Raw genomic sequence first — 46,911 nt, 5'->3', positions numbered from 1 at the left:
GATAGTCCGCGAGCCTCGCACCACCGGGCAGCGTTGCTTCCGTTCTTGCCATCTTCAAGCTCTTCTTGTCGTTGCAGGCGCTTGAAAGTTAACACAAATTCGACTTTGTTAACAGTATTGGGACTAAGCCAAACCGCCGCCGGCTAAACCGACCCGCTTACTGCCCCGCGATCGTCATCCGTTCGATCAGCACCGAGCCCGTTTCCTTGGTGCCGCGCGTGATCGTATCCGCGCCGATCGCGACGATATGGCGGAACATCTCCTGCAACGTGCTCGCCACGGTGATCTCCTCGACCGGGTACTGGATCTTGCCGTTCTCGACCCAGAAGCCCGACGCGCCGCGCGAATAGTCGCCCGTCACGTAGTTCACGCCCTGCCCCATCAGTTCGGTCAGCAACAGGCCCGTGCCGAGCTTCTTCAGCATTTCCTCGAAATCGTCTTCCGGGCGCGTCTTCGAGCTGCGCAGCGACAGATTGTGCGAGCCGCCGGCGTTGCCAGTGGTTTGCATGCCGAGCTTGCGCGCCGAGTAGGTGGACAGGAAGTAGCCTTCCACCACGCCGTCCTTCACCACCGAACGCTGTTTGGTGCGCACGCCTTCTTCGTCGAACGGTGCGCTGCCCATTGCACGCGCAACGTGCGGATCTTCGACCACCTGGACGTGCGGCGCGAACACCGGCTTGCCGAGGCTATCGACGAGGAACGAGGTCTTGCGGTACAGCGCGCCGCCGCTGGTTGCCTGCACGAACGCGCCGAGAATGCCGGCGGCGAGCGGCGCTTCAAACAGCACCGGCACCTTGCGCGTGTCGAGCCCGCGCGCGCCGATGCGCGACAGCGCCCGTTGCGCCGCGTAACGGCCGACCGCTTCCGGATCGGCGAGGTCTGCCGCGCTGCGGGTCGACGTGTACCAGTCGTCGCGCTGCATGTTGCGGCCGCTGCCGGCGATCGGAGCGCAGGCGATGTAGTGGCGCGAATACGGATAACCGGCGAGGAAGCCGCGCGAGGTGGCAAGCACGAATTGCGAGTGCTGCGCCGAGACGCTCGCGCCTTCCGAGTTCTTGATCTGCGGATCGGTTGCGAAAGCGGCGTCTTCCGAGCGGCGGGCGATTTCCACCGCTTCGTCTGCGGAAAGATTCCACGGGTGATACAGATCGAGATCGCGCGGCGCGGTTTCGAGCAGATCGGCTTCAGCCAAACCCGCGCAGTCGTCTTCAGCCGTGAAGCGGGCGATGTTGTACGCCGCCGCAACCGTGTCTTTCAAAGCCTGCGACGAAAAGTCCGAGGTGCTCGCGTTGCCGCGCTTGTTGCCGATGAACACCGTCACGCCGACCATTTTGTCGCGGTTGTGTTCGATCGTCTCGACTTCGCCGCGCCGCACGGAGACGGACAGGCCGTCGCCTTCGGAGATCTCGGTCGCCGCGTCGGTACCGCCGAGCGACTTCGCGTGACGAAGGATGTCCGAGGCGATTTCCTTCAGTTCATCCTGGGTATGCGGAAAAAAGCGCTGCTTGACGTCCATGTCTGCTGCCATTGTCGTTGCCGTCCTGTTCGGGGCCGAGCGGCCCTGTGTGTTCGCCCATGCCACGCACATGCGCTCGCATTTTACGCGCGGCATTTGCGTGCTCATTTGCATGCTCATTTGCGTAGTCACGCATCCCGCGATCATAGCAAGGTACGCGAAGCTGTACCTGGCATTCGCTGAGCCTGGCTTCGCCTCGGCGTTGGCCCGGCTTTGCCTCGGCGTTGGCCCGGCTTTGCCTCGGCGTTGTCCGGCTTTGCCCTGGCTTGCCGGGTTTGCCGCGATCCCCAAAACCGCGCGCGCGAAGTCTTGTGCACAGCAGCACGGCGGGTTCAGCGGGCGCGGCACGCTACAATATCGGTATGACACGCAAAACCCGCATTCAACCCATCGAATCCGCCGAGCCGGAAGTCGACGAGAACGGCTACGACCGTCCCAGCAAGTCCCAGCTCAAGCGCGAAATGCACGAGCTGCAGGAACTGGGCTCGGCGCTGATCGCCCTGCCGAAAGACGCGCTCAAGCGCATGCCGATGCCCGAAAAGCTCGACGACGCCGTGCGCGAAGCGCGCCGCATCACCGATCACGAAGGCAAGCGCCGCCAGGTGCAGTACGTCGGGCGCGTGATGCGCTCGCTACTGGACGAGGAAACCGCCGCGCTGCGCACCGCGCTCGACACCTATAACGGCGTCAACAAGGCGGAAACGGCCAAGCTGCACTGGATCGAGCGCACCCGCGAGAAACTGCTCGCCGACGACGCCGCGCTGACCGAATTCATCCGCCAGCACCCGAACGCCGATCCGCAGCAGGGCCGCACGCTTATCCGCAACGCCCGCAAGGAAGCGCAGCAAAGCAAGCCGCCGCGCTACTTCCGCGAGCTGTTCCAGTGGATCAAAAACGCCGACGGCCCGTCTGCCGAGACCGATTCCGATGCTGAAGAAGGCCTGGAAGACGACGATGACGACCGCGACGCATAAGCCAACGCGCAATCATCCGGATGAAATCGTGATCGGCCTCGTGTCGATCAGCGACCGCGCGTCCACCGGTGTGTATGAGGACAAGGGCATTCCGGCACTGCAGGAATGGCTCGGCGCTGCCCTGACCTCGCCTTTTCAAGTGGTCACGCGCCTGATTCAGGACGACGCACCCACGATCTCCGCGACGCTGATCGAACTGGTCGACGAAGTGGGCTGTGATCTGGTGCTGACCACCGGCGGCACCGGGCCGTCGCGTCGCGACGTGACGCCGGAAGCGACCCTGGCGGTCGCGACGAAGGAAATGCCGGGTTTCGGCGAACAGATGCGTCAGATCAGCCTGAATTTCGTGCCGACCGCGATTCTGTCGCGCCAGGTGGCGGTGATCCGCGAAACCGCGGAACACGCGGCGCTGATCGTCAATCTGCCCGGCCAGCCGAAGTCGATCAAGGAAACGCTGGAAGGCTTACGTGACGCCGAAGCGGGCGGCGCCGTGAAGGTGCCGGGCATTTTCGCCGCGGTGCCCTATTGCATCGACCTGATCGGCGGCCCGTATGTGGAGACGAACGCCGACGTGGTGAAGGCGTTCCGGCCGAAGAACGCGCAGCGCGCGCCTCGGCAGGGTTGAAACTGAAACGGCAACTGACGGGTTATTCCGCGGAGGGCGTTTCCGGCACCTGCGAGGCCGCCGGAATCAGGAAGTGCTCGCGGTAATACTTCAGCTCGTCGATCGATTCGTGGATGTCGGCCAACGCCGTGTGCATCGCGCGTTTTTGGAAACCCTTGTAGATCGCCGGCTGCCAGCGGCGGCACAGTTCCTTCAGCGTGCTGACGTCGAGATTGCGGTAATGGAAGAAGCGTTCCAGATCCGGCATCCAGCGCGCCATGAAGCGGCGGTCCTGGCAGATCGAATTGCCGCACATCGGCGATTTGCCCGGCGGCACATAAGCGCCAAGAAAGTCGCGAATCTGTTCGGTAGCGTCGGTTTCGCTCACCGTCGACGCCTTCACGCGGTCGATCAGGCCTGAGCGGCCATGTGTGTTCTGGTTCCACTGATCCATTTTGGCGAGCGTCTCGTCGCTCTGATGAATCGCCAGCACCGGGCCTTCGACCAACCGGTCGAGCGTCGAATTCGTCACCACCACCGCGATTTCGATGATGCGGTCGGTGTCCGGTTCGAGCCCGGTCATTTCCATGTCCAGCCAGACGAGATTCATGTCGCTGCGCACGAGCGGCGGCTGTTCGGTGGATGCGAGGATGTCAGTCATGAAGGCAACCCTGATGGCCGGGCAGACGGCTTCTCCGGAAGCAGGCTTGCCGCGGCAATTGTTCGTATGAGATTGGTTTGAGCCGGCTTGGGCCGGCTTGGGCCGGGTTTGAGCTTATCCCCCCGCCCCCAGGCGGGAAGAAACATATAATTCTCGCATAGATACCACGGAATCCCTGGATGCCTACCCTGTACTTCACCGTTCTGTTCGTCGTCGCCGTCGTGGCGATGGTCGGCACCAAACTGTGGCTCGCGTCGCGGCAGATCCGCTTCGTCGCTGGCCATCGCGAGAAGGTGCCGAGCCAGTTTGCCGGCACCATTGCGCTCACCGCGCACCAGCGCGCCGCGGACTACACCGTCGAACGCACACGGCTGACGATGATTGAGGTCGTCGTCGGCGCGGCCGTTCTGATCGGCCTGACGCTGCTCGGCGGCGTGCAGGCGCTCGATCTGGCGATCTCCGATTGGCTCGGCCGCGGCTACGCCGGCCAGATCGCACTGGTCGCGGCGGTGATCGCGATCACCGGCGTGATCGATCTGCCGTTCGAGTACTATCGGCAGTTCGTGGTCGAGCAACGCTTCGGCTTCAACCGGATGAGCAAGGGTATTTTCTTCCTCGACCGTCTCAAGGGCGTGCTGCTCGGCGCCGCGTTCGGCCTGCCGCTGCTGTTCGTTGTGCTGTGGCTGATGAACCAGGCCGGCAGCTTGTGGTGGCTGTGGACGTGGATCGTCTGGGTCGCGTTCCAGATGCTCGTGCTGGTGCTGTATCCGACCTTTATCGCGCCGCTCTTCAACAAGTTCGAGCCGCTCAAGGACGAAGCCCTGAAAAGCCGTATCGAGGCGCTGATGCAGCGCTGCGGTTTCGCCGCGAAGGGCCTGTTCGTGATGGACGGCAGCCGCCGTTCGGCACATGGCAACGCCTATTTCACCGGCTTCGGCGCGGCCAAGCGGATCGTGTTCTTCGACACGCTGCTCGCACGCCTGTCGGGCAACGAGATCGAAGCGGTGCTCGCGCACGAACTCGGCCACTTCAAGCGCCGTCACGTGATCAAGCGGATGCTCGTTACCTTCGCGCTCAGCCTCGTGATGCTCGCCCTGCTCGGCTGGCTTACGCAATGCGTGTGGTTCTATGAGGGACTGGGCGTGCGGCCGTCGCTAATTGGCGGCAATAGTGGTCTCGCGCTGGTGCTGTTCTTCCTCGCGTTGCCGGTGTTCCTGTTCTTTGTCACGCCGCTCGGCAGCCTCAGCTCGCGCAAGCACGAGTTCGAAGCCGACGCGTTCGCCGCCACGCAAACCGATGCGCAAGACCTCGTCAACGCGCTCGTCAAGCTGTATGAGGACAACGCGTCGACCCTGACGCCCGATCCGCTCTACACCGCGTTCTATTACTCGCATCCGCCGGCGTCGCAGCGGATCGACCGCCTGCTGCGGCACGCATGAGCGCCCGCTCCCCGAAAGCGCCGCGCGCGCCGTCCAGCACGCGCGTAGGCGGGCTCGTGATTGCCGCTCATGGGCGCCACTACCTGGTCGCGCCGGAAGACGGCAGCCCGATGCTCCAGTGCTTCCCGCGCGGCAAGCGCAGCGAAGTGGCCGTTGGCGATCGCGTGATTTACGAGCCGACCTCGGCGGATCAGGGCGTGATCGTCGAGATCGGCGAACGGCGCAATCTGCTGTATCGCTCGGATCAGTACAAGTCGAAGCTGTTTGCCGCGAATCTCGATCAGTTGCTGATCGTGCTCGCGACCGAGCCGCACTTCAGCGAAGACCTGCTCGGCCGCGCGCTAGTCGCCGCCGAGGCGAACGAGCTGAAGCCGTTGATCGTGCTGAACAAGATCGACGTCACCGGCGCGCTAGAGGGTGCGCGCAAACGGCTCGAATCGTATCGCGCGCTCGGCTACACCGTGGTCGAAGTGTCGATCAAAATGCAGCCCGACGCCGCGCGTGCCGCTTTGATCGAGCATCTGCACGGTCACTCGACGCTGCTGCTCGGCCAGTCGGGCATGGGCAAATCGACACTGGTGAATCTACTGATTCCGGATGCCGAAGTCGCCACACGTGAGATCTCGACCGCGCTGAACAGCGGGCGGCATACCACGACGTTCACGCGGCTCTACCCTTTGCCCGGCGGCGACGGCGGTGCGTTGATCGATTCGCCGGGCTTCCAGGAATTCGGTCTGCATCACCTGACCGAGGGCCGGCTCGAACGCGCGTTTCCCGAGTTCCGGCCGCTCCTGCCGAACTGCCGGTTCTACAACTGCCATCACTTGCAGGAGCCGGGCTGCGCGATTCTCGAAGCGGTCGCCGATGGCGGGATCCGGCGCGAACGGCACACCCTGTATGCGCAACTGGTGCACGAAGCCAGCCAGATCGTGCGCTAACGCGCGTCGCTATCAACCGATGGACTCACGATGAAATTGATGCGCGCGCCGAATCTGATCATCGGACAGCATTGGATCAATGTGCTGGAGACGGCGGGCATCGCTTGCGAGTTGCATAACCGTTATCTGAACGGCGCGCTCGGCGATATTCCGGCGGATCAGTGCGCGCCGGAGCTATGGCTCGTCGATGAACGCGACGAGGTGATGGCGCGGCACCTGATCGATGTGGCTTCGCATGGACCGGCGGCAGGCTCGCCTTCGTGGCGATGCCGCCAGTGCGGGGAGACGCTCGAGGCGCAGTTCACGGTGTGTTGGCAGTGCGGGACGGCACGGGATCCGCGTGATGGGTAAACGCCGCTGCGGCGTGGGTAATAAAAAAACCGGACGATGTCCGGTTTTTTTTTCGCGATGCGTCAACGTCGTGTCGTCAAGCGAGCCACACCGCAATCGTCAGCATCAGCAGCAAGATCATCCACAGCACCACCGCGCGCCACACGAGACCTACCGCCGATTGCAGCGTGCGCGGCGTGCAGTCGTCGCCGACCTGCATCGGGCCGCCGTCGCCGGTAGCCAGCGCGTCGAGGCTCGACGGTTCGGCTAGCGGCCCACTCAGACGCGCACCGAGCGCCCCACTGCCCGCAGCCAGCAACACGCCGTCGTTCGCATCCGGCCACTGACGCGCATGATTGCGCCATGCATAAATCGCGTCTTCGAAATTACCGACGATCGCAAAGCCCAGCGCTGTGAGCCGCGCCGGCACCCAGTCGATCACGAAGAAAGCGCGCTGCGCGAAACTCGAAAACGCCGCGGTGCGATCGTCGACCGGCCGTGCCCACGTACGCGCCAGATACTCGGCGATCCGATACAACACCGCGCCCGCCGGCCCGACCGGAATCAGGAACCAGAAAAACACGCCGAACACATGCCGATGCGAGGCGACCACCGCATGAATCAGCGTGTGACGCACGATCTCGCTGACGGGCATATCCACGGTATCGAGCCCGGTCCATTCATTCAGAATTTCACGCGCGCGCGGCACATCGTCGTTATTCAACGCGAGATGGATGTCGGTGAAGTAATGGCTGAACTGACGGAAGCCGAGCGTGAAGTACAGCACCGCGACGTTCCACAGGAAGGCCAGCGCAAAGTGAATGTGATAAAGCACGTAGTAGACGAGCGCGACGACCAGCGTCCACGGCACCACCACCACGAGCCACGCGAGCAGGCCATGCTTGGGCTTGCCGGCATCGAATCCGTGCGCCGCCGACTCCGCATGGTATTGAAGCAACGCGGACACCGGATTGTTCGGCGACAGCGCGCGTACCTGTTCAATGATCAGAGCCAGCAATACGGAGAAAAAAGTCATGCGGTGCGCCGTGCTTTTTGAGTTTTTACGATTGTTTTATAACGATAGCACAGGGTCGGATGCCACTGAGCGCAGACGTTGACAAACATCCAACAACTGCACGGACCGACGTAGCTTACGCCGCGAGAAAGCGATAGAAGTTGCGCAGCATCGCAGCCGTCGCGCCCCAGATGAAATAATGGCCGCCCACCTGGCTCTCGCGATCTTCAGCTTTCGCCGACGCGGCCCGCGGATAGGGCATGGCGAAGAAACGGCGCTCGCCGCCTTCGTAACGAAACACGCGCTCCTCGTGATGCGCGGGGTCCATCAGATAAGCGAGCGGCACTTCGAAGACTTCGGCTACTTCGAATGCGTCCGCTTTCAACGTGAATGGAGGATGCACGAGACCGATCACGGGCGTCACGCGAAACCCGGTGCCCGTCAGATAGTCGGGCAACGCGCCGAGAATTTCAACGCGCGACGGATCGAGACCGACTTCTTCCTGCGCCTCGCGCAGGGCCGTGGCGGTCGCATCGGCGTCGAACGGTTCGTGACGGCCGCCGGGAAAGCTCACCTGGCCGGCGTGGTCGTTCAGATGGTCGGCACGTTGGGTTAGCAGCACGGTGAGGCCGTTGTCGCGCACGACCAGTGGCACCAGCACGGCGGCAACGCGCGGATCGACGTGCTTATCGCGCCAAGGCGCTTCGATAATCGGCTCAGGCGTCCAGCTAAGACGCTGCTCGAAACGCGCACGCAGACCATCAGGCGTCAGGCGCCCGGCAACCACCGGTGGCAGATCGGCACCCGTCGCTTCGACAGGCAGAGTTTCAGGCTCAAAGGCGGGGCGGATCAACGGGTCTCTCGGAATGAGCGGATAGGGAACATACCGCTATTTTGACCTGGCAAACAAAAAAGCACCCGCGAGGGGTGCTTTTTCTTACAGCTTTTACGCTTCCGGAGCAGCGCGGTCTTTCTTCGCGACCAGCTTTTCCTTGATTCGAGCCGACTTGCCCGAACGGTCGCGCAAGTAGTACAGCTTCGCACGACGCACATCGCCACGACGCTTCACGACGATGCTTGCCAGCAGCGGCGAGTACGTCTGGAACGTACGCTCGACGCCTTCGCCCGACGAAATCTTGCGGACGATGAACGACGAATTCAGACCACGGTTACGCTTGGCGATCACGACGCCTTCGTAAGCCTGAACACGCTTACGCGTACCTTCAACCACGTTCACGCTGACGATCACCGTATCGCCGGGGGCGAATTCGGGGATGGTCTTCTCGCCGAGGGCGCGCGCGATTTCTTCCTGCTCGAGTTTTGCAATCAGATTCATCACTGACTCCTAAGTCCATCTTGTCGACGTTCGTACCTGCCTCGCGCTGGCTTTACCTGTTGCGCTTGGCTACGGCCCCGATAGAGGATGGGTTCACATCTGGCGCCGTACACGCATGTGCGGCGCCGCCTATGTCCGCTCGAAAGACCGAGGCTTTACGCCTTCGACGCTTCCTTCGCGAGACTCGTAAGCCATGCCTCGTCGGCACGGCTCAACATCTTGTTCTTTCTGGCCTTCACGATCAGATCGGGCCGCTTGTTCAACGTATTGCGCAAGGCCTCACGCCGACGCCACGCTTCGATTTCCGCATGATGGCCGCCGAGCAGCACATCCGGCACACGCACGCCGTTGTATTCCTCCGGACGCGTGTAATGCGGACAATCCAGCAGCACGTCGACGAAACTGTCCTGCACCGCCGATTGCGAATCGTTCAGCACGCCGGGCAACTGGCGCACCACCGCATCCATCAACGCCATGGCCGGCAATTCGCCGCCGGACAGCACGAAGTCGCCGAGACTGACTTCTTCGTCGACGACACGGTCGAGCAGACGCTGATCGATCGCTTCATAGCGCCCGCACAACAGGATCAGACCCGGTTCGGCCGCGAACTGCATGACACGATCGTGATTCAGCGTGGCGCCTTGCGGCGACATCATCACGACGCGCGATGCGCCGATGCCCTGCTCCGCCTGCGCCGCTTTCGCCGCGCCGATCGCGTCTTCGAGGGGCTTGGCCAGCATGACCATGCCGGGGCCGCCGCCGTAGGGGCGATCGTCGATTGTGCGATAGTTGTCTGTGGTGAAATCGCGTGGATTCCACGTACGCAACCCGTAGCGCTCCTGCTTTGCCGCACGGCTGGTGATACCCCAGTCGGTCAGCGCACGAAACATGTCAGGAAAGAGCGTTACGACATCGAACTGCATCGCTCTCTCCAGTCAGCGAATTATTTAGTAATCGGCTTCCCAGTCGACGATGATCTGCTTCGCCGCCTGATCCACCGTTTTGACAAAGACGCCGACGAACGGGATCAAGCGCTCGCCGGTGACCGGCTTACCGCTTTTGTCGGTATCCGGGTATTCGATGCGCAACACCGAGTGCGCACCGTTGTCGATCATGTCTGCAACCTTGCCGAGATGGACCCCGGCAATGTTCACCACATCCAGGCCGAGCAGGTCGACCCAGTAGAATTCATCGGCCTCTAGGGCCGGAAATTCGCTGCGGCTGATATAAACGCGCGTGCCGCGCAGTGCCAGTGCCACATCGCGGTCAGTTACGCCGCCCAGATGGGCAACGATGCTGTCGCTATGCGTTTTTGCCTGTAGTGACGGCGCCGACTTGCGCTCGTGGCCTTTCAGCAACCACCAGCGCTTCGCGCTTAGCAACGCGTCTCCACCGTGCCCGGCATCCGCGTGCGCGGCTACCTTGACCCAGCCTTTGAGGCCGTAAGCGTCGACGATTGCACCGACCTCGACCGCATCGGCCGGCCAGCTTTCCACCGTTTCCACTCGCATTTCTGCCGCGCTGGAACCGGCGTTTGCAACTTTGGCTTTCGCCTTGCCTTCGGCTGCTTCGACCGGTTTGCGGACGAATGCACCGAACGGCGTCTGACCAGACGTCTTCGCGCGCGGGGCTGTCACTTTTGCCTTCGCGCGACCTGAACCGCCGGAATCACGCTCAGACATAAGAACACCTCGAAGAGAACCTCGCTGCCAACTTCGACGTCTGCTTCAGCAAAACTCGCGCATCGGATTGCTCACGCAAGCTGCGCGAGCCGCCGGCCGAACCGACGACGATACGCGTGCCAGCTACCATTAAGCAGCCGGCTGCGCCTTTTGCGCTTCTTTCACGAGACGCTCGACGGTCGGCGACAGTTGTGCGCCAACGCCTTGCCAGTACGTCAGGCGGTCTTGAGCAATACGCAGCGACTCACCCTTCGTAGCGACCGGGTTGTAGAAGCCAACGCGCTCGATGAAGCGGCCGTCACGACGGTTACGCGAATCGGTTGCGACGATGTTGTAGAACGGGCGCTTCTTGGAGCCGCCACGAGCCAAGCGGATGATGACCATATTAGAATCCTTGAAAACCGGGGTGCGGAACGACTGAAACACGCGATTATAGCGGGAAACCAACGCCATAACAAACACTTACCGAGATAAACTGAGCGACCGGGTTGCGCCAGCCATACAGGCGGGGGGCCCGGACCACGCCGAAACGCCCGAATTACCTGACGGAGTGCCCGTGAAACTCCTGCTGCCACCTGCGTTTTTTGTCGTTTCGTTCGCCGTCTTTCGGCGGGTTGTCGGCTTTTCGCTGCTTGCAGGCTTTTCGAGCGCCGTCCGCGTTCAGGCCCTGCGAGCTGGCGCAACGTTGTTGCTCGCCGCCACTACCCTGCCGGCGCTGGCCGCGCTGCCGGTCGAGCGCATCAAACTGCCGCCGGGCTTCCATATCGAGGTCCTGTCGGACGCGGTGCCCAGCGCGCGGGGCATGGCGCTCTCGCCGAAAGGCATTCTTTATATAGGCAGCCTTGACGGCCACGTCTACGCGCTCGAATTGCAGAACGGGCGCGTCACGGCTCGCCACGTGATCGCCTCCGGATTGGAAACGCCGGCGGGCGCGGCATGGCGGGATGGCGCGCTGTATGTGTCCGCAGTGTCGAAAATTCTACGCTTCGACGCGATCGACGCCCATCTGAACGACCCGCCCAAGCCGGCCGTCGTCACCGATACATTGCCTACAGAAACTCATCACGGCTGGAAATTCATCGCTTTCGGCCCGGATGGCAAGCTGTACGTACCACAAGGCGCGCCTTGCAACGTCTGCCTGAAAGACCGCGACCGCTTTGGGCTGATCGGTCGGATGGACCCGGACGGCAGCCATTATGAAGTCGTGGCGCGCGGCGTTCGCAACACGGTCGGCTTCGCTTGGCACCCGGTGACGCATGAGCTGTGGTTCACCGACAACGGCCGCGACATGATGGGCGACGACGTACCGGACGACAAGCTCAACCACGCGCCGCGCGTCGGCATGGACTTCGGTTTTCCGTACTGTCATGGCGGCGACACGCCCGACCCCGAATTCGGCAAAGACCATCCGTGCAGCGCCTTCACGCCGCCGGTTGTCAAACTCGGCGCGCACGTCGCCTCGCTCGGCATGCGCTTTTACAGCGGCTCGATGTTTCCGGCCGCCTATCGAGACAATATTTTTATCGCCGAACACGGATCGTGGAATCGCAGCAAGAAGGTCGGCTACCGCGTCGTGCGGGTGATCACCAACCCTGACGGCAGCAACGCGCATCAGGAAGTCTTCGCCGTTGGCTGGCTCCAACCGGGCGAAGCCGTATGGGGCCGCCCAGTCGACGTGCAACCGATGCCTGACGGTTCGCTCCTGATCAGCGACGACTACGCCGGCGCCGTCTACCGCGTGACCTACTCAACGCCTTAGCCGAGGCCTCCGCGCAACTGCGCGCAAAGGTCGCCCGTGCTGTCAGACCCGCGACGGCCACAAGCAGCCACGGCATCCATGCGTTCGTATGCCACGTGACCGGCGCCATCTGGCGGGCGTAGAATGCGCGTCGGTCCGTGCCCACCGGCGCCCCGCTCCTTTCGACCGCCTGTCACTCTGCTCTCGCCTACATGTCCACCCTTGCTTCGACTTCCTCGCATTTCAGATCCAAGACGATTACCGCCGCGCTGGCCTTCTTCTTCGGCAGCCTCGGCGCCCACCGTTTCTATCTGTACGGCATGCGCGACATTTACGGCTGGGCTCATCTGCTCGGGACGCTGATCGGGATTCCGGGCGCCATGCTGGTGGTGGCAAGCGAGCGGGCCTCGATGCTCGGTTGGGTGCTCGCATTTTTCGGCGCCGTTTCGCTGCTCTCCGCCTTTCTGGCCGCGATCGTCTACGGCCTGCGTCCGGATGAAAAATGGGACGCGCAGTTCAACCCGCAAACCCAGCGCAAAAGCCGCTCCGGCTGGACCGTCATTTTCATCGTGATCTTTTCGCTGCTGATCGGCGCGTTCCTGCTGATGACGGGCCTCGCGATCTCGTTCCAGACTTACTTCGAAGGTCAGGTCCAGGCCGCCAAAGCGCTGTCGCAATGAGCTTCCGCGCGCCAAGCTAAAAAAGGTCCAACTGCGGATCGTTGCGTGGCGGCGGTTCAGCACGCACCGGCTCGGCCCGGCGAAAGTGCGACATATCCAGAATGCCGCGATCGCGCCGGTTTAACCCGAGCCGGCGCACGGCCTTGTGGAAGCGTTGCTTTAGCAGATCCGCCCACAATCCTTCTCCCTTCATTCGAGTGGAGAAGTTTGAGTCGTAGTCTTTCCCGCCCCGCATGTCGCGCACGCGACTCATCACCCGGTCGGCACGATCGGGAAAATGCGCCGCGAGCCAATCCTTGAAGAGCGGTGCGACTTCCCACGGCAAGCGCAGCACGATGTAGCTCGCATTGCATGCGCCGGCCTCTGCGCAGGCTTCCAGCACGCGCTCCATGTCCGGCTCGGTGATGAATGGAATCACCGGCGCGATGCTCACGCCAACGGGAATGCCCGCCTCGCTCAACGTACGGATCGTGCGCAATCGACGCGACGGCGTGGCCGCACGCGGCTCAAGCGTGCGCGCGATATCAGCATCCAGCGTGGTGATCGTGATGGCCGCCATGAACTGCCCGCGCGCCGCCATGGGCGCGAGCAGATCGAGATCGCGCTCGATTAGCGACGATTTGGTGATCGCCGCGAATGGATGGCCCCGCTCGCTGAGCACTTCGATCACCCGCCGCGTAAGCCGCAAATCGCGCTCGGCGGGCTGCCAGGCGTCGGTATTGACGCCCAGCGCGATCGGCTCGGGCACATAGGACTTCTTCGACAACTCGCGCTCGAGCAATTCCGGCGCGTTGATCTTCGCGTAGATGCGGCTTTCGAAGTCGAGACCGGGCGACAGCCCCAGATAACTATGTGTAGGCCGCGCGAAGCAGTAGATACAGCCATGCTCGCAGCCCCGATACGGGTTCAGCGACACGCCGAATGGAATATCCGGCGACGCGTTGCGCGTGAGAATGGTCTTTGCCCGCTCTTCGAAAACCTGGGTGCGTAAGACCTTGGGCTCGCCGTCCTCCTCCGGCGACGAAAGCCAGCCGTCGTCCACCACTTCGCGTTGATCGACTTCGTAACGGCCTTGCAGGTTCGTCACCGCGCCGCGCCCCTTGCGAGGCGCGGGCGGAGCGATCGGAAATTCGTTAGCGGAGTGGATGTCGGAATCGGTCACGGCTGGAGCACGCAAAAAACAAAAAAAGGCGCAAAACACCTGTATGAATATACAGTGTTTACACCGTTTGTCGAGCCCAGCTACGCGCTTGCCGCGCGAGCTAATCGCCAACAGCGATCGTCAGCGTTTCCTTGATCTCTTCCATCACCACGTAGCTCTTCGACTGCACCGCGCCGGGCAGTTGCAGCAGGATGTCCCCCAGCAGTTTGCGGTAGTCGGCCATTTCGCCGATGCGAGCCTTGATCAGATAGTCGAAGTCGCCCGACACAAGGTGACACTCCAGCACCTCGGGGATCTTCTGCACCTCGCGGCGGAACTGGTCGAACATGTTGCCGCTTTTGTGATCGAGCGTGATCTCGACGAACACCAGCAGCGCCGCGCCCAGCTCAGCCGGGTTCACACGTGCGTGATAGCCGGTGATCACGCCGTCGCGCTCCATCCGCTTGACGCGCTCGATGCAAGGCGTGACCGACAGCCCGACCTGTTCGGCGAGGTCTTTCATCGCCATCCGGCCGTCCTGTTGCAGGAGCCGCAAGATCTTGTGATCGAGTTTGTCGAGGGACCGGACCGGTTGGCGCTGTGTACGCATAGTGTTTTTGCTGAAAATCTTGAAAATACAATAACAAAACCTACCTGACTGTTAATAGTATAGCGGTTAACACTGGGCGATCCGCGTTACACCTCGTTAATCGAATGAATTCCAACGAATCGACGAGCGCACCGCCCTCAGACCTTTCTCTGGAGCAGCTATGCGAGTCGTCGTTTTGGGCAGTGGCGTCGTCGGGGTGACGAGCGCTTATTATCTGGCGCGTGCCGGTCACGAAGTCACGGTGATCGATCGCGAGGCGGGTCCGGCGCTCGAAACGAGCTTTGCCAATGCCGGCCAGATCTCGCCGGGCTACGCGTCGCCATGGGCGGCGCCGGGCGTGCCGCTGAAGGCCGTCAAGTGGATGTTCCAGAAGCATGCGCCGCTGGCGATCCGCCTCGACGGCACGCAATTCCAGTTGCAATGGATGTGGCAGATGCTGCAGAACTGCACGTCGTCGCGTTATGCGGTGAACAAGGGCCGCATGGTCCGCCTCGCCGAATACAGCCGCGATTGTTTGCAAGCGCTGCGCGCCGAAACCGGCATCCAGTACGAAGGCCGCACCGGCGGCACGCTGCAGGTATTCCGCACGCAACAGCAGTTCGACGGCGCCGCGAAAGACATCGCCGTGCTGCGGGACGCCAACGTGCCGTATGAACTGCTGTCGCCGGCCGAGCTCGCAAAAGCCGAACCGGCGCTCGCTGCGGTCTCGCACAAGCTGACGGGCGGTCTGCGCCTGCCGGGCGACGAAACCGGCGATTGCCAGATGTTCACCACGCGCCTCGCCGCGCTGGCCGAGCAACTGGGCGTCAAGTTCCGCTACAACACGCCGATCGACGCCCTCGCCATGGCGGGCGACCGCATCGCCGGCGTGCAATGCGGCGATGAACTGGTGCGCGCGGACTCGTTCGTCGTGGCGCTCGGTTCGTATTCGACCAAATTCCTGTCCGGCCTCGTGAAGATTCCGGTCTACCCGCTCAAGGGATATTCGATCACCGCGCCGATCGTCAACGAAGCATCCGCGCCGATTTCGACCGTGCTCGACGAGACATACAAAATCGCGATCACACGCTTCGACGACCGGATTCGCGTCGGCGGCATGGCAGAGATCGTCGGCTTCGACAAATCGTTGCGCCAGGCGCGCCGCGAAACGCTGGAACTGTGCGTGAACGATCTATTCCCGGGCGGCGGCGACACGTCGAAGGCCACCTTCTGGACCGGCCTGCGTCCGATGACGCCGGATGGCACGCCGATCGTCGGCCGCACGCCGGTGCCGAACCTGTTCCTGAACACGGGTCACGGCACGCTGGGCTGGACGATGTCGTGCGGCTCGGGCCAACTGCTGGCCGACGTGATGTCGGGCAAGCAACCGGCGATCAAGGCGGACGATCTGTCGGTGCATCGCTATCTCGGCGAGACCGGCGGTGCGCATCGCCCGGCTTATGCCTAAGGTGCTTATGCGTAAGATCTAACGTTTTAACGCTTCGCGAGCGGTTAAGCCGGTTCGTCATCACTGACAGACCGGCCTGACAAAGACAAACGGCGCCTCACAAGGCGCCGTTTGTCTTTTTACGCACGAGCCTTCGCTACCTGGCTCGAGGGACGTGCAACATCAGAACTGATCTTCCGACAACGTCAGCACACTCTCCCCACCCTTCGCGCTGACAATCGACGCTTCCAACGCCGAAGCCAGCGGCAGCACATGCTCAGCATAGAACTGCGCGGTCGCGATCTTCGCGCCGTAGAACGACGGATCCTCGGCGCGTTTCTCAGCCGCCACGAGCAACGCACGCGCCATCTGCCAGCCGCCCAGCACGATACCCGCGAGCTTCAGATACGGCACGCTGCCGGCGAACACCGCGTTCGGGTCGCTTTTCGTGTTGGCGACAACAAAATCGACCGCCACGCTCAGCGAGCGATGACCCTGCGCCAGATACTTCTTCATCGATTCGAACGCGGCGCCTTGTTGCGTGCCGAGCGCCTCGATCGTTTCTGCTACATCGGCCAGCAGCGACTTCGCCACCTTGCCGCCGTCGCGCACGGTCTTGCGGCCAATCAGGTCGTTGGCCTGAATCGCGGTCGTCCCTTCGTAGATCGGCAGAATGCGCGCGTCACGGTAATACTGCGCGGCGCCGGTTTCTTCGATGAAGCCCATGCCACCGTGCACCTGCACACCGAGGCTCGTCACGTCGATCGACAGTTCCGTGCTCCAGCCCTTCACGATCGGCACGAGGTATTCGTAGATCGCCTGATGTTCAGCGCGCTTTGCTTCGTCGGGGTGACGATGCGCGATATCGCAATGCGCCGCGGCGACATACGCCAACGCGCGCGATGCTTCCGTGAGACCACGCATCGTGGCGAGCATGCGGCGCACGTCCGGGTGCTGGATGATCGCCACGGACTGCTTCGCGGAACCATCCACGGGCCGGCTTTGCACGCGATCCTTCGCGTACGCCACAGCCTTCTGATACGCGCGATCCGACACGCCGACGCCCTGCATGCCCACGGCGAAACGCGCCGCGTTCATCATGATGAACATGTACTCGAGGCCGCGATTTTCTTCGCCGATCAGATGACCGATCGCGCCGCCGTGATCGCCGAATTGCAGCACCGCGGTCGGGCTCGCCTTGATGCCGAGCTTGTGCTCGATCGACACGCAATGCACGTCGTTGCGCTCACCGAGCGAACCGTCTTCGTTGACGAGAAACTTCGGCACGATGAAGAGCGAGATGCCCTTCACACCTTCCGGTGCACTCGGCGTGCGCGCCAGCACGAGATGGGCGATGTTCTTCGCCATGTCGTGCTCGCCCCACGTGATGAAAATCTTGGTGCCGAACAGCTTGAACGAACCGTCACCTTGCGGCTCGGCGCGCGTGCGCACCAGCGCAAGGTCGGAGCCGGCCTGCGGCTCGGTCAGATTCATCGTGCCGGTCCATTCGCCGGAAATCAGCTTGGGCACGTAGGTTTGTTTTTGTGCTTCGGTGCCGGCGGTCAGCAGCGCTTCGATTGCGCCGTCAGTCAGAAGCGGGCACAGAGCGAACGACAGGTTCGACGCGTTGAGCATTTCGATGCACGGCGTGGCGATCAGCTTCGGCAGGCCCTGGCCTTCGTAGTCGGTCGGATGTTGCACTCCTTGCCAGCCGCCTTCGACGAACTGGCGGAACGCCTCCTTGAAACCCGGCGTTGCGGTGACCACACCATCTTTCCAGCTACTCGGATTGCGATCGCCTTCAACATTCAGCGGCGCCAACACTTCGCCGCACAGTTTTGCCGACTCTTCGAGCACGGCCTGAGCCGTTTCGAGGTTCGCGTCTTCGAAGCCCGGCAGCGTCGCGATGTCTTCGAGACCGGCCAGTTCTTTCATCACGAACAGCATGTCCTTGATGGGCGCCGTATAGCTCATTTCAGTTCTCCTCCTGCCTTTCGATAAAAAAAGGGCGCCGGACTTGATAGATCCCGCGCCCTTTTGTGTGCTGCCAGACGCCTTTTTAACCGGCGCTGTGGCGCTTAGCCCAGCTCGCTAACGAGTTCCGGCACGAGCGTGAACAGATCACCCACCAGACCGTAATCGGCGACGCTGAAAATCGGCGCTTCCGGGTCCTTGTTGATGGCGACGATCACCTTCGAGTCCTTCATGCCGGCCAGATGCTGGATCGCACCCGAGATGCCGACTGCCACGTACAGTTGCGGCGCGACGATCTTGCCGGTCTGGCCGACCTGGTAGTCATTCGGCACGAAGCCCGCATCGACTGCGGCGCGCGATGCGCCGAGCGCTGCGTTCAGCTTGTCAGCCAGCGGTTCCAGAATCTTGGTGTAGTTCTCGCCGTTGCCGAGACCCCGGCCACCCGAGACGATGATCTTCGCCGAGGTGAGTTCCGGACGGTCCAGCTTCGTCACTTCGCGGCTCACGAATTGCGACAGGCCGCTGTCGGCTGCGGCTTCGATCTTCTCGACCGTTGCACTGCCACCTTCGGCCGCGACTGCGTCGAAACCGGTCGTGCGCACCGTGATGACCTTGATCGGGTCAGCCGATTGCACCGTTGCGATGGCGTTGCCCGCGTAGATCGGGCGCTCGAACGTGTCGGCCGAATCCACGGCCGTGATGTCGCTGATCTGTGCGACGTCGAGCTTCGCCGCGATACGCGGCGTGATGTTCTTACCCGAAGCGGTCGCCGACGCGAGGATGTGCGTGTAATTCTTCGCCGGGTCTTGCACAAGCGTCAGCACCGTCGCTTCGACGTTTTCCGCGAGACCCGCTTCGAGTTGCGGCGCGTCGGCGAGTAGCACCTTCGACACGCCTGCGATCTTCGCTGCCGCATCCGCCGCAGCCTGTGCGTTGTGGCCGGCGACCAGCACGTGGATATCGCCACCAATCTTTTGCGCGGCTGCAATCGTATTCAGCGTCGCGGCCTTGATCGACGCGTTATCGTGTTCCGCAATTACCAGATTCGTCATTTCGTCCGTCTCCTCACAGCACCTTGGCTTCGGTCTTCAGCTTCTCGACCAGCGTCTTCACATCCGGCACCATCACACCGGCGGAGCGCTTCGGCGGCTCAACGACTTTCAGCGTCTTCAGGCGCGGCGTCACATCAACACCGAGGTCTTCCGGCTTGATGACTTCCAGCGGCTTCTTCTTCGCCTTCATGATGTTGGGCAGCGTCACGTAGCGCGGCTCGTTCAGGCGCAGATCGGTCGTGATCACAGCGGGCAGCGTCAGCGACAGCGTTTCAGCACCGCCGTCCACTTCACGCGAAACCGTAGCCCTGCCGTCCGCCACGACAACCTTCGACGCGAAGGTAGCTTGCGGCAGGTTCGCCAGTGCAGCCAGCATCTGGCCGGTCTGGTTAGAATCGTCGTCGATGGCCTGCTTGCCGAGGATGACCAGTTGCGGCTGTTCCTTGTCGACCAGCGCCTTGAGCAGCTTGGCGACCGCCAGCGGCTGCAGTTCTTCGCCCGACTCGATCTGGATCGCGCGGTCCGCGCCGATTGCCAGCGCCGTGCGCAGCGTTTCCTGCGCTTGCGTCACACCGGCCGACACGGCGATCACTTCAGTCGCCACGCCCGCTTCGCGCAGACGAACGGCTTCTTCAACCGCGATTTCGTCGAACGGATTCATCGACATCTTCACGTTCGCGATGTCGACGCCCGTGCCGTCCGATTTCACTCGAACTTTCACGTTGTAATCGACCACTCTCTTGAGCGAAACCAGAACCTTCAAACTTTCCTCCCATAAGTTGTCACAGATTCTCTGGCCCTGTCTCGCAAGGCCACTGCAACAGGACCCATGATGACGACGCGGATGACTCTCCCACCACCAAGTCACCGGACCGTAGCCTGGCACACAGTTGCCGCCAGCCTCCAAAAGGCCTCGATCTTGCCTGTCACGACTTGGTACGAAGCCGCGACATCGCAAAAAAATTCGGCCGGCTTGTCCGGAACCGCTTTAACGCAACTTCGATTTTGAAGCGAAGCTGCGTCTCCCGTCGAGTCATCGAGGGACCTGACATACCTTGATTCAAAGCGGTGTACTACAGCGTCCGAGCGATCAACTCTTTCATGATTTCATTCGAGCCACCGTAGATTTTTCCGACTCGCGAGTTGACATAGAGTTTCGCGATTGGATACTCGGCCATGTAACCGTATCCACCATGCAGCTGCAGGCACTCGTCAATGATCTCGCAGCTTCTCTGGGTGCACCACCATTTCGCCATGGCGGCCGTCTCCGGATCGAGTTCACCACGCAGCACCTTTTCCATACAGCTATCGACAAACGCACGCGCAACGGTCGCATTCGTCTTGCATTCCGCCAACTTGAAGCGCGTATTCTGCAAACTGATAAGCTCCGCGCCAAACACCTTACGCTGACGCACATAGGCGATGGTTTCCTCAAGCGCCCGCTCCATTGCCGCCAATGCGGCTATGGCAATGATCATCCGCTCTTTCGGCAATTGCTCCATGAGTTGGGAGAAACCTTTGCCCTCTTCAGTGCCCAGCAAGTTCTCGGTCGAAACTCGTACATCGTCGAAAAACAGTTCCGTCGTGTCCTGTCCCTTCAGGCCGATTTTCTCCAATACGCGCCCTCGGCGGAAGCCCGGTAGATCTTGGGTCTCGACGACAACAATTGAGACACCCTTTGCCCCCATCCCCGGATCCGTTTTGGCGACGACGCAAACAAGATCCGCGTGCAGACCGTTTGAGATGAACGTTTTCGAGCCATTGATCACGTAGTGATCTCCGTCACGGACAGCCCTTGTCTTGATCGACTTCAAATCGGACCCCGCGCCGGGTTCCGACATCGCGATGGCGCCGATCATCTCCCCCGTGGCCATCTTGGGAAGCCAACGTTGCTTTTGTGCTTCCGTCCCGTACCTCAGGATATAGTGCGCGACGATGCCGCTATGCACACTGTTACCGAGGCTGCTCGCCAGCGCTTTCGCTTGCTCGAACATGATAATCGCTTCATGAGCAAACGTTCCTCCGCCTCCCCCATATTCCTCGGGAATGCTTGCGCATAACATGCCAACCTCGCCGGCCTTGCGCCATGCTTCTCGATCGACGTGGTGCTGCTTCCACCAGCGCTCTTCATTTGGTACGAGTTCGCGTTCAATGAATTTTCGGATCGCGTCCTGGAAGATCGCGAGATCATCCGTGATCCACGGGCTTCGACTTTCCGACATAGAATCCATCCCAGGTTAAGTACAGTTGTGGCTAGATACTCGGCCGTCGCTCAACGCGGATGCTGGCCGTCGTCAACCTTCAAAAATGTGCCGGTAACGAAATCAGACGATGGCGACACGAAGTACAGCAGCGTACTGTCAAGCTGCTAAGGGTCGCCCATCCGACGGCGCGGAAATCGATCTGTCACATCGCCGACCCGTTGCAGCATTTCACCCATCATCTCCGACTCAAACATACCAGGCGCAATGGCATTCACGTTAATACCGAACTTTGCCCATTCGACAGCCAATGCCTCGGTCATCCTTACAACCGCTGCCTTGCTGATTGAATATAGCGCGACCCCGTTCCCATCAAGAATCGCCGCGTCATGCCGTCGCTGTTGGATCCCGGCGTCCCCTTTACCAACCTTCCCAATCTCGTGGCGTACGACAGGCATCTATGATCAATGTGTCCCGCATCTCCTGTCTCCGTTGAAAACTACGGGTGACCAACGTTTCGCTTCACGAATCGTCAGTCTCGCTCCCAATCAATCGGAGTAGCAGACAAGTCGGTACATCTGGATGGCACTTGAACCATTCGTCACAACTTGCAAGATTCTACTTGCAGCTTCCCAGCGTGCCCGGATCGATACATTCCAACTATGGCGCCCGGCAGATTCTCGAAACCTCTACCACATCGCTAATGAGTTTTAGTCTTCCCTCATTTATCAGACGGGAACGATCGTCTTCCGCCCGCTGGCGATCGTGATAGAACGCATCGACAATCCACGCCTCCGATTTGATGTTGCGTCCGCGAAGAATGACTTCGATATCTTTTGTAATTCCGACCGCCTGACGCGGTGTCGCGGGTGCCCCGCCACTGTTCAGTTTGTCAGCAAATAGCGTGGCGGCCGCCCTGTAGAACACGATAATCCCGGTGCAATTCATCAGCCCAAGCACGGTTTCGGTCAGGGCGCCCACCTACACCGTCATAATTGACATCAATCCCATCTGGAAATGCGTCTGCGATTTCGGCCTTGAGGTTACCCGAGCGATAGTCGATGAAACCGTCCACGCACAGAAACCTCTGACGAGCGGGTACGTACAGCCATCACCGACTGTCGCCACGTGTGGTTAGAGGTTCGGCGTCGCCTCTCACAGACATGCATACAATGCGTCGATCAAGCCACGTCGACGCGGGTAAAAGTCAATTTGGTCGCTCATACGATTCATGGCGTAACCAACAGCTAGATCAGCGACCGGGTCGGCGAACGTTTGTCGAACATGATCAGATCTCGAAGAAAAAAAACCTTGTATATCAACGACAACAAAATTTATTCGCGTCTACCGTAAGATGAAATCTGATTTTCTGGCGAAAAATGGCTTGGAGAACGTTTCCTGGCCCTTTCGCCTAATGCACGACCGTCAATTCGCTTCTTATAACTACGTTTAATGATTTGACACCCTCGTGCGCTACCCTCGTGGAGTTCATACCCATGAACGCAAAGCATGAACTCGAAGCGCGTATGCAAACCCTGTCGATCCGCACCTACGATCTTCCCTTTACGTACCGGCCGATCTCGGGCGGGAATACACACCAGTTGCCGTCCTCGTGGTGAAAGAAAGCAATGGTCAGAGGGCCAGCGAGCCGCGCTACCTCGACGCACACATAGCGCACACCCTTGGTTGTGCGCCCAATTCTTGTGACGCGCAATGGACTTGCCTGCGTAGGCGCAAGCGCAAGCCATTTATCAACCTGCGAGCGTAAAGTTCTTTTACCTGTATCCATGGCCGAATTCTCATGCTACGCATTAACGAATATCTCAGTAGTTACTTTGTTATACGAATTATGTAGAACCAGCTTCGATCAGCTATCAAAGTCACTCGACGAACGTCACATTGGTAACTCCACCTTCCTCGCACATCGCCTGAAAACTGAACCTGCCTCGCCTTCGACGGAGGCCGTGCACCACAGTAATCATCCGATTTGGTCCCGATGCGCCGAGAGGATGACCAAGCGCGTTAACGCAACCACGGACATTCATACGGGCCGAGTCCGCCCCAACGGGTTTCAGCCATGCCAGTGGAATCGGGCCAACTCACCAACCATGACCAGCGAGTCCGAGAGAAAGGAGCATAGTCAACTAGATGCGGAGCTTTCCGCGCCCAATTCCCGTAGACACTCATTGTGTGCGCCGCCGATGCGTTCCCCTCGGATCACCAACTAGGACTAACGTGGCGCCATTCGAAGGGCGCCGTCCAAGCGAATAGTTTCACCATTCAGCATTGAATTCACGATGATATGTTCAGCGAGCATTGCATACTCTTCGGGACGGCCTAATCGCGCAGGGTGCGGGACGGATTGCCCAAGGGCTTCCCGTACCTGAGGAGCCACGCGCGCCAGCATCGGTGTATCGAAGATGCCGGGGGCAATACTGCATACGCGAATCGCCCGGTTCGCCAGGTCGCGTGCCGCAACGAGCGTCATGCCGACGATGCCAGCCTTTGCGGACGCATACGGGATCTGGCCAATTTGCCCTTCGTACGCCGCCACCGATGCCGTTAGAACAATTACGCCTCGTTCTCCTTCGATTGGATCCGCCTTTGCCATGCTGGCCGCAGCAAGACGCAATACATTGAAGCTGCCGACAAGATTTGTTGCTACGATCGCCGCATACGTCTCGAGCGATCCCGGTCGCCCATCCTTATCAAGCGTCCGCAACGCTCCACCACGACCCGCACAGTGAACCGTCGCCCGGAGCGGTCCAAACACTTCTGCGGCTGCGAACGCAGCCTCCATCTGACTCTCAGACGTGACGTCGGCTGCCACGAATGCCACCGCTCCGATTTCCGTCGCGACCTCTGCCCCATTCGTCCCTGGTAAATCGACGATTACCACCTTTGCACCGGCCTGAACAAGACGCTCGGCCGTAGCCCGACCGAGTCCCGAGGCTCCGCCGGTGACGACGGCAGTCTCCGTAATCTTCATGTTATTTCCTTTGCTCAAACGGTCTAAAAGAGATCCACACAGTCCAAACAGTCACCTCAACTTCAGGATAGACTCAACATACGTATATGTCAATGCATATGACCACGCGGGATTTTCATGCGACCGATCGGTAGACCGTTGAACGCGTACGAATCCGCTCATGCAGACTGCTTTCGCAGGCAAACGGCCGCCCCCGCTGAGCACTCCAGCGTGACGAAGCTCGCCGTGTGACGAGCCGAAGCTAGTTCGAATCATTCATCGACGACGCATTCGTAGACTTCATCAAACCTGGATTATCAGTAGGTATCGTCGAAAGTTGGGGATTGGCGCTGCACGAATCGTTCGCGTGTCGCATTGATCGTGTCCAGTTGCCAAGGCGCGGCTATTTTTCCTCGTTGGAGTGAAGACGACGCTTCGCGAATGCGTGCCTTCCGAATCGTTGTCAAGGTCGTAGGGAGTGGCCTCGGCAAAGCTGACGAATGAGCACGCAGGCGTTATCAGGCAGCATAGTCGGCCGCGATGCAGTTGTAGTTTCTCCTTTATTACCCACAGCCCCGGAAGACCTCAGTCTCCAGACTAGGGATGAAAGGCGGATGCCGCCTGTGCAGCAGGAGTCTTGTGATTCTCAGAGATGATCGATCAAGCACTCGTTGCGACTGTACCGGTGCCTACGTATTCAGGGAAAGGCGCAAAGCCCGCCCTCGCTCAGCCTTGACGAGACAGCAAGAGACGCCGCTTGCAACACGGGTCACCGACCAATGCCAGAGTTGCGGGCCCGCCCAGATGCAAACGGATTTGTCGCATGTCAGCTTCGTCGCGTAGCCCGGCGGTGCCGGCATGAACATCGAGAGATATCTGAATAGTAGGCCGTGCGATGGTGGCTGCGGATACCGATCGGCATATCGGCCGATCCGTGAATTAGTCGGCCCTTCCTAATCATCAAACATCCGAAATTACTGACCTTCAGACTACGTCAAACCTAGTCCAAGTTTTTCAGCGGTGGCCTTGGCCTGACGAATGGCGAGATCAAACGTGCCTTCTTTTGCCACACTCACGCGGTCGACACTCACCTGCCAACAATCGAACTGGAAGCGCCACCGAATGCGCCGCTCCTCTAACAACTCCGAAAACCATCGCCAGATGGACGCATCTTCTGCGTTTGCGGCCGCAGCAGCTTCGAAACGTACCTGTTGCATTACATCCATAAACAGCGCATTCGACATTCACATTTTAATAGTTACTACAGCTCTCGGCGAAGGTCCCTGAATCTGTCAATCGTCGCCCGCATCGGACCACACCGTGGCTCCGCGGCTTGCAGAGTGGTCACTCTAATATCGCAAGAACCGACTGCAACACCGCTGTGCCCAAGCTTGAACTTCTGAGCTTACGACGGCTCACACGCAGTCCGCGCCCCGTGGACCTGGCCCCGCAAGCCCTGAGTCGCCTAACGCGTAGCGTCGCGTACCATATTGCGCGCAATCACCAGTTGCTGGATCTGCGTCGTGCCTTCGTAGATGCGGAACAGGCGGACGTCCCGATAGAAACGTTCGACAGCATACTCGGACACGTAGCCCGCGCCGCCGTGAATCTGCACCGCGCGATCTGCGACGCGGCCACACATCTCCGACGCGAACAGCTTGCAGCACGACGCTTCCGTCGACACATCCTGCTTGTTGTCGCGGCGTCGCGCGGCATCGAGCACCATCGAACGCGCCGCGTAGATTTCCGCGCGGCTGTCGGCGAGCATCGCCTGGACCAGCTGGAATTCGGCGATCGGCTGACCGAACTGCTTGCGCTCCATTGCGTAGCGAAGTGCATCGTCAAGCATGCGCTCCGCCGCACCGACGCAAATCGCCGCAATATGCAGACGGCCTTTGTCGAGCACCTTCATTGCCGTCTTGAAGCCGACGCCCTCGTTGCCGCCGATGATGTTCGCCGCAGGCACGCGGCAGTTCTCGAAGATTACATCGCAGGTATGCGCACCTTTCTGGCCCATCTTCTTGTCGATCTTGCCAAGCGACAGACCGGGCGTGCCCTTTTCGACGATGAACGCCGAAATCCCGCCAGAGCCCTTGATGTCCGGATTCGTGCGCGCCATTATCGTGTAGATGCCGGCTTCCGGCGCATTGGTAATGAAGCGCTTGGTGCCATTGATCACGTAGTGGTCGCCGTCGCGCACGGCCGTCGTGCGCAGCGACGCGGCATCCGAACCCGAGCCCGGCTCCGTCAACGCAAACGATGCGATCAGTTCGCCCGAAGCGAGCTTCGGCAGATAGTGGCGCTTCTGCTCGTCGGTGCCGTCGATGATGAGGCCCTGCGAGCCGATGCCGTTGTTCGTGCCGATCAGCGAGCGAAACGCTGGGGAAGTCTTCGCTATCTCGAACGCGGCGAGCACTTCTTCTTCCATCGTGAGGCCAAGGCCGCCGTATTCCTCGGGAATCGTCAAACCAAACAGGCCGAGCGCGCGCATCTCGCTGACGATGTCGGCGGGAATCTCATCCGTTTCGGCGACCTCATTTTCGGCGGGAACGAGCCGCTCGCGTACAAAGCGCGACAGCGAATCGACAAGTAGTGTGAGTGTTTCGTTATCGCGAATCATCAGGTTTCCTGCATTGCCGTGGCGCGCGACCAGTGTATCGTCGTACGTTGCGCCGATTGCTCATGGCCGTCCTATGCCGACGTCAATCCGTGTCGCGAAAGGACTCTCGTGTATCAATACTTTTCCAACCTATCGTGGACTAGCACGCTTCAAGGGTACATTTCATCAATATGAACCTCAGCACCATGAACCGAAAAGAGGGCGTGACATTGAAAGAGGCACACCTGGTCATTGAGTGATCGGATGTACCTTAATTTCAAGAGGTGTACTACAGCGTCCGAGCGATCAACTCTTTCATGATTTCATTCGAGCCACCGTAGATTTTTCCGACTCGCGAGTTGACATAGAGTTTCGCGATTGGATACTCGGCCATGTAACCGTATCCACCATGCAGCTGCAGGCACTCGTCAATGATCTCGCAGCTTCTCTGGGTGCACCACCATTTCGCCATGGCGGCCGTCTCCGGATCGAGTTCACCACGCAGCACCTTTTCCATACAGCTATCGACAAACGCACGCGCAACGGTCGCATTCGTCTTGCATTCCGCCAACTTGAAGCGCGTATTCTGCAAACTGATAAGCTCCGCGCCAAACACCTTACGCTGACGCACATAGGCGATGGTTTCCTCAAGCGCCCGCTCCATTGCCGCCAATGCGGCTATGGCAATGATCATCCGCTCTTTCGGCAATTGCTCCATGAGTTGGGAGAAACCTTTGCCCTCTTCAGTGCCCAGCAAGTTCTCGGTCGAAACTCGTACATCGTCGAAAAACAGTTCCGTCGTGTCCTGTCCCTTCAGGCCGATTTTCTCCAATACGCGCCCTCGGCGGAAGCCCGGTAGATCTTGGGTCTCGACGACAACAATTGAGACACCCTTTGCCCCCATCCCCGGATCCGTTTTGGCGACGACGCAAACAAGATCCGCGTGCAGACCGTTTGAGATGAACGTTTTCGAGCCATTGATCACGTAGTGATCTCCGTCACGGACAGCCCTTGTCTTGATCGACTTCAAATCGGACCCCGCGCCGGGTTCCGACATCGCGATGGCGCCGATCATCTCCCCCGTGGCCATCTTGGGAAGCCAACGTTGCTTTTGTGCTTCCGTCCCGTACCTCAGGATATAGTGCGCGACGATGCCGCTATGCACACTGTTACCGAGGCTGCTCGCCAGCGCTTTCGCTTGCTCGAACATGATAATCGCTTCATGAGCAAACGTTCCTCCGCCTCCCCCATATTCCTCGGGAATGCTTGCGCATAACATGCCAACCTCGCCGGCCTTGCGCCATGCTTCTCGATCGACGTGGTGCTGCTTCCACCAGCGCTCTTCATTTGGTACGAGTTCGCGTTCAATGAATTTTCGGATCGCGTCCTGGAAGATCGCGAGATCATCCGTGATCCACGGGCTTCGACTTTCCGACATAGAATCCATCCCAGGTAAACTGCAGATTTGGTTCAAAATGAGGGACGACCACCGCATGCGGCCGCCTACACACTGTGTGGTAACAGATATAGCTAACGCTGCTGAAAGAGACAGCTGCAGTTAGACACCCTGTCGTCGCTCAACGCGGATGCTGGCCGTCGTCAACCTTCAAAAATGTGCCGGTAACGAAATCGGACGATGGCGACACGAAGTACAGCAACGTACTGTCAAGCTGTCGAGGGTCACCCATCCGACGACGCGGAAATCCTTCTGTCACATCGCCGACCCGCTGCAGCATCTCACCCATCATTTCCGACTCAAACATACCAGGCGCAATGGCATTCACGTTGATACCGAACTTTGCCCATTCGACTGCCAACGCCTCCGTCATTCTTACCACTGCTGCCTTGCTGATTGAATACAGCGCGGCGCCGTTCCCACCATAGTCAAAGGCAGTCATTGAAGAGATGTTGACAATCCGGCCGGGAAGCTTTGCGGCCATCAACCGGCGCGCAACTTCGCAGGAAAGGATGTAGGGAGCGCGCACATTCGTAGCGAGCACTCGATCGATTAATTCCACCGACATCTTGGTCGCACGAGTTGCGTCGGGAATCCCCGCATTGTTGACGAGTATCGATACGGGACCGAGTGCCTTCTCGGCTTCGCCCACTGCATCAACCAGCTGGGTGGCATCTGTGACATCAAGCTGGACAGCTATTGCCTCCCCCCCGGCGCTTCGGATGTCATTCGCCAGCTCCTCCAGTCGTTCAAGCCTTCTGGCTGCCAGTGCGACCCGCGCACCGCAACTCGCGAGAACCTGCGCGAAACGACGCCCCAGGCCCGAGGATGCGCCCGTAACAAACGCAGTCTGCCCGGAAAGATCAATTGAAAAGTTGATTGGCGGCAAGCTCATGTTGTTCTCCTCCTTGGTTTTTAGCGGAATTGGTCTGCTCAGCTGCGGCGTCCACTTGTCGGGATCTCGCAAAAAGGAATCGACTTATCCACGCGGATCTCGCTTGGTAGCCCAAGAACGCGTTCCGCGATGATGTTGCGCAGGATTTCGTCCGTTCCACCCTCGATTCTGGTTCCCGGTGAGCGCATTAGCATTGCCTGGAAGCGTCCGTCCGACACCGTTTCGTCCGCATCGGTCACCAGGCCCGTTGGCCCCTGCAAATCGAGGGCAAACATTGCGAGTTCCTGCATCGTCGTCCCCGCAACCAACTTGCCAATGGAGTTCTCGGGGCCTGGCAATTGCCCTTTGGACAAGGCGGTGATGGATCGCATCGCCGTATATTTCAGACCGTTCGCTCGCGTCGCAAAGTTCGCAAGCCGCGCCCTAACCATCGGGTTGTCGATCGCTGGACGCCCGTCAAGTTGAGCACTCATGCAGTACGAGAACAGTTCGGGAAAGCCGGTGGGCATTCCCGAACCAATCGACAATCTTTCATTCATGAGCGTCGTAAGCGAGACTTCCCAACCTTGGCCCACCGCACCTAGGCGCTGGGTATCGGGAATCCGGACGTCGGTAAAGTAAACCTCGTTAAAATCCGACTTGCCACTCACCTGCTTGATGGGGCGCACTTCGATACCGGCCGACCGCATGTCCACGAAGAACATGGTCAGCCCCTTATGCTTGGCCACGGTTGAATCCGTGCGAGTCAGCAACAGGCCGTAGTCCGCATAGTGCGCGCCACTAGTCCATACTTTCTGCCCATTGACGATCCAATCGCCGGTCCCATCCGGCGCCCGCTCCGCCTTCGTCCTCAATCCCGCAAGGTCCGACCCTGCCGTCGGCTCAGAGAAGAGCTGACACCAGATTTGCTCACCCGAGGCGAGCGGCGGTAGCAGCCGACGTTTATGGTCCTCGTTGGCCCAGGCAATCATCGTCGGTCCGCACATGCCGTGGCCAATGTTGAATAGCCGGCTAAGCGCAATGTAGATCCCTTCTTCCTGATTCCAGATTACGCGTTCGATGGGGCCGAGCCCTGCGCCGCCGTACTCCTTCGGCCATTGAAGACAGGCAAAGCCACCTTCGGACTTCTTCTTCTGCCAGGCTTTCGAAGCCAGAATCGGGTCCTCGCTCGTGACGCCGCTGTGTCCAAAGCTCGCCTTGAGCAGTTCTGCGTCGAGATGGCTCGGTGCGTTCGCATCGATCCATTCCCGGGCGCGTCGTCGAAAGTCCGCTTCTGTTGGGGTGTCGCTGAAATCCATGTCAATTCTCCTCAATTAGGCGCCAAATCGCGCTCACGGGACACCATTCGCTCAATCAAACGGTCTTCCCACGTCCAAAGCGAACCCACGGCGAGACCGAGTGCGTTGGAACGGCGGTAATAGAGGTGGCAGTCAAATTCCCAAGTGAAACCCGCGCCGCCGTGTACCTGAATACTGTTCTTGGCGCAGTGCTGAAACGCCTGCGTCGCGGACACCCGTGCGTTTGCCGCGGCGACCGGCAATTCCGACGCGTTTGCAGACAGCGCCCAAGCTCCGTAGTACGCGTTTGAACGCGCCAGCGTTGCCGACACGTACATGTCGGCCAGCATGTGCTTGATTGCCTGAAATGAACCGATCTGACGGCCAAAAGCCATTCGATCGAGGGCATAGTCACGCGCCAGTTCGATCGAACGATCGGCCCCCCCAACCTGCTCAAAGGCAATCAGAACGGCCGCTTGATCAAGGACACGTTCGATGATGGCCCGACCCTCGCCCGCATTGCCGAGAGGCTCCGCAGCCGCACCGTCGAATACCAATCTGGCCTGGCTTCGGGTTGGGTCTATGTTCTCCACGACCTCACGCCTAACGCAAGGCCCGTTCAAGTCCACAAGAAACAGCGAAATTTCATCTGATGCACCGCGTCCGTGCTCCCGTGCCGCCACTACCGCAACGTCGGCGATGTCACCATCAGGCACAGGAACCTTGACACCGCTTATGGTCCCGCGCTCCGCAATTGTGCGCATCGCTGCCGAACCAGCATGTCCCGGGTTTTCAGTCATCGCAAAAGTTCCAACGATGTCGGCGCTTGCGATTCCGGGGAGCCACCGCGACTTCTGCTCGTCCGAGCCTGCCAGCATCAGAAACTGAGCCGCAAGATAGATAGACGATGAGACCGGCACCGGAGCAAGACTCCTGCCGAGCTCCTCGGCCAGCACACACAACTCGAGATAACCGAGCCCCACCCCACCAAACTCCTCCGGAATTGCGGCCCCCAACACGCCGAGCCCCGCCAACTCCTTGTACAACACGCGATCGAAAGAACTGTTGCCCTCCAGGACCGATCGCACGGCCGATATCGGACACCGTTCTTTCAGAAACCGGCGCAATTGGTCGCGCAACATAATCTGTTCGTCGGAAAAATCCAGATTCATCTCTCTTGCCTCATTTCATTCCGGATACGCTTGGCCCATACGCCAAATTCACCCAGCGACACGCCAGATGTACGCTATGAATAGTTTGGTGGACGATTCTCCAGAAAGGACGCGATACCTTCCTTGTAGTTATCGTCGCGCGCGCAGAGCACCTGGTTGCGGTCCTCCATAGCTATCACCGCTTCCAGACCTTGCGCGTCGACCGCGCAATTAAGAGCTTCTTTCGTCAGGCGCAGCCCCAATGGCGTGGCATTCAGCATGTCTTTAACAAACGCACGCCCCTCATCCTCGAGGACGTCCGGTTCCACGATCCGGCTGAACAAACCGAGTTCCCGCGCTCGCTCGGAGTCCATGAAGCGCCCCGTCAACATGAACTCCGCGGCAATGGATGAGCCAACCATACGAGGAAGAAAGTATGAGACACCCATATCGCAGGCGCTAAGACCGATGCGGATGAATGCTGCGTTCATCCGGGTCGACGGTGTTCCAATGCGCACGTCGGACGCGAGCGCCAATCCAAAGCCACCTCCGCACGCAGCGCCATTGACAAGCGCCACGATTGGCTGGGGACAGCGCCGCATCGCGATGACAATTTCAGAAATGCCGCGTTGATAATCCAGATGTGCGCCGGTGCTGCTGAATCCGCCGGACCTGCGCTCCTTGAGGTCGAGACCTGCGCAGAATGCCCGACCAGCGCCGGCCAACACCACTACCCGGACATCGCGGCGCAAGTACAGTTCTGAAAAGAGCGAACGAAGCTCCTCAAGAAGCACCGGATTGAGCGCGTTCAATTGATCAGGACGATTCATTGTGACCCATAGCGCGGCCCCCTCCTCGTGAACGAGCAGGTGTACATACTCCCTCATGTTCCTATCTCCCAGTGGAAATTAACTCATTCATGCGACCAGGTTCTTGTCGCTTGAATCGCCCAGTCCAGCGCCTCCGTCGCAGTTGAGAATTGTCCCGGTGATATAGGAAGCGGCATCGGTGCACAGAAAGACGGCACTGTCCGCCACCTCTCGTGCTTCACCGAAGCGGCGCAACGGAACGCGCGCCGCTCTTTCGGCCACCGCTTCATCCGTCGGCGCCAATCGCGCCATACCTTCAGTTCCACGGATCGGCCCGGGCGATATGCCATTCACCCTAACGCCATGAGGACCCCACTCCATAGCCAGCACGCGCAACAGTTGGTTTATCCCCGCTTTCGCGGCACAGGCGTGTGCCTGCATCATGGTGGCGTTGACCGCCTGATTGGCTGTGATCGCAATCAGCGAAGCTCCAGGTCGATTCAACAGGTCATAAGACGCGCGGAAAACGTTGAACGTACCGTTGAGATCAATATCTACAACCGTCCGAAACCCGTTGGCCGAGATACCAACCGCCGGCGCCATGAAGTTTCCCGCCGCCCCGGAAATCACGATGTCGAGCCCACCAAACGCACTTGCAACATCTTCCAGGACGGCTCTGGTTGCATCGAAATCACGAACGTCACACGAACGACCGAGCGCGCCTTCGCCGATCTCCGCGGCTGCAGCTGCAGCCTTATCCGGATTACGGCCAGCCACCGCTACGCGTGCGCCGAGCTGCGCCATACGCTTTGCGATGCCCAGGTTGATTCCGCTGGTTCCGCCGGCGATAAACGCACTGCGTCCAGATAAAATGTTCTCAGAATAAACGTCCACGATGCCCACCTTTATTACAGAATTTAGGATTACAGATTTTTTATGAACTTTGACGATCACTGTGAACTTTCATCCGATACAGCCTCATTGATGACTTCATCCATGAAGCCCCTACCTTCCGACACAAGATACTCAAGGAGCGCCGCCGGCTTGAAGCGCTCACCATAACGGCGTTCAAATTCACGCATCTTTGCGAGAATCACCTCCAACCCCACCAGATCGGCCCAAAACATGGGCCCCCCTCGATACAAAGGCCAGCCATAGCGCTTGATCCATACCGTATCAATATCGGAAGCACGTGCGGCAATTCCCTCTTCCAGAATTTTTGCACCCTCATTGATCATCGGGTAAAGGCAGCGCTCAAGGATTTCCTGATTCGAAATCGAACGCCGGGTGATTTGTCGGTCCAACGCAAGATCGCGCACCACTCTCTCGGCAACTGCGGAAGGTCTTCTCTTACCGTTGTGGTCGTAGTCGTAATACCCAGAACCAATCTTCAAGCCCACGCGCCCCATTGCACAAAGGGCTTCGCAAACCGGCGAGGCTACGGCGGCGCCCTGATCCACGTCATCAAGGCCAGCCAAATCACGCCGGGCAAAGGGCCCCATGGGCATCCCGAAATCGTAGATGACGCGATCAATATCCCAGGGCAACGCGCCTTCGAACAGCAGGTTCTGTAGTTCGAGCGTCTGCTGCGCAAGCATTCGATCTCCGACAAGCCCAGAGCAATTCTTGACGACTACAGGTACCTTACGGATCTTCTTGCCCAGCTCAATAACCGTCGCGACGACCGTCGCGCCCGTTTCGGAACCGCGAATGACTTCAAGCAACCCCCTGTCGTTGGCCGGGGAGAAAAAATGCAGACCGATAACATCTTGCGCTCGACTCGTCGCTGCAGCAATTTCGTCAACGTCGAGGGAGGAAATGCTAGTTGCGAGAATTGTGCCCGGCGTGGCAAGGTTGTCCAGCTTTCTGAACACGTCGACCTTCAGATCCAGGCGTTCAGACACTGCTTCGATGACCAGTTCGCAGCCGCTCACGCTGTCTAGCTTCGTCGAGGTGTTCAACAGATTTATTCGGCGGTTAATTTCCTGTTGCGTCAACTGCCCCTTCTTTGCGGCAATCTCATAGCTCCTTTGTATCGCTGCGCAACCTTTTCGCAGAGCCATCTGATCCGTGTCAATCATGGTTACCGGAATCCCGACATTGAGAAAATTCATCGCAATGCCTGGACCCGTCGTTTCCGCACCGATTACACCGACATGTTCGATCTTTCGCCTCTCCGTTCTGTCGGGTATATCGGGAACCGTCGCGACCTTACGCTCTGCAAAAAATGCATACCGCTGCGCCTTTGATTGAGTCCCGTTCAGCAACATTCGAAATAGTCGCCGTTCCTCATCCAGACCTTCTTCGAACGATAGATTCACAGCAGCTTCGATGGCTTTGATGTTCGCTTCCGGCGCATCGAATCCTCGGAATCTCCGGGCGTTCTCCTCTCGATATTCGAGAAAGATTTCCGGCCTTTGGCGCGCTTCCTCGAGCTTGTCGTTGAGATCGGTTAATCTTGCTGCTTTGACGCCTTCGTCGATCATGCGCTTCGCGAAAGCAATGGCACCGCCACGCAGGCTTCCTTCGTCGACCAGTTCATCAAATAACCCCATTGCAACGGCGGTCTTGGCGGAAATATGCCGTCCGGTAGTTAGCAGATCCAGAGCTCTTTCAACGCCCACGATACGTGGCAGACGCTGCGTTCCCCCAGCCCCGGGCAAAAGTCCGATATTGACTTCAGGCCAGCCTGCCTTGGCTGACGGGACTGCCACGCGAAAATCTGCAACCAGAGCGATTTCCAATCCAGTACCGAGCGCCGTTCCGTGAATTGCTGCAATAACAGGTTTCGATATACGCTCCAACGTCTCCTGTACTTCCCGTACACTTGGCCCGACTAGAGGTTTGCCAATCTCCGTGATATCCACGCCGACCAAAAAGGTCTTACCTTTGCAGATGAGCACAATTGCCTGTGCCTCCGGATCGGCACTCGCGCGTCTGAATGCATTAACCAATCCTGTACGGACATCAGCCGACAAAGCATTCACTGGTGGTGAGTCTACCGTGACGATTGCAACATTGCGTTCAATCGAGACATCAACGACAGCATTGATAATATCCATGGCCTACCGTACTCTTCCGATGTTACGCAAGCAGCGGCGATTAGTTCGGTCAGTCCGCAGAGGCTTCTTCACGCTATTACCGAATCCGAGAGAGCGCTGCACGCCCCAATGCCTTCGCTTTATCGCCGCGCATTGCCTTTAAAGTTCGCAGGACGTTTTTCGCGAAATGCGGCAACACCCTCGTCAAAGTCCGGATTCTTGCCTGCAGTGCGTTGAGCTTCCCGCTCGAGCGCCAGCTGTTCGGAAAACGGTTCATCCAAAGCCGACCAGGCCAGTTTCCGAATCAAGCGATACGTATCAGTCGGCCCATTCGCGAGTCGAACCGCAATCTCGAGTGCCACAGAGACGGCTTCGCCATCAGGCACGACGCGATTGATCAGGCCCCAGCTCAGTGCCTGCTCGGCACTGATCTTTTCCGCTAGAAGCATCATCTCCATTGCCCGAACGCGCCCAGCAGCCGACGCGAGCAGATACGCAGACCCACCGTCAGGCACAAGCCCAACGCGCGAAAATGCCTGCAGGAAATAGGCGCTCTCTGAGGCAATGACAATATCGCCCGCCAATGCGAAAGCACATCCGACCCCAGCGGCAGCGCCATTGACTGCAGTCACAATAGGAATAGCGAGATTGCGAAGATGCAGCATGAGTGGATTAAACTGCCGCTCAAGTCGCTCCCCCGCATCGCGCTCATCGACAGGTTTGCTTGCCGCTCCGGTGACGAGGTTCACACCGGACGAGAACCCCCGTCCTTCTCCGGTCAGGACAATGGCGCGAGCCTCTGCTTCGGCGCGAGTAAAGGCTTCCTTGAGTTGATCGGCCATGCCCTCCGAGAATGCATTGAGGGTTTTCGGGTCGTTCAATCGAATGATCGCGACATCATGCTCGAGGGTATAAATCACCAATGCTTCAGACATCGAATGTCTCCTACTATCTGCTTTTCGAGAATCATTTAAATGCTCTGCCAGCGACCCGAACTTTCGCACAATGCGGTCGCTCTGGCGTCGGCGCCCATCTTGGGCTCGACCGGGAATGTGGGCGTGCAAGTACATAGTCCCGATATCGAAAGTCGATTCCGGATCAATACCACTGACGTGCTTGCCTCTATCCAAATTCAGCTACTGGCACGAAGAGATGGATAACCAGCGTTTCGCCCCACCCTTTGGCAATCTCATGCCTAACCAGCCGGAGTAGTACACAGGTCGACAGTTCTGTATGGCATTTCACCATTCGTCACAATGTCCCGAATTCCACCTGCTGTTTCCCGGCATGTCCCGATCGATACATTTCAACAATGGCGCTCGGCAGATTCTCAAAACCAGCCACCACATTGCTGATGGGCTTTAGTCTTCCTGCGAGCATCAGACGGGACAGATCGTCTTCGGCGCGAAGGCGTTCGTGATAGAACGCATCGACAATCCAGGCCTCAGACTTGATGTTTCGTTCGCGAAGAATCTTTTCGATCTCATCTGTAATACCGACCATCTGACGCAGTGTCGCGGGTCCGGCGCTACTGTCCAATTTCTCGGCATAGAGCGAAGCGGCTGCCCCGTAGGACACCATCCGCGCATTGCGATTCATCAACCCGACTACGGCTTCGGTAAGCGCCCCACCTACACCGTCAGAATAGACGTCAATCCCCTCGGGAAAGGCTTCGGCGATCTCGGCTTTGAGGTTATCCGAGCGATAGTCGATGCAACGGTCGATACCCAAGGTATCGACAACCCATTGGCATCGGTCGGAACCACCGGCGAATCCGACCACGTAACTTCCGGCAATTTTCGCGAGCTGCGCCGCAATCGAGCCAACGGAGCCGGACGTACCTGCTACGGCAACCTTATAGGAAGGCATAAGCGGACCACACTCTCGCGCCCCGAAGTACGCAGTCATGCCAGAGGTACCGAACATTTCCAACAGCACCGCAGGCGACCACATCTTCACCAACTCGGGCCTGAACTTGTATGTCCATTGTGAGTTGGTGCCGTTTAACGCCTTGACCAGTTCACTCGGGGATGGGTAACCGATGGCTCCGTCGAAGCTCGAAATCACTTGATAGTCTTGCCAACCCGTCTGGCATGTAATCACATCACCTTCATTGAATGCAGGATCACGTGACTTGATCACCACCGCACATGCATAGTTTGACAGGTCAGTTTCGCCGAGTTTTGTAACTCCTTTGGCCATGCGCATGCGAGCAGCCGAATGTACATTGACGAGAATCACACGAACCAGAGCTTGTCCCGGCTCAAGTTCCGGAATCGCACATTCCCGCATCTCGAACTGTTCCAGTTCGAGCGTATCGTTCACCAAGGGTTTGGCGTATATCCACTGCCTAAAGGTCTGAGGCATTTTTGACTTCCTTGAGGTCAATCCGTGTCGGGCGGCTACTCACAGCCGCCTCCGACGCCCCCCCCACGTATGGGGAAAGGTTCGGCGTTGCGTCTGCATGGTATGTGCCTTTCACAGACAGGCATAGATCGCGTCGATCAGGCTACGTCGACGCGGATCAAGGTCAAATTGGTCGCTCATTCGATTCATGGTGTAACCAACAGCCAGATCAGCAACTGGGTCGGCGAATGCAAACGAACCGCCCCAACCACTGTGCCCAAATGCTTCCAGATTCGGTCCGTATAGACGCCCCGGATTCAACCAGAATCCGGCGCCCCAACGCGTATGACTACCCTTGACCAGGTCTTTGCCATCGAATCGACAACGCGCCGCCTGTTCTACGGCCGCACGTCGTACCAGGACCTTTCCGTCTTTTCGCGGACGCAGAAGCAGATCGTACAAACGAGCCAACGCGCCCCCATTGGTGTATCCGTTCGCAGACGGCAGGTCCGCAGCCCGCCAAGCTGCATCGTTTGAAAGAGAGGCGGGCGTGTACGGATTCGTGAACGCTGCGTATTGAGCCCGATTTTCAGGATCCAGCTTTAACGCATCCAGACTTGCCACGGGCAACACTTCAGCCACACGATCCTCGTCTTTGGGGCCCACACCAATCGAAATGTCCAGGCCAAACCCAGCAGCGAGTTCCTCGGCGACGAACTGCTTTATCGATCGCCCCTCAATGCGGGAGAAAAGCGCTGTAGCAAGGATTCCGAGAGTCATGCCGTGATAGCCCGCCGTGGTCCCCGGCTCCCAAAAGGGTGCCTGAGCAGCCAGCCGCTGTGCAGCCACTTCTCCAGACAAGAGATCATCTATCGTGGCCGGCGTCGTGAAACCACTCAGCCCGGCCTGATGCGCAAGCAGCATTCCGATCGTCACGTTCGACTTTCCTGCTTCCCCGAACTCCGGCCAATACTTTCGCACCTCGTCGTCGTACGAAATGAGACCGCGATCAACCAGAATTGCAAAACACGCCGCCATCACACCCTTGGTTGCAGACCAGACATTCGTGATCGTGTTGCGCTCCCACGGGTGCTGGCGCGCCGCATCCCGATACCCCGCCCACATATCGACAACTACTTCTCCTCCGACTATCAGAGTGAAGTCAGCACCCAGCTCCTCATGTTCGCGGAAGTTCTCGACGAACGCCTCCTGGATGCGGTCAAATTTTGCAGAACAAAATCCGTTTATATCAACGACAGGCGAATTCATTCGTGTCCACCTTAAGATGTAATCTGGTTTTCTGGAGGATGGCGCTTGACAATCGCCATTCTGTCCATTCGTTCAATGCACGACCATCAATTCGCCTTTTTTTACTGCGAATTGACTTTATTCTTGGCGCCCCTTCTTACCCACGGTCTGCTCGCAGCGGCTCAGCAATCACGATTTCCATGCGTGAACCATGAGCTTATGCAAGCTTTGTCGATTAGCGTCTAAGCGCTTCTTTTTTCATACCTACCGGTCTCGGGCGGGAACACACACCAGTTCCCGTCCTCGTGGTGAAAGAAAGCAATGGTCAAAGGGCCAGCGATCCTCGCTACCTCGACGCACACATACCGCACACCCTTTGCTGGGCGCCCAATCCCGGTGACACGCAACGGACTTAACTGCGTAGGTGCGAGCGCGAACCATTTATCAACCTGCGAACGCAAGGACCTTTTGCCTGTATCCATGGCCGTAATCTCATGTCATGCATTTACGAATTGTTCGATATTTAGTCTTGTTTGTTTAGAACCGGGGTTGTCAAATTTCAAAGGCGTTCGACTATCGTGACATTGGCAAGCCCACCGCCTTCACACATCGTCTGTAAGCCGAACCTTCCTCGTGTTCGATGAAGGCCGTGCATCAAGGTAGTCATCAATTTTGTGCCCGATGCGCCGAGAGGATGGCCAAGCGAAATAGCGCCGCCACTGACATTCATACGGGCCGAGTCCGCTCCTACATGCTTCACCCATGCCAGCGGAATCGAGGCAAATGCCTCGTTCACTTCATAGAGATCGATGTCATCGATGCTCAAACCCGCTCGCCCGAGCGCTCGTTCGGTCGCAAACAACGGCTCCTCGAGCATGACAACAGGATCCCCTGCGGATACCGTCATATGGTGGATACGGCCAAGCGGGCGCACACCAAGCGTTTTAAGCCCCCGTTCGTTGACAACCATAACGCCCGAAGCACCGTCGCAGATCTGGCTGGAACTCGCCGCAGTCAGTCGTCCATCCTCTCTCAGCAGCTTTACGCTCCGTATGCCCTCCAGCGTTACGTCGAACCGAATTCCTTCGTCGATGCGATGTACCGACCGGGTGCCATCCTCAAGAGTGATATCCAGCGGCAATATCTCAGCATCGAACGCGCCGCTCTCGACGGCAGAGATTGCTCGACGGTGACTCTCGAGTGAATAGGCATCCAACGCTTCACGGTTGAGATCGTGCTTCTGTGCAATCAGCTCTGCGCCGACGAACTGGTTGAACCGAACATCCGGAAAGCGACTCTCCATCTTCGGGCTTTTTGGCTGGCCAAGCCCGGCCTTCGCCGCAAGCCCTGCAGCCGTTCCGATAGGGACACGAGTCATGCTTTCCACGCCCGCCGCGATTACTACGTCCATGATTCCCGACATAACAGTCGCGGCAGCAAAATGGAGTGCCTGTTGGGACGATCCACATTGACGGTCGACCGAAGTCCCCGGCACGCTTAACGGCAGTCTGGATGCCAAAACCGCGTTACGCGCAACGTTGATTGCCTGCTCTCCCGCTTGCCCGACACAACCCATGATGACATCCTCGACCAGGACCGGATCTGCACCACTTCGGTCAATCAAAGCATCGAGTACTGCAGCGGCCATGTCCACGGGATGCCATCCCGCCAGTCGCCCCCCGCGACGTCCGCCTGCGGTTCTGGTTGCTGCGACGATATAGGCTTCGCCCATCATGTCTCCCTTACTTCGTGTTCGACATCGTCGAATTCGGATTGAAGAGCGGCCCTGCCTCCGAGAGGAAACCCGTGAACCATGAGCGGCGAGTCCGAGAGATAAGACCGGAGTCACCTCGGTTGCAGAACTTTCTGCACGCGCTGCCAAGGACTCACGATGTCTGTCACGGCAAGACGTTCCTCTCGGATCCTCAACTCGGACTACCGTGGCGCCATTCGAAGTGCGCCGTCCAGCCGAATAGTTTCGCCATTCAGCATCGAATTCACGATGATATGTTCGGCAAGCAGCGCAAACTCTTCGGGCTGACCCAGTCTCGCAGGGTGCGGAACGGATTGTCCAAGCGCTTCCCGTACTTGCGGAGCCACGCGCGCCAGCATCGGCGTATCGAAGATGCCGGGTGCAATGCTGCATACGCGGATTGCCCGGTTCGCCAAGTCGCGTGCCGCAACGAGCGTCATGCCAACAATGCCAGCCTTTGCAGACGCATAAGGAATCTGACCAATCTGGCCTTCGTAGGCCGCCACCGAAGCCGTCAGAACAATGACTCCCCGTTCCCCGTCGATCGGTTCCGCCTTTGCCATGCTGGCCGCTGCAAGGCGCAACACGTTGAAGGTTCCAACGAGATTGGTCGTCACAATCGACGCATACGTCTCGAGTGACCCCGGTCGCCCCTCCTTATCAAGCGTCCGCAACGCGCCACCACGACCTGCGCAGTGGACCGTCGCCCGAACCGGTCCGAGCAATTCGGCCGCCGCGAATGCAGCCTCCATCTGACTCTCGGACGTGACATCGGCCGCCACGAATGCCTCCGCCCCGATTTCGGCTGCGGCCGCCGCCCCATCCGACCCTGGCAAATCAACGATCACCACCTTTGCTCCGGCCTGAACAAGGCGCGCAGCCGTAGCACGACCAAGTCCCGACGCTCCGCCTGTGACGACGGCAGTCTCCACAATCTTCATGATTTTCCTCTTTTCCAAGCTCTAAAAAGGATCCGGGCAGTCTAATCAGCCTTTCAACTTCAGGATAGTCTTAACATACCTATATGTCAATGCTGGTGACTACACAGAATCAATGGTTGCCTGGTTGGCAGTCGCGAACCGAGGCGCCGGGATGGCGAAGGGATCGATGCGGGGGCTTGAGTCGACGTACAACGAGAGCGCTTCAGACTCGGTTGATGATCAGTTACACCGAAGATCAAAGCTGGGTGACGGAGCGGCAATGACTCCCGGCACATCGCTGATGACATTCAGACGCTTTCGGTGCGAATCGATGTGATGTCCGTATGGACGCATGTTCAGAAATCGCCACCAGCCGAGTCTCGATGGCGATAGGACGCTGTACGCTGACTAGCGCTCATACACGCCGCCAACGCCACAGCGCGTCTTCGCGACACACCATGTAAGCCAAAGCGCTATCGACGGCAACGGATCGACGGTCGCTGCGCATATCACCGCATATTCCGGTGATTAAAAGTTCCTTGCCAACAGTGTACGAACCACGCAAAATGACTTGGCGAGAGATGGCAGAACAATCCGTTCTGGTCTACGACCAACCTAGACCTCGCGACCCTTGGCGCATTTGCGTAACACCACACATTGGGCCGTAACGCAGCTTCTACGGCTCGGAACATAGAGCATGCTCTACAAGTTCGGAGTCCAAAGCACAGATATCACAATGTGATTCGGCCAAAGTGCATTGACATTTGCATCGAACCAGTCTGTGTCTCTTACGGCATTGAAGAAACACTTCGACCGGGAGGTAGCAACTTAATCACTTGCATCGGTTCTTCAATGGTTTTTTGACGGGACCTACGAAATTCAACTTTCCGGTTGCGATTCTTAGTTTGGGAATGTGATGCGGTCATTGGCAGACGAAGCGCGTGCAGCGCGACACATGGCTGTCCTCGATGAAGCGACAGTGGAATTTAATCACTCTGGCGTTGCTGGAGCCAGCCTAACCGCCATCGCCCGTCGCGTTGGGCTCGGCCGAGCTGCCCTCTATAACTATTGCATCGATCGGCAGGATCTTGTGTATCAGTGTTATTCGCGAACCAACGCATTGCTTCGAAAGGATCTCGATCGTGCGGCGCAAGCGAATGCAAACGGGTTAGGCAAGGTTGTAACATTCCTTCGCCTAGCGCTTGACTCGAGCAACAACCAGCCCCGGGCCGTCCTGACAGAACTTGCCTTTCTTACGAAAACGCAGCAGGCCACTGTCCAGAAGTTGAGGTCAGGAAACGTCGCGGCACTGGCAATGCTGATCAGAGAGGGGATCAAGGACGAGTCCATCAGAAACTGCGATGTTGAGGTTGTCTGCCAGGCTATTTTTGGCATTTTGTCGTGGGCAACGTTATCTCTCTTATGGATAATTTTTCCTGATGAGGACTTCGCGAGTCGTATGGCAAACGCCATTCCAGATCTTGTAACAGACGGAATGGCGTCTGAAGGAATGGAAGTCCTACCGTCGCGAAAGCGTATCAAGGACGTGATTAGAAATCCGCGCGGCTCCGATTGGGACGATCGTCGCGAGTCGCTCGCTCTGGTGGCGTCGCGGCTCTTCAATAGCCGCGGAATAGACGGCGTTTCCTTGGACGACGTTGCGCTAGAACTGGGCGCCACGAAGGGCGTTGTTTACCATTACTTTCAAAGTAAACCAGCCCTTGTTGCCTATTGCTATGAGCGCGCCTTCAACATCTATGAACAGATCATGTCGGCGGCGGAGAAGGGTCTGACAGGTCTCGAATGCACGGTGATGGCTATTGAATTGAACGTGGAAGCTCAGCTTGAAAGCATTTCCCCCCTATGGATGAGTACTGGCGCAGAAATGTTGCCCAAGCAGCTTCAAAGGGCGATCGTTAGGCGCGCGGGTGCCTTATGGGCGAGGTCAGTGAAACTGGCCGAGCGTGGCGTCAAGGACGGAAGCTTGAAGCGCTTGGATTTCGAACCTGTCAAGCAAGCATCGGCTGGTTCCTTCAACTACTTGATATCCTCGAAGGATAACGGCAAACGCTCGGTGTCTGAGGTTGCAGCTGAGATCAGCCGGCTCCTGCTTCTCGGGCTTCGCCCCCGCAAGGCCCGCTTGAATGGCAAGCAGGCGTCTTACGAGACGCTCTGATTCCAGTAACGTCGTCGCGTCCTTGACCTTCTGCAATCTCGTAGCGGTTGAAGACGCGGCGACGCCCCTGATATAACGCCCCTTGATTCTGTGCTCCACAAATGCCCTAGCGGAAAACTCCGCTGGCGTCGTCCTCTTTAATGGGGGGTGAGGACGCGCGCCGTTACACTACCCGCCTGTGCTAGTCCCCTGCTCAATCGCACATTCGAGCCACATCCGGCGAGGGGCAATGCACTGGTAATTGTAACGTCGACCGAAAGAGACATCTATCATTGATAGCGGAATCGCTACGACAGCATGACGCCTCCATCAACCACGATCTCTGCACCCGTGATAAAGGACGCGTCTGGCGAAAGCAGGAACGACACCGCCTTGGCGATTTCGACCGGCTCGCCCATTCTCTTCATTGCTGTCATCGCCGTGATGGTATCGATTTGTTCCTTCGCCCCTCTCGTCAGCGGCGTCAGGATTGGACCCGGCGACACGGCGTTGACCCGGATATTGCGTGTTGCATACTCGATCGCCACGGAGCGCGTCAAGCCACGCACTGCATGCTTGCTTGCGGTATACGCATCAAATCTGCGAAGACCGAGGTGAGCGTAGATAGATGCAATATTTACGACTGCGCCGCCACCGCTCTTTTCGATCGCAGACAGTTGGTACTTCATACCGAGAAACACCGCGTCGATATTTACACTCATCACGTTGCGCCACTCATCCACTTCGATGTCCGTGATCGCGTCGAACCGCCCGCCAATACCCGCGTTGTTGACAGAATAATGTAAAGAGCCGAACTCCCGTTCCGCTTTTTCTACTGCAGCTCTGCATTGCGCGGACACCGATACGTCTGCACAAAAACTCACGGCTTTGCCTCCGCGTTCACGAATTGCCCCCGCAACTACTTCCGCATTGGGGCCGTGGATATCTACGACCAGTACGCTCGCTCCGTTCATTGCGAGATCGTGCGCGACCGCCTCCCCGATGCCGCCGCCCGCTCCGGTAACAAGTGCCACTTTTTTCTCAAAGCCTGCCGTCATGTTGTCCTCCTCCATGTTCTTTGGTTACCACTTACTCTTCCCAGATACAGCGTGGAATCGCTAGGTACTGCCCGAGTCCGGCCAATCTTGCAGCGACGTGCCTTCCACGCAGCAACCCGTTGACCAGACATCCGCGCTTGCATCTGAACACGATCGATCGTAAGCGGAGCCTATGTGGTCGAATTCATCCAACCGAGAAGAGCAGCTGTTGTCGTTGAGCCGTCCTCGCTCAATTCCGCATTCACTGGTACTGCGCGCCCAGATTGGCTTCATGGCAGCTGAAATGGTCATTCAAAGGCAGAATCTCAACGGCTGATCCCAGCCTCGAAGAGATCGCGCGTCTATGCGAAGTTTTCTCTGGGAGGATAACTAGTAGGTCGTTGAGAGCGTCGCGAACAGAACCGCGGCGCCGCATACGGCACCAACGAACGTCAATGTGTCTTCGTCGGCGCCACACCGTCTCGCCATCACTGCGGCTAGGATCGACGCGACGCCCGTCAGGCTGAGGAATTGCGCATACGACGAACCGGCCGCGCAAATCATGCCTGGGAACTCTTCGCTCCATTCGCAGGCGCGAGTACCCGCCACGCCGAATCCGATTAGCCCAAGCAGCACGAGTACAGCAACTTTCAGCCAGTTTCTCGGCGGTTTTTTCATCATCATTGCGTTCCTCCTGTGGCCGTCGTACGCTGTCCGTCTGGTTCCCTACGGTTGATGCCAGCCTCGAAAAGATCGCGCGCATATGCAACGTTATTTCGGGACGGCATATTGGGGCGTTGCCCTCACCATGTCTTCGATCACCTTCTTCGCGTCGCCGAACACCATCATCGTCTTGTCCATGTAGAACAGGTCGTTGTCGAGACCCGCGTAGCCGGCTGCCATCGAACGCTTGTTCACGATGACCGTGCGCGCCTTGTACGCCTCGATGATCGGCATGCCCGCGATCGGCGATTTCGGATCGTTCTTCGCGGCCGGATTCACCACGTCGTTCGCACCGAGCACCAGCACCACGTCGACCTGACCGAACTCGCCGTTGATGTCGTCCATTTCGTAGACCATGTCGTACGGCACTTCGGCTTCCGCGAGCAGCACGTTCATGTGTCCCGGCATCCGGCCGGCCACCGGGTGAATCGCGTACTTCACCTCGATGCCCTTCTCGACCAGCTTGTCCGTGAGTTCCTTCAACGCATGCTGCGCGCGTGCGACCGCAAGACCATAACCCGGCACGATCACCACGGTTTCAGCATTGCCGAGCATGAACGACGCATCATCAGCCGAACCGGATTTCACCGGACGTTGCTCCGCCGATCCACCCGCCGCAGCCGCACCCGCCTCGTTACCGAAGCCGCCGAGAATCACGTTGAAGAACGAGCGGTTCATTGCGCGGCACATGATGTACGACAGGATCGCACCCGACGAGCCGACCAGCGAGCCCGCGATGATCAGCATCGGATTGTTCAGCGAGAAGCCGATGCCCGCCGCCGCCCAGCCCGAGTACGAGTTGAGCATCGACACGACCACCGGCATATCCGCGCCGCCGATCGGGATGATGATCAGCACACCGAGCACGAACGCGATCAGCGTCATGATGATGAACGGCAGCCACGATTGCGTGAGAAAGAAGATCACGCCGAAGCCGAGCATCCCGAGCGCGAGGAACAGGTTGATCAGGTGCTGCCCTGCATAGACAACCGGTGCGCCCTGGAACAGCCGGAACTTGTACTTGCCCGACAGCTTGCCGAACGCGATCACCGAACCGGAAAACGTGATCGCGCCGACAAATGTGCCGATGAACAGTTCGACGCGATTGCCATACGGCAGGAAGCCCGGAATCGCATTCTCCGGATCGACGAGACCGAAGGCCGACGGCTCCGACACCACCGCATACGCGATACACACGGCGGCAAGACCGATCAGC

The 46,911-nt window shown here is 58.9% G+C and carries 45 protein-coding genes (1 of these 45 cut by a window edge); 10 read left to right on the top strand and 35 right to left on the bottom strand.

Annotation, left to right across the window (positions count from 1 at the left end; all coding sequences use genetic code 11):
- Nucleotides 1-157: 157 nt before the first annotated feature.
- Nucleotides 158-1,528 (bottom strand): metalloprotease PmbA, encoded by a 1,371-nt coding sequence (pmbA, locus tag GNZ13_RS18280; protein ID WP_169485666.1) that lies wholly within the window; start codon nucleotides 1,526-1,528, stop codon nucleotides 158-160.
- 350 nt (nucleotides 1,529-1,878) lie between these two features.
- Here pmbA and yjgA point away from each other — a divergent pair, with 350 nt between their 5' ends.
- Together yjgA and mog are read left to right on the top strand one after the other, a co-directional pair.
- Complete coding sequence (yjgA, locus tag GNZ13_RS18275; protein ID WP_172166867.1) at nucleotides 1,879-2,490, top strand: ribosome biogenesis factor YjgA; 612 nt, start codon at nucleotides 1,879-1,881, stop codon at nucleotides 2,488-2,490.
- The gene (mog, locus tag GNZ13_RS18270) at nucleotides 2,471-3,115 is read left to right on the top strand and encodes a molybdopterin adenylyltransferase (protein WP_172166865.1); all 645 of its coding nucleotides are present in this window, start codon (nucleotides 2,471-2,473) and stop codon (nucleotides 3,113-3,115) included. The genes yjgA and mog overlap by 20 nt, the downstream gene beginning before the upstream one ends.
- Nucleotides 3,116-3,137: 22 nt before the next feature.
- Here the strand turns inward: mog and orn are convergent, their stop codons facing one another.
- Nucleotides 3,138-3,755 (bottom strand): oligoribonuclease, encoded by a 618-nt coding sequence (gene orn / locus GNZ13_RS18265; RefSeq protein ID WP_172166863.1) that lies wholly within the window; start codon nucleotides 3,753-3,755, stop codon nucleotides 3,138-3,140.
- A gap of 179 nt (nucleotides 3,756-3,934) precedes the next feature.
- Between orn and GNZ13_RS18260 the strand changes: the two genes are divergently transcribed.
- From GNZ13_RS18260 to GNZ13_RS18250, 3 genes are read left to right on the top strand one after another with little or no spacing between them, the layout of a single operon-like run.
- Nucleotides 3,935-5,194, top strand: coding sequence for a M48 family metallopeptidase (locus GNZ13_RS18260; RefSeq protein WP_172166861.1), 1,260 nt, complete (start codon nucleotides 3,935-3,937; stop codon nucleotides 5,192-5,194).
- Nucleotides 5,191-6,132 carry a ribosome small subunit-dependent GTPase A gene (gene rsgA, locus GNZ13_RS18255; protein ID WP_172166859.1) on the top strand — a complete coding sequence of 314 codons (942 nt, stop codon included), beginning with the start codon at nucleotides 5,191-5,193 and terminating at the stop codon, nucleotides 6,130-6,132. Before GNZ13_RS18260 ends, rsgA begins: the two co-directional genes overlap by 4 nt.
- Before the next feature lie 30 nt (nucleotides 6,133-6,162).
- Complete coding sequence (locus GNZ13_RS18250) at nucleotides 6,163-6,483, top strand: putative signal transducing protein (RefSeq protein ID WP_172166857.1); 321 nt, start codon at nucleotides 6,163-6,165, stop codon at nucleotides 6,481-6,483.
- Nucleotides 6,484-6,559: 76 nt separating this feature from the next.
- Here the strand turns inward: GNZ13_RS18250 and GNZ13_RS18245 are convergent, their stop codons facing one another.
- The 6 genes from GNZ13_RS18245 to rpsP form a co-directional block, all read right to left on the bottom strand.
- A complete protein-coding gene (locus tag GNZ13_RS18245; RefSeq protein WP_172166855.1) occupies nucleotides 6,560-7,498 on the bottom strand; it encodes a CobD/CbiB family protein in 939 nt (312 codons plus the stop codon).
- 115 nt (nucleotides 7,499-7,613) lie between these two features.
- Entirely contained in the window at nucleotides 7,614-8,330 is a 717-nt protein-coding gene (locus GNZ13_RS18240) for a CoA pyrophosphatase (RefSeq protein ID WP_172166854.1), read from the bottom strand.
- 93 nt (nucleotides 8,331-8,423) lie between these two features.
- Entirely contained in the window at nucleotides 8,424-8,813 is a 390-nt protein-coding gene (gene rplS / locus GNZ13_RS18235; RefSeq protein WP_007180916.1) for a 50S ribosomal protein L19, read from the bottom strand.
- Between the two features lie 155 nt (nucleotides 8,814-8,968).
- Nucleotides 8,969-9,736 carry a tRNA (guanosine(37)-N1)-methyltransferase TrmD gene (gene trmD, locus GNZ13_RS18230; RefSeq protein ID WP_169485657.1) on the bottom strand — a complete coding sequence of 256 codons (768 nt, stop codon included), beginning with the start codon at nucleotides 9,734-9,736 and terminating at the stop codon, nucleotides 8,969-8,971.
- A gap of 24 nt (nucleotides 9,737-9,760) precedes the next feature.
- Nucleotides 9,761-10,495, bottom strand: coding sequence for a ribosome maturation factor RimM (gene rimM, locus GNZ13_RS18225; protein WP_172166852.1), 735 nt, complete (start codon nucleotides 10,493-10,495; stop codon nucleotides 9,761-9,763).
- A 129-nt stretch (nucleotides 10,496-10,624) separates the two neighbouring features.
- Nucleotides 10,625-10,879, bottom strand: a complete 255-nt coding sequence (gene rpsP, locus GNZ13_RS18220; RefSeq protein ID WP_006050280.1) for a 30S ribosomal protein S16 — start codon at nucleotides 10,877-10,879, stop codon at nucleotides 10,625-10,627.
- Nucleotides 10,880-11,045: 166 nt separating this feature from the next.
- Here rpsP and GNZ13_RS18215 point away from each other — a divergent pair, with 166 nt between their 5' ends.
- The gene (locus GNZ13_RS18215) at nucleotides 11,046-12,254 is read left to right on the top strand and encodes a PQQ-dependent sugar dehydrogenase (RefSeq protein ID WP_172166850.1); all 1,209 of its coding nucleotides are present in this window, start codon (nucleotides 11,046-11,048) and stop codon (nucleotides 12,252-12,254) included.
- A 191-nt stretch (nucleotides 12,255-12,445) separates the two neighbouring features.
- Nucleotides 12,446-12,913 carry an NINE protein gene (locus GNZ13_RS18210; RefSeq protein ID WP_172166848.1) on the top strand — a complete coding sequence of 156 codons (468 nt, stop codon included), beginning with the start codon at nucleotides 12,446-12,448 and terminating at the stop codon, nucleotides 12,911-12,913.
- 16 nt (nucleotides 12,914-12,929) lie between these two features.
- Here the strand turns inward: GNZ13_RS18210 and GNZ13_RS18205 are convergent, their stop codons facing one another.
- The gene (locus GNZ13_RS18205) at nucleotides 12,930-14,075 is read right to left on the bottom strand and encodes a PA0069 family radical SAM protein (protein WP_172166846.1); all 1,146 of its coding nucleotides are present in this window, start codon (nucleotides 14,073-14,075) and stop codon (nucleotides 12,930-12,932) included.
- Between the two features lie 100 nt (nucleotides 14,076-14,175).
- Nucleotides 14,176-14,664, bottom strand: a complete 489-nt coding sequence (locus GNZ13_RS18200) for an Lrp/AsnC ligand binding domain-containing protein (protein WP_035547518.1) — start codon at nucleotides 14,662-14,664, stop codon at nucleotides 14,176-14,178.
- Between the two features lie 160 nt (nucleotides 14,665-14,824).
- Between GNZ13_RS18200 and GNZ13_RS18195 the strand changes: the two genes are divergently transcribed.
- Entirely contained in the window at nucleotides 14,825-16,111 is a 1,287-nt protein-coding gene (locus GNZ13_RS18195; RefSeq protein ID WP_172166845.1) for a D-amino acid dehydrogenase, read from the top strand.
- A 162-nt stretch (nucleotides 16,112-16,273) separates the two neighbouring features.
- Here GNZ13_RS18195 and GNZ13_RS18190 read toward each other — a convergent pair whose 3' ends face one another.
- From GNZ13_RS18190 to GNZ13_RS18165, 6 genes are all read right to left on the bottom strand, one after another.
- Nucleotides 16,274-18,064 carry an acyl-CoA dehydrogenase gene (locus tag GNZ13_RS18190; RefSeq protein ID WP_172166843.1) on the bottom strand — a complete coding sequence of 597 codons (1,791 nt, stop codon included), beginning with the start codon at nucleotides 18,062-18,064 and terminating at the stop codon, nucleotides 16,274-16,276.
- A gap of 104 nt (nucleotides 18,065-18,168) precedes the next feature.
- Complete coding sequence (locus GNZ13_RS18185) at nucleotides 18,169-19,116, bottom strand: electron transfer flavoprotein subunit alpha/FixB family protein (protein WP_172166841.1); 948 nt, start codon at nucleotides 19,114-19,116, stop codon at nucleotides 18,169-18,171.
- Nucleotides 19,117-19,129: 13 nt separating this feature from the next.
- Entirely contained in the window at nucleotides 19,130-19,879 is a 750-nt protein-coding gene (locus GNZ13_RS18180; RefSeq protein WP_172166840.1) for an electron transfer flavoprotein subunit beta/FixA family protein, read from the bottom strand.
- A 310-nt stretch (nucleotides 19,880-20,189) separates the two neighbouring features.
- Nucleotides 20,190-21,338: an acyl-CoA dehydrogenase family protein gene (locus GNZ13_RS18175; protein WP_172166831.1), complete on the bottom strand. Its 1,149-nt coding sequence runs from the start codon at nucleotides 21,336-21,338 to the stop codon at nucleotides 20,190-20,192.
- Nucleotides 21,339-21,484: 146 nt separating this feature from the next.
- Nucleotides 21,485-21,775, bottom strand: coding sequence for an SDR family NAD(P)-dependent oxidoreductase (locus GNZ13_RS53495; RefSeq protein ID WP_216674907.1), 291 nt, complete (start codon nucleotides 21,773-21,775; stop codon nucleotides 21,485-21,487).
- Nucleotides 21,776-21,977: 202 nt separating this feature from the next.
- Nucleotides 21,978-22,298, bottom strand: a complete 321-nt coding sequence (locus tag GNZ13_RS18165; protein ID WP_172166838.1) for a hypothetical protein — start codon at nucleotides 22,296-22,298, stop codon at nucleotides 21,978-21,980.
- Nucleotides 22,299-22,813: 515 nt separating this feature from the next.
- Here GNZ13_RS18165 and GNZ13_RS53835 point away from each other — a divergent pair.
- Nucleotides 22,814-22,936, top strand: a complete 123-nt coding sequence (locus tag GNZ13_RS53835; RefSeq protein ID WP_328807249.1) for a hypothetical protein — start codon at nucleotides 22,814-22,816, stop codon at nucleotides 22,934-22,936.
- A 261-nt stretch (nucleotides 22,937-23,197) separates the two neighbouring features.
- Here GNZ13_RS53835 and GNZ13_RS18160 read toward each other — a convergent pair whose 3' ends face one another.
- From GNZ13_RS18160 to GNZ13_RS18085, 16 genes are all read right to left on the bottom strand, one after another.
- Nucleotides 23,198-23,392, bottom strand: a complete 195-nt coding sequence (locus tag GNZ13_RS18160; RefSeq protein WP_268959166.1) for a hypothetical protein — start codon at nucleotides 23,390-23,392, stop codon at nucleotides 23,198-23,200.
- Between the two features lie 155 nt (nucleotides 23,393-23,547).
- Complete coding sequence (locus GNZ13_RS18155; protein ID WP_172166835.1) at nucleotides 23,548-24,306, bottom strand: SDR family NAD(P)-dependent oxidoreductase; 759 nt, start codon at nucleotides 24,304-24,306, stop codon at nucleotides 23,548-23,550.
- 968 nt (nucleotides 24,307-25,274) lie between these two features.
- Nucleotides 25,275-25,529, bottom strand: coding sequence for a hypothetical protein (locus tag GNZ13_RS18150; RefSeq protein WP_236002061.1), 255 nt, complete (start codon nucleotides 25,527-25,529; stop codon nucleotides 25,275-25,277).
- Between the two features lie 221 nt (nucleotides 25,530-25,750).
- The gene (locus GNZ13_RS18145; protein ID WP_172166833.1) at nucleotides 25,751-26,905 is read right to left on the bottom strand and encodes an acyl-CoA dehydrogenase family protein; all 1,155 of its coding nucleotides are present in this window, start codon (nucleotides 26,903-26,905) and stop codon (nucleotides 25,751-25,753) included.
- Nucleotides 26,906-27,173: 268 nt separating this feature from the next.
- Nucleotides 27,174-28,322, bottom strand: a complete 1,149-nt coding sequence (locus tag GNZ13_RS18140) for an acyl-CoA dehydrogenase family protein (RefSeq protein WP_172166831.1) — start codon at nucleotides 28,320-28,322, stop codon at nucleotides 27,174-27,176.
- Between the two features lie 139 nt (nucleotides 28,323-28,461).
- Nucleotides 28,462-29,235, bottom strand: a complete 774-nt coding sequence (locus GNZ13_RS18135; protein ID WP_172166829.1) for an SDR family NAD(P)-dependent oxidoreductase — start codon at nucleotides 29,233-29,235, stop codon at nucleotides 28,462-28,464.
- A 38-nt stretch (nucleotides 29,236-29,273) separates the two neighbouring features.
- The gene (locus GNZ13_RS18130) at nucleotides 29,274-30,533 is read right to left on the bottom strand and encodes an acyl-CoA dehydrogenase (RefSeq protein WP_172166827.1); all 1,260 of its coding nucleotides are present in this window, start codon (nucleotides 30,531-30,533) and stop codon (nucleotides 29,274-29,276) included.
- A gap of 11 nt (nucleotides 30,534-30,544) precedes the next feature.
- On the bottom strand, nucleotides 30,545-31,684 hold the full coding sequence (locus GNZ13_RS18125; protein ID WP_172166825.1) for an acyl-CoA dehydrogenase family protein: 1,140 nt from the start codon (nucleotides 31,682-31,684) through the stop codon (nucleotides 30,545-30,547).
- A gap of 74 nt (nucleotides 31,685-31,758) precedes the next feature.
- Nucleotides 31,759-32,550: an enoyl-CoA hydratase/isomerase family protein gene (locus tag GNZ13_RS18120; RefSeq protein ID WP_172166823.1), complete on the bottom strand. Its 792-nt coding sequence runs from the start codon at nucleotides 32,548-32,550 to the stop codon at nucleotides 31,759-31,761.
- A 30-nt stretch (nucleotides 32,551-32,580) separates the two neighbouring features.
- Complete coding sequence (locus GNZ13_RS18115) at nucleotides 32,581-33,369, bottom strand: SDR family oxidoreductase (RefSeq protein WP_328807250.1); 789 nt, start codon at nucleotides 33,367-33,369, stop codon at nucleotides 32,581-32,583.
- Between the two features lie 53 nt (nucleotides 33,370-33,422).
- Nucleotides 33,423-35,534 carry a 3-hydroxyacyl-CoA dehydrogenase NAD-binding domain-containing protein gene (locus GNZ13_RS18110; protein WP_172166820.1) on the bottom strand — a complete coding sequence of 704 codons (2,112 nt, stop codon included), beginning with the start codon at nucleotides 35,532-35,534 and terminating at the stop codon, nucleotides 33,423-33,425.
- A 119-nt stretch (nucleotides 35,535-35,653) separates the two neighbouring features.
- Nucleotides 35,654-36,448 (bottom strand): enoyl-CoA hydratase-related protein, encoded by a 795-nt coding sequence (locus tag GNZ13_RS18105; RefSeq protein ID WP_172166818.1) that lies wholly within the window; start codon nucleotides 36,446-36,448, stop codon nucleotides 35,654-35,656.
- A 316-nt stretch (nucleotides 36,449-36,764) separates the two neighbouring features.
- Nucleotides 36,765-37,880 carry an MDR family NADP-dependent oxidoreductase gene (locus GNZ13_RS18100; RefSeq protein ID WP_172166816.1) on the bottom strand — a complete coding sequence of 372 codons (1,116 nt, stop codon included), beginning with the start codon at nucleotides 37,878-37,880 and terminating at the stop codon, nucleotides 36,765-36,767.
- Nucleotides 37,881-37,991: 111 nt separating this feature from the next.
- Nucleotides 37,992-39,128 carry a serine hydrolase domain-containing protein gene (locus GNZ13_RS18095; protein ID WP_172166814.1) on the bottom strand — a complete coding sequence of 379 codons (1,137 nt, stop codon included), beginning with the start codon at nucleotides 39,126-39,128 and terminating at the stop codon, nucleotides 37,992-37,994.
- A 538-nt stretch (nucleotides 39,129-39,666) separates the two neighbouring features.
- Entirely contained in the window at nucleotides 39,667-40,839 is a 1,173-nt protein-coding gene (locus tag GNZ13_RS18090) for an acetyl-CoA C-acetyltransferase (protein ID WP_172166813.1), read from the bottom strand.
- Nucleotides 40,840-41,042: 203 nt separating this feature from the next.
- Nucleotides 41,043-41,801: an SDR family NAD(P)-dependent oxidoreductase gene (locus GNZ13_RS18085; protein WP_172166811.1), complete on the bottom strand. Its 759-nt coding sequence runs from the start codon at nucleotides 41,799-41,801 to the stop codon at nucleotides 41,043-41,045.
- A gap of 934 nt (nucleotides 41,802-42,735) precedes the next feature.
- On the opposite strand from GNZ13_RS18085, the gene GNZ13_RS18080 reads away from it, so the two are divergent.
- Entirely contained in the window at nucleotides 42,736-43,956 is a 1,221-nt protein-coding gene (locus tag GNZ13_RS18080; protein WP_172166809.1) for a TetR/AcrR family transcriptional regulator, read from the top strand.
- A 287-nt stretch (nucleotides 43,957-44,243) separates the two neighbouring features.
- Here the strand turns inward: GNZ13_RS18080 and GNZ13_RS18075 are convergent, their stop codons facing one another.
- The 3 genes from GNZ13_RS18075 to GNZ13_RS18065 form a co-directional block, all read right to left on the bottom strand.
- Nucleotides 44,244-44,993 (bottom strand): SDR family NAD(P)-dependent oxidoreductase, encoded by a 750-nt coding sequence (locus GNZ13_RS18075; protein WP_216674906.1) that lies wholly within the window; start codon nucleotides 44,991-44,993, stop codon nucleotides 44,244-44,246.
- 369 nt (nucleotides 44,994-45,362) lie between these two features.
- The gene (locus GNZ13_RS18070) at nucleotides 45,363-45,656 is read right to left on the bottom strand and encodes a hypothetical protein (protein WP_172166805.1); all 294 of its coding nucleotides are present in this window, start codon (nucleotides 45,654-45,656) and stop codon (nucleotides 45,363-45,365) included.
- Nucleotides 45,657-45,743: 87 nt separating this feature from the next.
- Nucleotides 45,744-46,911, bottom strand: the 3' portion of a protein-coding gene (locus tag GNZ13_RS18065; RefSeq protein WP_172166804.1) for an NAD(P)(+) transhydrogenase (Re/Si-specific) subunit beta. Its footprint extends 305 nt past the window's final position; only the last 1,168 of its 1,473 coding nucleotides appear in the window; its start codon lies beyond the right edge, outside the window — the gene reads right to left on this strand; the stop codon is at nucleotides 45,744-45,746.

The organism is Paraburkholderia elongata (assembly GCF_013177735.1).
Classification (GTDB): Bacteria; Pseudomonadota; Gammaproteobacteria; order Burkholderiales; family Burkholderiaceae; genus Paraburkholderia; species Paraburkholderia elongata.
This window is presented reverse-complemented; position numbering and strand designations above follow the sequence as displayed.

What these genes read in the sequence shown, in the direction of transcription:
- pmbA (WP_169485666.1), bottom strand. Translation starts at nt 1,528, where the DNA reads ATGGCAGCAGACATGGACGTCAAGCAGCGCTTTTTTCCGCATACCCAG.
- yjgA (WP_172166867.1), top strand. Translation starts at nt 1,879, where the DNA reads ATGACACGCAAAACCCGCATTCAACCCATCGAATCCGCCGAGCCGGAA.
- mog (WP_172166865.1), top strand. Translation starts at nt 2,471, where the DNA reads ATGACGACCGCGACGCATAAGCCAACGCGCAATCATCCGGATGAAATC.
- orn (WP_172166863.1), bottom strand. Translation starts at nt 3,755, where the DNA reads ATGACTGACATCCTCGCATCCACCGAACAGCCGCCGCTCGTGCGCAGC.
- GNZ13_RS18260 (WP_172166861.1), top strand. Translation starts at nt 3,935, where the DNA reads ATGCCTACCCTGTACTTCACCGTTCTGTTCGTCGTCGCCGTCGTGGCG.
- rsgA (WP_172166859.1), top strand. Translation starts at nt 5,191, where the DNA reads ATGAGCGCCCGCTCCCCGAAAGCGCCGCGCGCGCCGTCCAGCACGCGC.
- GNZ13_RS18250 (WP_172166857.1), top strand. Translation starts at nt 6,163, where the DNA reads ATGAAATTGATGCGCGCGCCGAATCTGATCATCGGACAGCATTGGATC.
- GNZ13_RS18245 (WP_172166855.1), bottom strand. Translation starts at nt 7,498, where the DNA reads ATGACTTTTTTCTCCGTATTGCTGGCTCTGATCATTGAACAGGTACGC.
- rplS (WP_007180916.1), bottom strand. Translation starts at nt 8,813, where the DNA reads ATGAATCTGATTGCAAAACTCGAGCAGGAAGAAATCGCGCGCGCCCTC.
- trmD (WP_169485657.1), bottom strand. Translation starts at nt 9,736, where the DNA reads ATGCAGTTCGATGTCGTAACGCTCTTTCCTGACATGTTTCGTGCGCTG.
- rimM (WP_172166852.1), bottom strand. Translation starts at nt 10,495, where the DNA reads ATGTCTGAGCGTGATTCCGGCGGTTCAGGTCGCGCGAAGGCAAAAGTG.
- rpsP (WP_006050280.1), bottom strand. Translation starts at nt 10,879, where the DNA reads ATGGTCATCATCCGCTTGGCTCGTGGCGGCTCCAAGAAGCGCCCGTTC.
- GNZ13_RS18210 (WP_172166848.1), top strand. Translation starts at nt 12,446, where the DNA reads ATGTCCACCCTTGCTTCGACTTCCTCGCATTTCAGATCCAAGACGATT.
- GNZ13_RS18200 (WP_035547518.1), bottom strand. Translation starts at nt 14,664, where the DNA reads ATGCGTACACAGCGCCAACCGGTCCGGTCCCTCGACAAACTCGATCAC.
- GNZ13_RS18195 (WP_172166845.1), top strand. Translation starts at nt 14,825, where the DNA reads ATGCGAGTCGTCGTTTTGGGCAGTGGCGTCGTCGGGGTGACGAGCGCT.
- GNZ13_RS18190 (WP_172166843.1), bottom strand. Translation starts at nt 18,064, where the DNA reads ATGAGCTATACGGCGCCCATCAAGGACATGCTGTTCGTGATGAAAGAA.
- GNZ13_RS18185 (WP_172166841.1), bottom strand. Translation starts at nt 19,116, where the DNA reads ATGACGAATCTGGTAATTGCGGAACACGATAACGCGTCGATCAAGGCC.
- GNZ13_RS18175 (WP_172166831.1), bottom strand. Translation starts at nt 21,338, where the DNA reads ATGTCGGAAAGTCGAAGCCCGTGGATCACGGATGATCTCGCGATCTTC.
- GNZ13_RS53495 (WP_216674907.1), bottom strand. Translation starts at nt 21,775, where the DNA reads ATGCCTGTCGTACGCCACGAGATTGGGAAGGTTGGTAAAGGGGACGCC.
- GNZ13_RS53835 (WP_328807249.1), top strand. Translation starts at nt 22,814, where the DNA reads ATGAACGCAAAGCATGAACTCGAAGCGCGTATGCAAACCCTGTCGATC.
- GNZ13_RS18155 (WP_172166835.1), bottom strand. Translation starts at nt 24,306, where the DNA reads ATGAAGATTACGGAGACTGCCGTCGTCACCGGCGGAGCCTCGGGACTC.
- GNZ13_RS18150 (WP_236002061.1), bottom strand. Translation starts at nt 25,529, where the DNA reads ATGTCGAATGCGCTGTTTATGGATGTAATGCAACAGGTACGTTTCGAA.
- GNZ13_RS18145 (WP_172166833.1), bottom strand. Translation starts at nt 26,905, where the DNA reads ATGATTCGCGATAACGAAACACTCACACTACTTGTCGATTCGCTGTCG.
- GNZ13_RS18140 (WP_172166831.1), bottom strand. Translation starts at nt 28,322, where the DNA reads ATGTCGGAAAGTCGAAGCCCGTGGATCACGGATGATCTCGCGATCTTC.
- GNZ13_RS18135 (WP_172166829.1), bottom strand. Translation starts at nt 29,235, where the DNA reads ATGAGCTTGCCGCCAATCAACTTTTCAATTGATCTTTCCGGGCAGACT.
- GNZ13_RS18130 (WP_172166827.1), bottom strand. Translation starts at nt 30,533, where the DNA reads ATGGATTTCAGCGACACCCCAACAGAAGCGGACTTTCGACGACGCGCC.
- GNZ13_RS18125 (WP_172166825.1), bottom strand. Translation starts at nt 31,684, where the DNA reads ATGAATCTGGATTTTTCCGACGAACAGATTATGTTGCGCGACCAATTG.
- GNZ13_RS18120 (WP_172166823.1), bottom strand. Translation starts at nt 32,550, where the DNA reads ATGAGGGAGTATGTACACCTGCTCGTTCACGAGGAGGGGGCCGCGCTA.
- GNZ13_RS18110 (WP_172166820.1), bottom strand. Translation starts at nt 35,534, where the DNA reads ATGGATATTATCAATGCTGTCGTTGATGTCTCGATTGAACGCAATGTT.
- GNZ13_RS18105 (WP_172166818.1), bottom strand. Translation starts at nt 36,448, where the DNA reads ATGTCTGAAGCATTGGTGATTTATACCCTCGAGCATGATGTCGCGATC.
- GNZ13_RS18100 (WP_172166816.1), bottom strand. Translation starts at nt 37,880, where the DNA reads ATGCCTCAGACCTTTAGGCAGTGGATATACGCCAAACCCTTGGTGAAC.
- GNZ13_RS18095 (WP_172166814.1), bottom strand. Translation starts at nt 39,128, where the DNA reads ATGAATTCGCCTGTCGTTGATATAAACGGATTTTGTTCTGCAAAATTT.
- GNZ13_RS18090 (WP_172166813.1), bottom strand. Translation starts at nt 40,839, where the DNA reads ATGGGCGAAGCCTATATCGTCGCAGCAACCAGAACCGCAGGCGGACGT.
- GNZ13_RS18085 (WP_172166811.1), bottom strand. Translation starts at nt 41,801, where the DNA reads ATGAAGATTGTGGAGACTGCCGTCGTCACAGGCGGAGCGTCGGGACTT.
- GNZ13_RS18080 (WP_172166809.1), top strand. Translation starts at nt 42,736, where the DNA reads ATGGCTGTCCTCGATGAAGCGACAGTGGAATTTAATCACTCTGGCGTT.
- GNZ13_RS18075 (WP_216674906.1), bottom strand. Translation starts at nt 44,993, where the DNA reads ATGACGGCAGGCTTTGAGAAAAAAGTGGCACTTGTTACCGGAGCGGGC.
- GNZ13_RS18070 (WP_172166805.1), bottom strand. Translation starts at nt 45,656, where the DNA reads ATGATGATGAAAAAACCGCCGAGAAACTGGCTGAAAGTTGCTGTACTC.